Here is a 56,938-nt window from a genome sequence, read left to right on the forward strand (position 1 = left end):
GCGTGGCGGGCAGCTATGCCGAACACGTCCCGGTTCTGCATATCGTTGGCGCCCCCTGCAGCGGCGCCCAGCAGCGGGGCGAGCTGCTGCACCACACGCTGGGGGATGGCGATTTTACGCATTTTGCGCGGATGAGCGAGCAGATAACCTGCACTCAGGCCACCCTGACGGCGGGCAACGCCTGCCATGAAATCGATCGCGTCCTCAGCGACATGCTGGCCCACCATCGCCCCGGCTATTTGATGCTGCCTGCCGACGTCGCAAGGGCCAGCGCCATGCCGCCGGCGCGTCGCCTAGTGATTGAGGGGCCGCCTGCGGATGAGAATCAGCTGGCCGGATTCCGGGAGCATGCGGGGCAGCTGCTGCGGAGCAGCCGGCGGGTATCGCTGCTGGCGGATTTTCTCGCCCAGCGCTACGGCCTGCAGGAAACGCTAAGAACGTGGGTCGAAAAAATGCCGATTGCTCACGCCACCATGCTGATGGGCAAGGGGCTCTTTGACGAGCAGCATCCCGGTTTCGTCGGGACCTACAGCGGTATCGCCAGCGCGTCCGGGACCCGCGAGATGATTGAAAACGCCGATACCATCATCTGCGTCGGAACCCGCTTTACCGATACCATTACCGCCGGATTTACCCAGCATTTACCGCCTGAACACACCATAGAGATTCAGCCGTTCGCCGTCAGGGTGGGCGAGCGCTGGTTCAGCCGGATCCCGATGGATCAGGCGCTGGCGGTCTTGATCAAGCTGTCGGCCAGCCTGGCGGCGGAATGGACGCTCCCGCCGGTCTCAGTGCCGGAGGTTGGCGGAGCTGAAGGCGGCATGCTGACGCAGAGAAAGTTCTGGAGCACCGTGCAGGAGCAGCTGCGGCCGGGGGATATTATTCTCGCCGATCAGGGAACTGCGGCATTCGGCGTTGCGGCGCTGAGGCTGCCCTCGGATGCGACGCTGCTGGTTCAGCCGCTGTGGGGATCGATCGGTTTTACGCTGCCGGCGGCCTACGGCGCGCAGACCGCCGCGCCGGACCGAAGGGTGGTATTGATCATCGGCGATGGCGCGGCGCAGCTCACGATACAGGAAATGGGGTCGATGCTACGCGACAAACAGAGCCCGCTTATTCTGCTGCTTAACAACGAAGGCTACACGGTCGAGCGCGCGATCCATGGAGCGGAGCAGCGCTATAACGATATCGCCCTGTGGGACTGGAACCGTCTGCCGGAGGCGTTTGCCCCCGACGTCCCTTCGCACTGCTGGCGGGTGACGCGCACCGCGGAGCTGAAGGAGGCGATGAACGACAGCATGGGCTCCGACCGGCTGACGCTGGTCGAGGTGATGCTGCCCAAAATGGATATCCCCGACTTTCTACGGGCGGTAACGCAGGCCCTGGAAGAGCGCAACAGCCGCGTCTAGTCGGGACGTCGTCTGGTTATCATCAGCGGCTTCCCGGCCAGCAGTAGCCAGGCCGGGAGCATCACAATACACAGCAGCGGCAGCAGCGTGGTGTCCGGCACCACGACGGCGGCCATAAACAGGCTCAGCCAGCCGTCGCGGGTGACCACCAGCATCATTCCGAGGATCGCGCAGGAGACCGTAATCGCCGCCGGGACGGCGTCAACGTGCGCGTGCAGCATCAGGCCCAGCGCCACGCCGACGAATACCGCCGGGAAAATCCGCCCACCGCGAAAGCCGCTGGCGGCCGCGAGTACCAGCGCCGCCAGTTTTACCAGCGCAATCAGCATAAAGTCGCCGCCGGTCAGGGTCTGGCTGAAAGCCATTTGCTGCATCTCATCCAGCCCTTTAAACAGCGTGATATGCCCGCCGATGGTCCCGAGGATGCCTAACAGCAAACCGCCGACCCCGAGCGTTAAAATGGGGCTTTTCAGGCGGTGCATCAGCGCATGCAGGCGCGGCAAACACCAGACGGCGACCATTCCTACGGCAATCGCGATAAGCGCGACCACGGCGCCGCTAAAGATATCCACCAACCGCATCTGTGGATAGTGCGGGATCGGGAGCGATAAATGGGGATTGAAGAACAGGCTCGTTGTCAGGGCGCCGGCCGCCGCCGCCAGCAGGGGGGCAAAAAGGCGGTCCCACAGCGGGACGTCGTTACCGCCGTTAAGGGTTTGCGAAAAGATCAGCGCTGCGGCAACCGGCGTGCCAAACAGCGCGCCGATGGTGCCGGAGGCGGCAAGGATCGTCCAGTCGAGGGAGCTGACGCGCGGAAACAGGCGCGAACCGATGGCCACCGCGAGGGCGATATTGACCACCATAATGGGGTGCTCCGGCCCCAGGCTGACGCCGCCCGCCAGGCCTAGAATTAACGCGGCAATCAGGCCCGGCAGGGCGCTGGTGCTGACGGGCGCGCCCACTAATGATTCAGACGCCGGATCGGGCCCGGCGTGGCCTGGGCTAAAGCGGATGACCAGACCGACGGCAATACCGGTGAGCGTCAGAGTGGCAATGGTCCAGAGAGGCCCGCCGGCGTTCAGGCCCAGGCTTAGCGGCAAAACGCTCCAGAGGATATTTTGCAGGACGCTCGCAACCTTCATCGTCACAATCAATACCAGGCTGGACGCAATCCCGATGATAACCGCCGGGATCGATAGCAACAGCATTGTTCTGGCGCGCGGATGCAGCATGAAAATTTCCTTTTGAAGGTTTGAAGCACTACTTTGCCTTCGCCGCAGAAGGGCATCGAGGCAGATGGTGCTGAAACGATAAAGTTAAGGCTATGCCTGACGATCCCGGCGGCGCGGGGTAAACCATTTTTCACAGATTACAGCCTAAATGTGATATAGGTCGCTAAACTGTGGGCACTTATACGTTGGTCGTTGTTGTTAAGGCATCATGAATTTACAGTGTGCCAAAAGAATCATTTTGACTTTAGTGGAGCCGTAACGGAATGACAAAATTTGCTTTAGTAGGAGATGTCGGCGGAACCAATGCCCGACTGGCATTATGTGATATCGCGAGCGGGGATATCTCCCGTGCAAAAACCTATTCCGGGCTCGATTATCCCAGTCTTGAAGCCGTTGTTCGCGTCTATCTCGACGAGCACAACGTTGAAGTCGAGGATGGCTGCATTGCGATAGCCTGCCCGATCACCGGCGACTGGGTGGCGATGACCAACCACACCTGGGCGTTTTCCATCGCCGAAATGAAAAGCAACCTCGGGTTTGCGCATCTGGAGATCATCAACGATTTCACGGCGGTATCGATGGCGATTCCGATGCTAAAAGCTGAGCATCTGATTCAGTTTGGCGGCACGGCGCCGGTGGAAGGGAAACCTATCGCCGTCTATGGCGCGGGAACCGGCCTCGGCGTGGCGCATCTGGTCCACGTTGATAAACGCTGGGTGAGCCTGCCGGGAGAGGGCGGCCACGTCGATTTTGCGCCGAACAGCGAAGAAGAGGGGATTATTCTGGAAGAGCTGCGCGCCGAGCTGGGACACGTTTCCGCCGAACGCGTGCTGTCAGGCCCGGGTCTGGTCAACCTTTATCGCGCGATAGTGAAATCCGACGGCCGTTTACCGGAAAATCTGCAGCCGAGAGACGTTACCGAACGCGCGCTTGCCGACTCCTGCACCGATTGCCGCCGCGCGCTGTCGCTGTTCTGCGTGATTATGGGCCGTTTTGGCGGCAACCTGGCGCTGACGCTGGCGACCTTTGGCGGCGTGTATATCGCGGGCGGTATCGTGCCGCGCTTCCTCGAATTCTTTAAGGCGTCCGGTTTCCGCGGCGGTTTTGAAGATAAAGGGCGGTTTAAAGCCTTCGTGCAGGATATCCCGGTGTACCTGATTGTCCACGACAATCCGGGGCTGCTGGGCTCCGGCGCGCATATGCGCCAGACGCTGGGCCAAATCCTCTAAAATAGCGCCACCGGGCCTGAGGGTCCGGATAAGCCGCCGGCTACAGGTGCATCAGCTGGCGGAACTCTTTGACCTTGCTACGGCTCACCGGCACCTGAAACTCAAGATCCCGCAGCCGCAGGACATAGGTGTTATTGAACCACGGCTCAATCTCGCGAATTTTGTTCAGATTGACGCAGTAGGAGCGGTGGCAGCGGAAAAAGTGCGCCGGCGGTAGCCTGGCGCAAAACTCCGTAATGTTCATTGGCATCACGAACGATTCCCGCCGGGTATAGACAAACGTCATTTTTTCATGCGCTTCCGCGTAGTAAATATCGTGAATGCTGGTGACGATAATCCGCTCATCTTTGATCAGATTGATGGTGTCGTTTTCCCGCTGCGGATTTGGCGCCGCGCCGGCTGCTGGAAGCTGCTGCTGTTGCCAGGCGCTGCTCAGCTTTTGCAGCATGTTGATAATACGTGATTCCTGATAGGGCTTGAGGATGTAATCGAACGCCTCCAGCTCAAATGCCTCTACGGCGTGCTCTTTCCAGGCGGTGATAAACACAATAAACGGCTTATGGGCAAACTGGCTGATGTTCTGCGCCAGCAGAACGCCGTCCAGCGAGGGGATATTGATGTCGAGAAAAATGGCATCGACCCTGTTGTGCTGTAGAAACTTCAGCACGTCCAGCCCGTCGTCAAAGGTACCGACAATCTCCATCTGGCTGTGGGTGTTAATCAGCCAGCTGAGCTCCTGTTGCGCCGGGAACTCGTCCTCAACAATGATGACTTTCATTTTTTCTCCGCTCATGGCAGCAGCGACGCCGGCGTGGGCTGGGGGGCGTTGCGGTTTGGTACGTAGAAGGTAATCTCCGTCCCTGGGGTCATACGCCTGATATGCAGCCCTTCGCCGTACAGCAGTTTGACCCGGTGATGGACGTTAAGCAGGCCGATTTTATTACCCGGCATCTCATCGGCCTCCACCCGGGCGACGACAGCCGGATCGATACCGTTGCCGGTATCACGGACGCTAATCCGCACCCGCTTCCCGCACTCATTGATGCCAATAGTGACCACGCCTTTTCCCTTGCAGGGCTGGATGCCGTGAACAATGGCATTTTCTACCAGCGGCTGGATCAGCAGGCTGGGTATGACGCAGCTGACTTCATCGTCGATATCATAGATAACGGTTAGCTTGTCGCCAAAACGCGCCTGTTCAATGGCAATGTAGTCCTTGATCTGGTACAGCTCTCTTTTAATATCAATCTGCTCGTCGTCTTTTAATTCAATGTTATAGCGTAAATAACGCGATAAATTAAAAATAAGCTGACGCGCGGTATCCGGATTCATGCGAATCGATGATGAAATGGCATTGAGCGCGTTAAAGAGGAAGTGTGGATTGATTTTGCTCTGCAGCGCGCGCAGTTCGGCCTTGTTGGCCATTTCCCGCAGCTGTTCCGCGCGGGAAACCTCCAGCTGGGTCGAGATGATTTGCGACAGGCCTATCGCCATCTCCTGCAGCGACGACGTAATACGGTGCGCGTGGCAGTAGTAGATTTTCAGCGTCCCGGTGACGATGCCTTTTTCCCGCAATGGAATCACCAGCATCGAGTGAATTTCAGGGGTTCTGTACGCCTCATCGTTGTTCTTGATGATAATTTTTCCACTCTCAATCGCCTGGCGGGTGGTGGGGCTAATGGCGTTGTCGCGATCGTGATAGTTGCCTTCGCCGAAGCCAACGTAGGCCAGTACCCGATCGGTGGTGGTAATCGCCACCGCGTCGGCGTTGATATCGCGGCGGATAATGTCGCAGACCTGGCGGAGCGACTCGCTGTTGACGTGGCGAAACAGCGGCAGCGTTTTGTTGGCGATATCCAGCGCCAGCTTGGCCTGGCGCGCGGCGCTGGCCTCTTTTTCTCCCTCAACGCTCTGCACCAGCAGAACGATAAAACCGATACTGACGCTGCCGAGGATCATCGGAATACCGATTTTCGAGACGATATCCAGGCCCAGTGACAACGAGGGCGCCCACAGCACCACGAGGATCATGGTCAGCGTTTCGCAGAGCATCCCGGCGAGGATCCCGGCCTTCCAGCGCTGGGCCTTGGGAACCCTACGGCCGATCAACCCGGACAATAGCCCGGCGATGATGCTGGTGATAAAGCAGGGGATCGCGGTAACGCCATCGATATCGATCAGATAGCGATGCACCCCGGCAATGACGCCAACGATAGCGCCGACCCACGGGCCAAACAGGATGCCGCCGGACATCACCGCGATGATACGAACGTTGACCAGCGATCCCTCCACCGGTACGCCTGACCAGGTACTGAACAGGGCAAACAGGGAGAAGATGGCGGTGACGGCCAGCAGCTCCTTCGGCGTATGGGCAGATTTATGCAGCAGCTCACGAAACAGCCGCAGGCGGATGAGGAAAAAAAGACAAATCAGCATCAGTGCCGCGCGGTCAAAAACTGCGAGCAGCATGGTGAATATTTCGTGCATGGAGGCGCCGTGTCATTCGCGGGAAAACGATATGATAAAAAACCTGGCCCCAGAAGGCCAGCCGCAGACAATAATAGGGAAAAGGCACACTTTAAAAAGGGGATTGACGGTAAGTGCCGCGCGGCAGCGAACGCGGGGGCGCTGAGGCTAAAATAAGGTAATGTAAAAGATATTAAGATGTTACTTTCAACGATCCTGTTGGCTAAATCCGGATCGACCGCTGCCGTATTTGCTGGAACGAGTACCCGTTTTTCCTGCCAGATTTTATTTTTTCTCTGCCCTCTCGACAGCGTTATTTTTTTCGGGTTATTTTCTAAACGTGCCGCAACAGCGGCAGCGTCGCTCGGACGGTCCGGGCGCTCACGTTAATCCGAGGAATCTATGGCTGAATTCAGTCCTGAACGCCGCTTTACGCGTATCGATCGTCTCCCCCCGTACGTATTTAACATTACCGCTGAACTGAAAATGGCTGCGCGTCGGCGCGGCGAAGATATTATCGATTTCAGCATGGGCAACCCTGACGGCGCGACGCCGCCGCACATCGTTGAAAAACTGTGCACCGTTGCCCAACGACCGGATACCCACGGCTACTCTACCTCTCGCGGCATTCCACGCCTGCGCCGGGCGATATCGCGCTGGTATCAGGATCGCTATAACGTCGACATTGACCCGGAATCGGAAGCCATCGTGACCATCGGCTCGAAAGAGGGGCTGGCGCACCTGATGCTGGCGACGCTGGATCACGGTGATACGGTACTGGTGCCTAATCCCAGCTACCCTATTCATATTTATGGCGCGGTGATTGCCGGTGCGCAGGTGCGTTCGGTGCCGCTGGTGGAAGGCGTTGATTTCTTCAACGAACTGGAACGCGCGATCCGCGAAAGCTATCCGAAGCCGAAAATGATGATCCTTGGCTTCCCCTCTAACCCGACCGCGCAGTGCGTCGAGCTGGAATTCTTTGAAAAAGTGGTGGCGCTGGCGAAGCGCTACGACGTGCTGGTGGTGCATGACCTGGCCTATGCCGATATTGTCTATGACGGCTGGAAGGCGCCTTCCATTATGGAAGTCCCCGGCGCGCGCGATGTGGCGGTTGAGTTCTTCACGCTGTCGAAAAGCTACAATATGGCCGGCTGGCGCATCGGTTTTATGGTTGGGAATAAAACGCTGGTAAATGCGCTGGCGCGAATTAAGAGCTACCACGATTACGGTACCTTCACCCCGCTGCAGGTGGCGGCAATCGCCGCGCTGGAAGGCGATCAGCAGTGCGTGCGCGATATTGCGGAACAGTACAAGCGCCGTCGCGATGTGCTGGTTAAGGGGCTGCACGAAGCGGGCTGGATGGTGGAGTGCCCGAAAGCATCCATGTACGTGTGGGCAAAGATCCCTGAGCAGTATGCGGCGATGGGATCGCTGGAGTTCGCCAAAAAGCTGCTTCAGGATGCCAAAGTGTGCGTATCGCCGGGCATCGGCTTTGGCGACTACGGCGACACCCATGTGCGCTTCGCCTTAATTGAAAACCGCGATCGTATCCGTCAGGCTATTCGCGGCATTAAATCGATGTTCCGCGCGGACGGACTCCTTCCTGCCGCAGGTAAATCGACGGGCGAAAGCCTGGAATAAAAAAAGGGAGCCGCTGGCTCCCTTTTTTTAGCTATTCACCTTGCTTAGATCATCAGGGCAAAGGTGCCGGCCCAAACGATGACCATAAAAGACACGCCCATAAAAAAGTATTTCACGTCTCATTACTCCGCATTCTCGGCGAAACGCCAAACGAATTTTGTTTTCATCGTTTTCCATGAACTGTCGCAGGAAAAACCAGAGGCTTCTGGCGGCTGCGGCGGTTCGGAATTCTATGCTGTAACTGCTCCAGCTGGCGCTAATGTACGCCTAAAAAATGGGGGAAACAAGAGGCATTTTTTTATTAATTTTTAGTTACTTACGAGTGTCGTGATTCGGCGACACATTAATTTCATTCGGTAATAAATACGATTCTGGCGAAGGCTACTGGCGGCGATGGTTTTGCCGCAGGTAGCGGTTTGATTTTTGGCTTTATTCTCTTCGGGAATGATGCGCAAGCGGGCCTTCCGCACCTGAAATTATCGCGCACGCTCGCCAGCCGGCTGCGTTTTTCGCCACTCCTGCGGGTAGCGTGCCGGTACAAAACGCAGCGTTATGACCATCAGCAGCGCCACGCAGACGGCGTGAAAGGCCCAGTCCAGCACGTAATTCCCGCTCAGGCTACGCAGCAGGCCCGATAGCCACGGCGAGAGGCCGGCGACGATAAAGCCAATTCCCTGCATAAAGGCCACCAGCCGTCCGGCAATCGCCGGATGTCGGGAGTGGTCGAGCGCCAGCACCAGGCACAGAGGAAACGCGCCGCCTAAGCCAATACCGCAGCTTATCGCCCACAGCTGCGGCAGATACAGCGGCAGCCAGATAAACCCGCAGAAGCCAATCAGCTGCAGCAGCAGCGTCAGCATCAGCAGTTTGCGCCGGTCTTCATGCCGGGCCAGCATCGGCAGCAGCAGGGCGCCGGCGGTTTGGCCAAGCGTCATGACGGCCAGCAGGGTGCCGCTAAGCTGAGCGCTGTAGCCGGACTGCATATAGTAGGGCGGCAGCCAGGCGATCAGGCTGGCGTAGCCGCCGTTAATGAGGCCGAAGTACAGTCCGAGGGTCCAGGCGCGGCGGCGGCGGAAAATAGCGGCTTCTGGCCTGGCTGAAGCTGTAGACGTTCCGCACGCAAGCGGGCGATTGACGGACCACCAGCCGAAGAGCGCCAGCACCGCGGGCAGCGTCCACCAGGCCAGGGCGTGATACCAGACGGCGCTGCGCTGCGCCAGCCACGGCGTCAAGGCCGCAGCCAGACCGCCGCCGCCCATCAGCGCCGCTGACCATAGCCCCATCACCTGGGGCGTGTACTGTGGAAACCGGCGTTTTATTACTCGCGGGATCGTCGCCTGAATAATGCCAATGCCGATCCCGCCGAGCAGGGCGCTGCTCAGCAGCAGCCCGCTGCGCGGGGCGAGTTCGCGCAGCAGCGCGCCGGCGGCGATCGCCAGCAGGCTCAGCGCGATCCCGCGGTTTTCGCTGAGATGGCGGTCAATCCACGGGCTGGCCAGCGCCAGCGCGCCCATCGCGATGACCGGGATGGCGGTGAGTAGCGAAATGAGGGTAAAACTCATACCGCTGGCCTGCTGTAGCTGGGGAAGCAGGGGGCCGATTGAGGTCAGCAGGGGACGCATATTGATGCCGACAAGAACCAGTACCAGCAGCATCAGGCGACTGCGCGCTGCGTGGCTCATCGCGACTCGCCCGTCCGGCGCGGATACGCTCCCCTGGGCTGCGGACGAAGGTGGCCGACGGGCGCATGCGGAAGGAAGTTAACGTAGGTGGACATAAAGGCTCCTGCAAATATTGACGCGGCGCGGGGGAAGCGTTGCGATGAAAAGTGCAGACAGGTTACGTATCTTATTTCATAAGTTAAAAGACTTATTTATGATGAGTTCAATTTGAATTACTTATGGATTACGGCATGCTGCTGCGCCATCTCACCTGCTTTCTGGCGGTTGCCGAACATCGCGGCTTTACGCGCGCCGCAACGGCGCTCCATATCTCACAGCCGGCGCTATCCCAGCAGGTCCGCCAGCTCGAAGAGACTTTGGGGACCCAGCTTTTTGACCGCAGCGCCCGCAGCATACGCTTAACGGATGCCGGAGAGGTGTGGCTGATCTATGCGCGTCGGGCGCTGCAGGATTTAGAAGAGGGAAAACGCGCCATCCACGATGTGGAGGATCTCCGGCGAGGGACGCTGCGGGTGGCGATGATGCCGACCTTTACGACCTATTTTATGGGGCCGCTGGTGGGCTCTTTTTATCAGCGTTACCCCAATATTTCGCTGACCATGCGCGAAATGGATCAGGACCGGATGGAAGCCCTGCTGCGCAATGATGAGCTGGATCTCGGTATTGCCTTTGACGATGGCGGCGTGCGCGATATTGTGTCCCGACCTCTGCTGACTGAAACGCTGGCGCTGGTGGTGGGCCGGCACCATCCGCTGGCGGCGCTACGGCGCGTAAAGCGGGAAATGCTGAATCAGGAGTCGCTGATACTGCTCAGCGGGGAGTTTGCTACCCGGGATCGGATCGATCGCTATTGCCGCCAGTACGCGATTGAGCCAAAGGTTCGGATGGAGGCGAACTCTATCAGCGCGGTACTGACCGTGATTCAGCGTACCCCGCTATCGACCCTGCTGCCGGCCGCCGTTGTGCGGGAGCGCGACGATCTGGTGGCCATTGAGCTAACGCCGGCGCTGCTGGAAAGAACGGCCTGTCTGCTACAGCATAAGGACGCCTGGCAGAGCGCGGCCGTACGGGCGTTTAGCGCCATGGCGCTGGAGGTGGCAGCAGGGCTGGACGCTGAAGGAGCCCTGCGATAGCGCGGTTCACCTGGTGTAGCCGACGGCAAGAATGCCGTCGCTGTGCTGGACGATAGAACGTTTTGCCGGCGAATCCGGCGGATCTACAGGGTAAAACCGCCGTCACCGACCTGCGCCTGGCGGTACCATTCCATCAGCTCTGCGCTGCCCGCGTCGCCCTCAGCCGGCGCCCAGGAGACATAATCCTCGGCCGCCACCGGCCGATAGCCGCCGTGCTTCACTTCGAAAATAATGCCGCCGCGATCTAACGAGAGTACCGCATGCCAGGTCCCGGCATCCATCTCCAGCGCCGTACACTCTTCCCCTAAAATAACCCGGCGGGTGACGTAGCCATGATCATCAAAATTCAACACCACAAAGCGTCCGCTAAGCGGCAGCAGCAGCTCAAACGTGTGCGGGTGGCGGTGGGGGCGAACGTAGGTTCCGGGCTCCATCGCAATGGCTAAACGCTGTACCGGATCGCTCAATTGTGGATGAAAGTTACGATGAGCGCGCAGGCGCGGAGAATTCGCCGCCGCTTCGCGCTGTTGTTGCATATCGCTGAGGGTGATTTGTTTCATTTATCCGCCGGGTATCAGGTCTGAAAACGGGAGCATTGTGCGGTAACGAGAGAAGCGGGCCTTTCTGTCAGCAAGACCGGGTGCCGCATTGTACGCATTAAACCCTAAAATGTCGGGCTAAATTTGCGGCCTCCGCGGGCACCCTGCGGGCAGAGAGTTTGGCATTACGGCTGCGCGGCGTCCTCCTGCGCGGTCTCTCTTAGCCAGGCGCTGAACATATCCGCCATCGCATCAGAGAAGCGGCTAATTTCTTCAGCCGTGCGCGGGCTGGATGAGAAACCGCTGCCCACCGAGCTTAGCGTTGTCGTCAACAGCTCGCAGGCCAGCTGCCGCCTGGCCGCCGACGCGTCGGGAAGGACTTCCTCAATAAATTGACCATAGACGCTATCGGCCGTGGTTCGATTTTCTTTGGCCTCAGGCGCGTCGCGATAGAGCGGCGCCGCGTCGTTGAGCGCCTGACGCAGTCCCGCCTCTTCGCACTCCGACTGGATAAATACGTGCACCAGCGTGCGCAATCTGTCGAGCGGAGGACGATCGGCGTTACCGAGGATCTCGCTGAGCATGGCCGTTGTCTGCTGCCATTCATCACTTTGCAAACGAAACAGAATTGCCGCTTTATTGGGAAAATATTGATATACCGACCCGACGCTAACTCCCGCCTTTTCCGCCACCCTTGCGGTGGTAAAGCGTACCGCTCCTTCTTTTTCTAAAACCTGAAGCGCCGCCTGAATAATCGCCGATACCAGCTCGGTTGAGCGGGCCTGTTTTGGCTTTTTTCTCAATGAAATCAAATTACTTTTAGCAGGCGACATGGCGCTTCTCTCCCGAGCCGGAATGCGAATAGTTAATGCGAATAATTGATCGTATTCTTTAAAAGATGACGAATCATTCGCATTTTATGCCGCTGGCGTAAACCACACAACTTTTGAAGGATTTATTATGTCAACCACGCTGACATCCGCGCCGCTGGCCGCATTATTAGAAAGACTATTTAAGCAGGCAAACGGGGCCGCAAGCGCGGCGTTCTCCAGCATTCCTCGCGCCGAACGCGAACGGATGATGACCAGCAAAACCGAATATCGTGAGCTTTATGGTCATCTGAAAGATCTCTGGCTCCCCGTCGCGGCGGAGACCGGGACATTGCTTTATATACTGGCCCGCAGCATTCGGGCGCAGCACGTTGTTGAGTTCGGGACCTCGTTTGGTATTTCAGCCCTGCATCTGGCAGCCGCGCTGAAAGATAACGGCGGTGGCCTGCTGATAACCAGCGAGTTTGAGCCGAATAAAGTGGCCCGGGCCCGCGAGCACCTGAAAGAGGCCGGGCTGGATGCTCTGGTCGATGTTCGTGAAGGCGATGCGCTGCAAACCCTGGCGGTGAGTCTGCCGGAGACCATCGATATGGTGCTGCTGGATGGCGCAAAAGCGCTGTATCCGGAGATTTTGGCTCTCCTCGAAAGCCGCCTGCGTCCCGGCGCGTTTATCATCGCCGACAATGCCGACTACAGCGCCGAATATCTGGAGTATGTGCGTAATCCGCAAAACGGTTATTTGTCCGTGCCTTTCGCTGATGACGTCGAGCTCTCATTGCGGACGAGATGAAAAAATAGCCCGCAGTACAGGCAAAGAGGCGGCTCCCCTTCAGCCCGGTATTTATCCCCGTATTGAATGAATTCACTTATGACTGAACAACAAAATCAAACTTCCGCGGCGTTTAATCACGCCGTACCGCAGGTCAGGTCCGTATTTCTGACCTTACTGCCGATTGTGATATCGGTTTACATTGGCTTCCTGATTATTGGCATGCAGCTGCCGGTATTACCGCTGCATCTGCACGGCACCCTGGGGCAGAGCACGCTGGTGGTGGGGCTGGTCATCGGATCGCAGTTCGTAGCCGCTCTGCTTTCGCGCTCCTGGGCCGGTAACTTTGCCGATATACACGGCGCGAAACGCGCGATGGTTATAGGCCTGCTGGTGACGGCCGGGTCAGGGATTCTGTATCTGCTCTCGCTGCTGTTTATTGCCAGTGCTGGCGTTAGCGTGTGGATTTTGCTGGCCGGGCGCATTGTGCTGGCGTTGGGCGAAAGCCTGCTGGTTACCGGCGCAATGGGCTGGGGGATAGGGCTGGTGGGCCCGCGTAATGCCGGGAAAGTGATGTCCTGGAACGGTATTGCGATGTACGGCGCCTACGCGTCAGGCGCTCCGCTTGGGGTCGCTTTTAACGCCTGGGGCGGCTTCTTCGGCCTGTCGCTTGCCGTGCTGCTGGTACCCTTTATTGCTTTGCTGGCTATTGCCAGAGTTCGGGGCGTTGCTCCGCTCGCTACGGAAAAAACCTCGTTCTATACCGTACTTAATGCCGTCTGGAAACCGGGGCTTGGCCTCGCGCTGTGCAGCGTTGGCTTCGGCGTTATCGAAGCGTTTATCGCGCTGCTGTTTACCGCCTATAGCTGGGGTAACGCCTCGCTGGCCTTTACTGCTTTCGGCCTGGCCTTTATTGCCGCGCGGATTGCCTTCGGTCATCTACCCGATAAGCTGGGCGGCGCGCGGGTTGCGCTGATCTGCGTGGTGATTGAGGCCCTGGGTCAGCTGCTTATCTGGCGGGCCGATACGCCCTCCCTGGCCTATCTTGGCGCGGCGCTCACCGGCTTTGGCTACTCGCTGGCTTTTCCCGGATTTGGCGTGGAAGCCGTGCGTCGCGCTCCTCCCCAAACCCGCAGCCTGGCAATGGGGGCGTACGTTGCTTTTCTCGATATCTCTTTAGGGATCACCGCTCCGCTGGCCGGCGCCCTGGCGGGTCACTGGGGAATTAACGCCGTCTATCTGGCGAGCGCGGCGGCCGTTGCGCTCTCCGCCGCCGTCGCGCTGGCGCTGCTTAACGGAGGGGTAAAGCGTTCGCGGGTATAACGAGCTGATTCTAAACCGATGACCATGATCTATTTTGCAGGACGACCCGATAGCCATCGTCATCGGCAAAGGTGCGCCCGTTAACATCCCAGTATGGATTAAATGAGCTCACGGGGGTAAAACCGGCCAGCTCCATTTTCGCGCACTCTCTCTGCCACTCTTGCCGATCGCTAGCCTGCAGCCAAGGGCGTTCAAAAGAACCATTACCAAACCTATCTGCGCCATTCCAGCAGAAGTTGTGCCAATAACAGGCGGCAAAGCGTCGATGCTCTGCCAGCCGTTTGCCGGCACGATTTCATTCGGGTTACAATGGCGAAAAGCCCGCGGGTTTGTTGCCTTAGGGGCTGCAAAACGTACGCCGTCGAGCTGATCGAAATAAGTTTGCACAATGAACTCCATCATTCAGGGCGCGGAAAGTCAATGACTGCGGCTATCCTCTATTTTCCATCATCGATTGATCAATTACGTTATTTCATTCGCAGATTAAGAGATTGCTTAAATGTGAGCAATCTCGCAAAAAGTTGAGTTATGTATTCCCTTTGCTGACGGTCATGTTGAATTCAGTTTTCGGGGGGCGCTGACCCGCGCTGAAATAAAATGCCGGTTTTGTAGAGTGCATACGTCCTGCCCGGACATTGAGGGGGATATAAAGTCCATACTTTTGTTGCGTGGACTAAGAAAACCTGCGTTTTAATGATCACAAAAGTAAAAAAACGTAACTAATTAATATAAAAACGCAATAGATTCTCCGCGGTTATCTGTGTCAAAAAGTGCTTCACATTTACAAAAACGATCGGAGACCTGATTAGAATGCGTAAAGACATAATTCAAAATCGGCATGACGAATACCACAAATTAACGCGGGGCGAGCGCATTGGTTATGGAATGGGGGATTTTGCGCAAAACCTCGTCTTTGGTACAATTGGCGGTTTTCTTGCTCTACACATGTTGACGGTAAATACCATTAGTACCGCAACGGCCGGGTTTATATTTCTTTTTGTCCGAATAGTTAACGTTTTTTGGGATCCAATGGTCGGAACCTACGTTGACAGAAGAAGTTCAAGTGCTGGCAAATATCGCCCCTGGCTTTTAAGAGCGGGTATTCCGCTCGTTATTCTTGCCGCATTGCTGTTTGCTCCTATCCCTGGCGTCCGGGGTTCCGTTCCTTTTGCCTTTATTATTTATTTGGCACTGGATTTAGTCTATTCAGTGGTGAATATTCCTTATGGTTCTCTTAACGCGTCATTGACACGCGATCCTGAGTCCATTGATAAACTGACCAGTACGCGAATGATGCTGGCAAACAGTGCGAACCTGCTTGTCTATACCCTGTTCCCGATGTTTGTACAAATTGCTTCACCCAAAGATCGAAGCCTCAAGGATACCGGTTTTTTTGGCTTTGAACTCAATATGGGTAACTATACCGATCCGTCTGCGAATTACGCGTGGTTTGGCGTATACTCAATTTATATGGTACTAGGCGCAGCGGCACTTTTCTTCTGTTATAAATTCACCAAAGAACGTGTTGTCGCGACGGCAGAACAAACGGCCAACGTAAAAACGACCGATCTATTTCTTGAACTGAAAAATAACCGACCGCTTGTCATTTTGGGGCTGTTTTTCATGCTGGCCTTTACCTTCATGTTCTTCATGAACACGGTGAATGGCTTCTTCAATCAGTTTGTTGTTGGCCATTCAGAATGGATGGGGGCGGTTGGTCTTGTCGCCTCAATTCCGGGCATTGTCTTACCTGTTTTTTGGCCCAGACTCAAGAAAATTTTTGGCAAAAAAGGGTTCTTCCATCTTTTCCTTGCCATGTTTATTGTGGGTGAATTGTTGACTTACGTTTGGTCACGTGAAGGAATGCATGACGCCCTTTGGCTTGCTTACATCGCAACATTCATTAAACAATGGGGCTTAACCTCGGCTACGGGCTTTATGTGGGCGCTGGTTCCTGAAGTGATTGCCTATGGCGAATTGAAATCCGGCAAGCGAAATGCTGCGATTATTAATGCGATCATGGGCCTCTTCTTCAAGATTGGGTTTACTATTGGCGGCGCTATTCCACTGTGGCTACTGGCTGCGTATGGCTTTAGCGAAACGGGTGCTCAACAAAGTGCCAATGCGATCGATGGCATTATTATGACAGCGGTTTGGATCCCTATCTTTTTATCCGTTGTTTCGATGATCGTTATTCAATTCTATCCTATCTCAGATAAAAACGTCACAGAGATTAATCGTCAGCTTGACGAGGTACGGGTATAGTTAAAATTTGTATTAAATTGCGAAAATATAAATTAGAGAATTATATAAAGGAAGATTGATATGACTCTTATTCAAAACCCTGTATTACCTGGATTTAATGCGGACCCCAGTATTATCCGTGTAGATGACACCTACTATATCGCAAACTCTACATTTGAGTGGTTCCCTGGCGTGCGTTTACACGAGTCAAAGGACCTGCAGCACTGGGATCTTCTCCCCAGCCCGTTGTCCACAACCGCGCTTTTAGATATGAAAGGCAATCCTTCATCAGGTGGAATTTGGGCTCCGGCTCTCTCTTATGCTGATGGCAAATTCTGGTTAGTGTATACAGATGTGAAAATCACAGAAGGTGCCTTTAAAGACATGACCAACTATCTGACCACCGCTACGGATATTCGTGGTCCATGGTCGGATCCTATCAAACTGAATGGCGTGGGCTTCGATGCTTCACTTTTCCATGACGATGACGGGCGTAAATATATCGTTCAGCAAACCTGGGACCATCGAGAATATCATCATCCATTCGATGGCATTACGTTAACTGAACTTGATACCAGGACATTAATGTTAAAACCGGAAACAGCACGAACCCTCTATCGCGGCACTGCCGTTGCGCTTGTCGAAGGGCCGCATCTCTACAAACTGAACGGATATTATTATCTTTTCGCCGCTCAGGGGGGGACCGTATTTACCCATCAGGAGGTTGTCGCGCGTTCTAAGACCTTAGATGCCCACAGTTTTGTAACGGCGCCAGGAGAAGTTTTCTTAACTAACGTCGATACGCCGGACAGTTACATCCAGAAGCAGGGCCACGGTTCTTTGGTTTCAACGCCTGCTGGCGAATGGTATTACGCTTCGCTCTGCGCGCGTCCGTGGAATCGTCCTGGCGAGTCAGTCTATGATCCTCGCGGCTGGTCAACTCTGGGCAGAGAAACCTCTATCCAAAAAGTGTACTGGGATGAAGAAGGTTGGCCGCGCGTTGAAGGCGGCCACGGCGGAAAAACGTTTGTTGAAGGCCCAGAGGATGCCATTTACACCGCAAGCGCCAAAGATCGTAGCCAGCATGATGCGTTTACAACGCCGGCACTCGAGTGCAACTGGAATACGCTCCGTGTTCCGTTCACAAAAAAAATGGGTACCACAGGCGATGGCAAACTGACGTTAATTGGTCAGGGTTCTTTAGCGAATACCCATGACCTGTCGCTTATTGCCCGACGTTGGCAAGCCTTCTATTTTGATGCGCAAGTTAAGGTCAAATTTAATCCATTTAGTTATCAACAAATGGCGGGGTTAACGAATTTCTACAACGATCGTCATTGGAGCTTTGTGTTCATCACCTGGAATGAAATTAATGGCTCAGTCATCGAAATAGGTGAAAATAATCGCGGAAAATACACTTCTTATTTAAAAGATGATGCCATCAAGATCCCGGAAGGAACCGAGTATGTCTGGTTCCGCACCAAAGTTCGCAAACAAACGTACAGTTATGAATACAGCTTTAACGGGGTCAACTTCACTGAAATTCCTGTCACATTAGATGCCGTAATCCTTTCAGACGATTATGTTATGCAAAGCTATGGCGGATTTTTTACCGGAGCATTCGTTGGCCTGGCGGCAGTCGACTACTCTGGCTATGAGGTCAGCGCAGATTTTTATGATTTCACTTATCAGGAGCTCGGTGATTCGTTAACGTCGACTGGCAATTATGGCTGGGACGCAGGCGAATTACGCCTTAATTAAATAGTGATGCGTGAACTCAGATAATAAGCGAAACACCCGCTTAAGACCGCGAGGAATGGGAGGATACTGATGAACGCCTCCCGCCTCCCGCCAGGGCGCTATAGAGAATACCAGAAGGCCTGCTGGCGCACCATGGTAGACCCGGCAGAGTGGCAAGGTTGTAAGCGAAACGCTGCAGTTTATTACCTCGATTATGGTGCAGATGTCGGGCCACCATTATTTTTGCTCGTGCGTGGAGCATTAGAACAGATTATTAATCTATAGCCATGCTGATATTTAATTATGCCGAATATGGAGAATCCTATTACCCGATTTATTTAACTGTACCTCTGCGCAAATAAAAATAAAATCAGCTTGTTTTGGCGGTATCTTTTCCATTTACCCCAGAACGGGATGGTTATTGTCTGAAAATATAATTTATTAATTTGAGATAACCATGATAACTGTAAAAAAACTTCCCTTAGCGATGGCGGTTATTGCCGCCCTGTGCCCGCTTTCCTCTGTAATGGCACAAGAGTTTACTCAGGAACAAATCGACGCCATTGTCGCCAAAGCCGTCGATAAAGCCCTGACGGACCGTCAGGCTAAGATGGATGCCGCCGCTGCGAAGAAGGTGGACGTCATTACCAACCCGCAGACCACCGCGGCCTCGCCGGATATGGCTATCCCGTTCGGCCTGAAGTTTAGCGGCTACGCCCGCTACGGCGCCCAGTTCCAGACCGGCGATCAGAAGTTCGTCGGCGTCGACGGCTCCTATAACGGCGCGTCGGCTATCGGCCGTCTGGGCAACGAAGGCAACGGCGGCGAATTCCAGATAACCAAGGCCTTTAAGAGCAGCCAGGGCGCTATCTGGGATATTAACGTCATGTTCGACCACTGGAGCGATGAAGTTAACCTGAAAAAAGCCTACGTCGGCGTCACTAACGTCCTCGAATCAAACCCTAACGCCTATATTTGGGCCGGTCGCGACTTCCACCAGCGGCCGCAGCAGGGGATCAACGATTACTTCTGGATGAACCACGACGGCCAGGGCGCCGGGGTGAAAAACTTTGATATCGGCGGCGTGCAGTTTGACGTGGCGGGGGTCTCACAGGTTGAGTCCTGCAGCCCGGAGGTGATGGCCGATGAGTCCAACCCGTCGCGCATCACCTGTACCGGCGGCTCCGGCACCGGCGATAATGGCCACTATGCGCTGACGTCAAAAATCCACAATATGAAGGCTGGGCCAATCGACGTTGAGGTATACGCCAACTACGGCTTTGATTCAAAAGCGGTGGATAACGACGCGCAGCTCGATGCCTGGCAGGGCGGCCTGCTGTTGAGTCACACCAACGGCGACGACAGCGGTGTGAACAAGGTTATCCTGCGCTATTCCGATAACTCGGATAACAGCGTCTATAACAAAACCGACGGGCTGACGGCAATCTATGCCAGCTTCGAAGGCAACTATAAGTTCACCCGGCAGGCACAGGTTGAATACCTGCTGGCCTTCCATGATTACGACAACGGTAAGGACAATACCGATAACCGTAAAAACTACGGCGCGATTATCCGTCCGATGTATTTCTGGAACGACGTGCATTCAACCTGGCTGGAAGCCGGCTATCAGCGCGTTGACTACGATCGGGGTGGCGACAACAAGGGCTGGAAGCTGACGCTGTCGCAGAACATCGCGATTGGTATGGGGCCTGAGTTCCGGCCGATGCTGCGCTTCTACGTCACCGGTGGCCAGGTGGATAATCAGCATACCGCTAAGGTCAACGGTACCAGCAGCGACCAGCTGGACTCGCTGAACGTCGGCGGCATGTTCGAGGCCTGGTTCTAAGTTAGTTTGAGTATCCTGTGTCAGGACCTGAATGGAGTAGTTGCATACGGCTGAGTGACCTGCAGGGATGAGAGTTCCTGTCGGTCACTGCCGCCTGCCGGAAGAGGGATGAGACTTCCTGAGTCATTTGCGAGTTTGCATAAAACCTCAGGAAGTTCTGCCTCTGTAAGGGCTGTAAGGAAGGGGACATCGCCTGAGCGAACGATTTTAAATACGATGGTAGTTACACAAACTTACTGACAGGTTCTGCGATCATAGTTTTAAGGTGTCAAATTCATTTATTGCAAGTTTTATTTCCCCCTTTAATATTTCACTCCGCATATATTTACCCTTGTTATCAATTGATGATTTTGTTTTTCAAGTGTTGATTTACATCAACCCAGGAGTCTATTTTTAACAATATTCTGACGGTATTGTCTTCTTAGATATAAATGATTGTTTATTTTTGATGGTGATAGTTTGTTTTCCTGATGATCCAGCGTAACTCATTATTAATAATTAGACGAAAAATCCTGGTGATTTTATTGTTTTGGTTTGAGTGTATTTAGCTTTGATCTTTTAATAATCATCATTCTATTATCTCCTCTAAGGAATCGAAATATGAAAGCGTGCATCGTGATAAGCAGAGGGATGATTAGATGGCTGAAAGTTTTCAGAATTGGGTGTCAAATTCGCGCGTTAATATAAAGTTTTATTTTTCAATGTGCAGGGCGAGCAAGAAAATAGAGTTACCACTGAACTTAATGGTTGCGGGTGATTTAAGTAACGGTCAGCTGACTGCGCCATTATCAGCGTGTGAAAAAGACAATGTTAATAAAAATAACTTCAACGCTATTCTTTCCGAATATTCCCCAAAAGGGAATTTTACCGTTAAGAATAGCCTTGCTGATGACGGTAGCGAAAACAACATCAGTCTGACATTTTGCTCTTCCCGGCGGAAGTCATGGATGACCGCCCATTACGGGGTCGCCGGATGCCGAAATCCAGGTCATAAGGGCAGGGGAAACCAGCGATGAAAATTTACCGTCCCCTTTGGGAGGACGGGGCCGCTCTGGCCCCCCAGCAGTTTCAGCAGCAGGCCCGCTGGAGTGAACACGTTCCGAAATCAAAGGGGTTGAGCCGCCTGAACATTCACATCTGCCGCCCACTGTGCGCATCACCTTTATGGGGCTCTATGGCGTGCAGTCCCCGCTGCCGACGCACTATATCGATGACATCACTCAGCGGCGGGAAGGATATGAAGCCACGGCGGATTTTCTCGATATCTTCAACCACCGGCTGATTGCCCAGTACTACCGCATCTGGCGGAAATACTCGTACCCGGCGAGCTTTAAAGAAGGGGGCAAGGACAATATATCGCAGTACCTGCTGGGACTGGCAGGCCTTGGTATTGACGGCTGCACGGACAGCATCGCCGCCCCCGCGTCACGTTTCCTCGCGCTGCTACCGATGATGTTGCTGCCGGGGCGCACCGCAGAAGGCCTGGCGTCCCTGGTGCGACTGCTGGCACCCGACACGCAGGCTAAAATCTGGCACCACGACAAACGACGTGTGCCGCTGAAGGAGCCACTGACTATGAGTGTCAGTCACCCTGCTACCCTGACAAACCGGCCGGTGATGGGCAGCTATGCCACCGACGTGAACAGCCGGGTGCTTATGCTGCTCACTACCACAGACCCGGATGAAGTGCAGGGCTGGTTACCGGGCGGAGAGCTTCATGCGGACCTGATGGCGCTGCTGCATGTGTATCCTGGAGCTCGCCTGGATGTCCGCCTGCAGCTGTGTGTCGACCGCAGCCTGCTGCCGGACGCGACGATGAACACTAACCCCAAAACTGGCGCCGTGCAGCTGGGCCGCACTGCCGTGATGCGGCCGATGAATGTAGCGAATACTGTAATATCCGCCAAAACAATAACCATCAACCTGGGCCGCTATGCGCGAGTTCAGGAAAATATTCACCACAGGGAGACTGATGAAGATGGCGATTACCGCTGGTAAATTTCCCCTGGTGGCACTGGCCGCGGGCATCTCGCTGATGCTGGCTGGCTGTGGCCTGACCCAGAAAGTCACGGATGGCACCGTTGCTGTAACCAAATCGATATTTTATAAACAGGTAACAACTCTTCGCCTCGACATTCGGGCCCGTGAGGCGGTGAACCACAATGATGGCGGGGTGGCGATGTCCACCGTCGTACGCATTTACCAACTCAAGGAGCGCAAAACCTTCGATACGACGGACTACCCGTCACTGTTTAAGGCTGACGGTCGGGCCATCAAAGCAGACCTGGTGGCGGAGAAAGATATTCGCCTGCAGCCGGGTGGGGCGGTGATGGTGGATATGCCGATGGATGAAAATGCGCAGTATGTGGCTGTGGCCGGCATGTTTATGTCGCCGGACCAAATGAACAATACCTGGCGTGTGGTGCTGAGCCGTGACGACCTCGACCCGGATAAAGCCCGCGTTATCGAAGCGGGAAACAACCGGTTGATCCTGAAGGCGCTGAAAGATGAATGAGCCCCCCGTCCGTCACTGTATGAAACTCTTTACGGCAACTTTACAGGCGGCCTCGACCTGCATCAGGTCAGCGAGCAGAACAGGTCATCCTGTCAGTTCTGGATAACATGCAGCGTATCCTTAACTGCCGTGCGGGACGCTGGCGCACCTGCCGGACTACGGCTTGCCTGATATGGCTAAAATTCTCCAGGGGATGCCGGGTACGGCCCATGAGCTAATGGGAACATTAGCTGCCGTCTTACTCAAATATGAGCCCCGTCTGAAAAAAATAGCCGTTGTCCTTCTGGAACAAAAGGTCCCCGGTGAACTGCGCTATGCCATTGATGCTGAACTTAAAGGTATTGGGCTGGTGCGCTACGGTACCGAGTTTATGCCCGAAGGGCGGGTCCTGTTACGCCACCTGAAGCAGCAGTATCTCGATATAACAACCCGCATGTAAGACCCGATAGCGCTACGGTCTTTGCAATATCCTGCTTATGCCCTCAGGTACAGGCTTGCCCGTATATAGCTGGCTTGTCTGTCAGGTTTGAATGAATGGCTAACAAATTTAAGGTGGCGTAACGGATGTTGTACACCGGAAGGAACGCTGGGCGGAATACTGAAATTAATACGATATATTGAGCGTGAAAAATAATTTACCATCAACGGATTCAACAAAATGAATATGAGAATAAGGGAAGCCAAGTTCATAAACGAACGATCGAAGTGCCAAATCTACTGGTTGTTAATGTGTCTAAGCTTCGCTGCTGGATTGTTTTTTGTCTTTATCAGTTACGCCGTTGCCTTTTCGTCCCTTAAAAACCTGGGAGATTATAAAAAGGATTTTTATAAGCGACAGTATAATGCTCTCACTATATTGCCTGATGTTAATCTTGACATGAATTTACTCACCCACAAATTGATTGTAAGCGATCGTCTGCGGGGAATTGCTGATGACACTATCGCCAGAATCGCGACAGCTAAAGTTAATCAATATCTTAATAATGTGGGCCGGCAATGTAAATCTGATGGCTCCGATAATGGAAATGCGGCATTTGTGTCATGTGCCGGTCATCTTATCGGACAACATTTTTATTACACACCCGCTATCGAGGTATCAAACAACTATGCCTTAAATCGTTCCGATTGCGATACCAATACTTACCTGTTGATGGATGCGGCTCATCTGCATGGTATTGATGCTTACATTATATATGCACCATCTCATGCTTTTTTTGCCTGGAAGGATAGCACCGGGCATTTTCAATATTGGGAAACTACATCATCAAATAACAAGGGTGAAGTACCAGAGCTTAGCCATGATTTTTACGAAAAGAACTTCAGCCCTTCGTACTACACTCCATTTAATGGAGTTCGGGTGGAAGATATTTACTCTACGCTGACTTACGCCATATCCAATATTAAACCTGACCTGGATGCTATGTATAAAAAATATCCTGGTGATGCATTTGTCAGTAGTTGGTATTATTACGAAAAGGCCGTTAACCATAAATTAACGAAAAATGATGCCAGGATTTTACTTGATTTATTACAGGTGGATATTACTTCCAGTGATAAACGTTATGCTCTGGTTCAGTATTTCATGTCTGTTAACGACCATAACCGCGCGCTCGAGATTTTTAAGACAATTGGCCTGAAAAGATGTGCCGAGGACTGCTTTCAAACGGGCGTGGATCTGGGGCTCAAACGTTATCAATACTCCCAGTCGTTATTTGACTGGTATTCAGGCAAGCTGAAAAGTAAGTTCAATAATAATATCAGGAGTAACGTCGGTGACTTCTTTAAAGGATTAGCTCTTGCGGTGATGGGAGGGGGATTTATCATTATATCCATCATTGGTTCAGCGATCCTGTTGATCAGAAAAAAGAAAATAAAGGCGTGCATTACAAACCAGATTGACAGGTGATGGCGTTTTTCAGCGGCAAAGCCACCCAGCGAAACTCAATCAGATAACACCGCCAAACGGATCGCCGGGCATCTGTTTGGTGCCGCCCAATCTTCTCATCTCGTTGTAGCGCGCTAGCAGGATCGGTCGCTGAGCTGTATTCGCTCCGCCCTGTTACAATTGCATAGCGAAAGACCTCACTACAACACTGGCGCACTTTGTTTGTAAGCTCCGGCGTTTCACGCTTTTCTATATGTTGCGGTACTGATAAAAGCCCGATGGTTCAGGCATTGTCTCTGGGTTATCTGATGCGCATTCCCGGGCACTTTGGGGCTCGCCGGAGATTGAACGGGATCGGCCTGCCAAATGTTTGTTGATTCGCGCTGAATCGGGTAGACGTTACACCCAAGGTTAAGCGCTTTTTGCCGGCCATCAGGGGATTTTATCGAATTCGGTAGATATCAGGAGAGCTCGAAATGGTGTCCCCTGCAGGAATCGAACCTGCAACTAGCCCTTAGGAGGGGCTCGTTATATCCATTTAACTAAGGGGACGAAGCGGCGGGATTATAGCGTTTTTTCCCTTACAGGTTAAGCATCTATCGGCTGACTGCTTAATCTATCGCCACTTAGGTCGTTTTTTTAGCTTTGGCCCGCGCTTTTTTCTCGTTACTGATGTCGTTGCGGATCTGGGCATGGCTGAGCAGGGCGAAAATAAACGTCCCGCCGCAAATATTGCCGGCCAGCGTCGGCAGGGCGAAAGGCCAGATGAACTCCTGCCACGGTAGCGAGCCGTTAAAGACCAGATAAAATATCTCGACGCTGCCAACTACAATATGGGTGGTATCGGCGAGCGCAATAAGCCAGGTCATCATAATAATGACCACGATTTTTGCCGCTCCGGCGGCGGGGAACATCCACACCATCGTTGCCACCAGCCAGCCGGAGATAATCGCGTTGGCAAACATTTCGCCCGGCGTGTTTTGCATTACCTTCAGGCTGATTTTCTCAAAGGCGTCACGGGTCGCCGGGTCAAATATTGGCATGACATCAAAGGCCCATGCGGCGATTGCCGTGCCGATGAGGTTGCCTGCCAGCACGATGCCCCACAGCCGTAATAACAGGCCGAGGTTACCGAGGGTGGGCTTATGCATGATCGGCAGCACGGCGGTCACGGTATTTTCGGTAAACAGCTGCTGGCGGGCCATGATAACGATGATAAAACCGAAGGTGTAGCCCAGGTTTTCCAGTAAGAACCCGCCCGCTACGTCGGTAAGATGAACGTGAAAAATTCCTTTTGCGACCAGCGAGGCGCCCATCGACAGGCCCGCGGCGACCGCTGACCAAAGCAGAGCCATGCCGTCGCGCTCAAGCTCCTTTTCCCCCTCCTGGCGGATCTCTTCATGGGTAGCCATGGCGCGTGAGGGCAGACGATCCTCATCAACCTCTATTTCCTCGCCCTGCTGTTTCTCGTCGCTCTCAACCTCCATCTCTGCACTGTCGTGGCGATCGGGCGATTTTGGGGGTGGGGTCATGCCATTTCCCTCGATGATTTTTCATTATCATAAGCGTAGAGATATTTTTCGCGTACGGCGCTGGTGAACATCCTATTTTTTGTGCAATGGCAAGAATAGCAATACGAATATTGCAAAATATGTATAGAATCAGGACGCAACACTTATACCAAAGAGGGCTATGCTGAAAGCAGGCACCAGAGTGCACCTTGCTTCGGGCGATATCTTCATGGAGGCTGCAGTCCCCGGATGACCCACAGTGATAGCCAAAATTAACAGGGAGACACACCTATGAATTATCGCCTGTCGGCGCTTGCGCTCGGCGCCACACTGCTGGTGGGATGTGCCAGTTCCAGCTCTGGCGATCGGCCGCAGGGGCGTTCAGACCCGCTTGAAGGGTTTAACCGTACGATGTTCAACTTCAACTTTAACGTGGTGGACCCGTACGTTCTGCGTCCGGTAGCCGTGGCATGGCGCGACTATGTCCCGCAGCCAGCGCGTAATGGGCTGAGTAACTTTACCAGCAACCTTGAAGAACCGGCGGTGATGGCAAACTACTTCCTGCAGGGCGATCCCTATAAAGGTATGGTGCACTTTACCCGTTTCTTCCTCAACACTCTCCTCGGGATGGGCGGCCTGATTGACGTCGCCGGGATGGCGAACCCGCAGCTGCAGCGGGTTGAACCGCATCGCTTTGGTAGCACCTTGGGTCACTACGGCGTCGGCTATGGTCCATACGTGCAGCTGCCGTTCTACGGTAGCTTTACGCTGCGTGATGAAGGCGGTGATATGGCTGATGGGCTGTATCCGGTGCTCTCCTGGCTGACCTGGCCGATGTCTATCGGTAAATGGGCGGTTGAAGGGGTTGAGACCCGAGCCCAGCTGCTGGACTCCGATGGCCTGCTGCGCCAGTCTTCAGATCCGTATATCCTGGTGCGTGAAGCCTACTTCCAGCGTCATGACTTTATCGCCAACGGCGGTAAGCTCACGCCGGCAGATAATCCGAACGCCCAGGCGATTCAGGGCGATCTGAAAGATATCGACTCGCAGTAATCGGGTGATATAAATAAAAAGGGTGAACATGATGTTCACCCTTTTTTTATGCCGGCAGCTTGTCAGAAGCGGTAGTTGAAGTTCGCGCCGTACAGCCAGGCTTTGCCTTCAGAACGGAAGGTGTAAGGACCTTCTTTAATTTCTACGTGCTGACCATGCATGTAGGATACGCCCACGTCAACAGAGGCATCTTTATTGAAGGCGTAGGTGGTACCCGCGCTCAGCCACAGACGGTCCTGATCCGGAATGGAGATGGATCGGTTGGAGGCCGGTACCGGGCTATCATCGAAGGCGATACCGGTACGGAAGGTCCAGTTATCGTCGTAGTAATAGGTGGTACCGAGCGCGATGCGGTAGGCATCTTTAAAGCTCTCATCTTTATAGAACAGCGTCTCGCCGTTGCTGCCGGTCGCTTTCAGCTCCTGGAACTGGCTCCAGCTGGTGTAGGTCAGGCTATAGTGAACCGCCCACTGCGGTGCGACGCGGTTGTAACCTGACAACTCCCACATTTCTGGCAGGTTCAGCGTCAGAGAACCGTTGGTGGTCTGTCCGTTGGTCCCCGCCGGAAGGCCGAAATTACCGAGAATTTGGTTATACGCTGACGGCAGGCTGCTCTTGTAGTTACCGTCAAAGTCGATTTTCACTTCAGAACGGTAGGTGAAGCCATAGCGGTTATTCTTATCAAGTTCATAAAGAATACCGGCGTTCCAGCCGAAGCCCCAGGCGTTACCGTTCAGATGCGCAATTTGCGTATCGGAAGGAATTTGCGATACCGGACCCGCCAGCTGCGGCGGCAGGGCGCCCGAACCCGCAACAATCTGCCCCAGGTCGCCCGCGAAGCGCTCGATCTTCGCCTTCGCATAGACCGCGTCAAACCCTAAGCCAAAGCTCCAGTGGCTGTCCAGGCGATAGGCGCCGCTCAGGTTGAAGTTGGCGGTGGTTAAATCGGTTTTGCCCCCCATGCTGCCGGCGGCATAATCGTCGTTATATTCGGTGGCCAACCCGTAGTTAGAGGTAATCGACGCCCCCCAACCAAACTGCTCGTTAATTGGCGACACAAAGTGGAAGTTAGGCACCCATGCGGTTGGCGCGATATTATTGGCGTTCAGGCTTCTGCCCGTCGGCGATTTGCCCGAGATGTTGACGTCGGGATCGACAAATACGGCGCCCATAGACATCGTTGGGCGATCGAACATCATAATCAATGCCGGGTTACGGCTGGCATTGCCCGCATCGTCAGCAATTGCGCCTTCACCGGAATAGGCGCGGCCCAGGCCTGATGAAGAGAATTCGTTTAACTGGAAGCCTGCTGACCAGGCCTGTGTGGAAACAAGTGCTACAGCCACTGCGAGGGCAGATTGGGTAAAGCGGGTTTTCTGGCTCATGCCCATAACCTCATTGAGTTATTTTTATTCAAACTATGTTACATGCCGTAACAGAAGCGCGAAGTGTAGGGTCTGCTTTACGACAGAGAAATCAGACCAGTGCGCTGAGTATAGGTCTGACCAGATGAGATGTTGCAAGTTTGTTTATGAGATTTTTCAATTGTGATACGAAAAACGCGATCCAGTCGGCAAAATTGCCCTCAACTCGGGTGTCCGATTCGGGTAATTCTTGTTTTGGATCATTTTTAAGTGTGATTTCGGTCACTTAGCGCCGTTGTCATCATTAACGACTGGAGGCACTCCTCGGCCGGGCGTAAAATAAGCCTATTAATTGTCTGGCACCTTGCGTGCATATACAGAGGAAATCTACGATGAGTAAAGTTAGTGCAGATGAAACCCCGGTTTGCTGCTGTATGGATGTTGGCACCATTATGGACAACACCGATTGCACCGCCTCCTACAGCCGCGTGTTTGCCAACCGCGCTGAAGCAGACGAAACGCTGGCGGCGTTGACTGAAAGAGCCCGCGGCGTGGAATCTGAACCGTGCAAAATTACCCCGACCTTTAGCGATGTTGAAGGCGGCGTGCAGCTGGATATCGATTTTGTCTTCTGCTGCGAAGCGGAAACCCTGATTTTCCAGCTTGGCCTGCGTTAATTCCGTTCTGACGCCCCCTTTCTGCGGGGCGTTATCTTCTCCTTTCAATGTGTTTTGGCTCCCACTTTTTTGCTTCTCCGATTGGCTTAATGTAAAAAATTAGTTAAAACTGTTATCAGGTCAGACCACTTGGTTTTATCGGTTAACAGGGGAGAGTTATGAGTCAGGCACTACCGCTTGTCACCCGTCAGGGCGATCGCATTGCCATCGTCAGCGGTTTACGTACTCCGTTTGCTCGTCAGGCAACGGTATTTCACGGCGTTCCCGCGATTGATTTGGGAAAAATGGTCATCAGTGAAATGCTGGCTCGCAGCGATATTCCCCCGCAGATTATTGAACAACTGGTCTTTGGCCAGGTGGTTCAGATGCCGGAAGCGCCGAATATTGCGCGCGAGATCGTGCTTGGCACCGGCATGAGCGTGCACACCGATGCTTACAGCGTCAGTCGCGCCTGCGCGACCAGCTTTCAGGCCGTCGCCAACGTGGCTGAAAGCCTGATGGCGGGGACGATCCGTGCGGGCATTGCCGGCGGCGCGGACTCCTCGTCGGTGCTGCCTATCGGCGTGAGTAAAAAGCTGGCCCGCACCCTGGTGGATGCCAGTAAGGCGCGAACCCTCGGCCAGCGGCTGAAGCTGTTTTCTCGCCTGCGCCTGCGCGATCTGTTACCGGTGCCGCCCGCCGTGGCCGAATACTCGACCGGGCTGCGGATGGGCGATACCGCCGAGCAGATGGCAAAAAGCTGGGGCATCACCCGTGAGCAGCAGGATGTGCTGGCGCTTCGTTCGCATCAGCTGGCGGCCAAAGCCTGGGAAGAGGGAAAACTCTCCGCTGAAGTGATGACCGCCTACGCGCCGCCGTTCCGCGAGCCCGTAGCAAGCGACAACAATATTCGTAAGAATTCTACCCTCGCTGATTACCAAAAGTTACGTCCGGCCTTCGATCGCAAGCACGGCACGGTCACCGCAGCCAACAGCACGCCATTAACTGACGGCGCGGCGGCGGTGATTATGATGACGGAATCCCGGGCGAAAGAGCTGGGATTAGCCCCGCTTGGCTATCTGCGCAGCTACGCTTTCACCGCCATTGACGTTAAGCAGGATATGCTGCTGGGGCCGGCGTGGTCGACGCCTTTGGCGCTGGAAAGGGCGGGCCTGACCCTCGCCGATTTAACCCTTATCGACATGCACGAGGCTTTTGCCGCGCAAACGCTGGCCAATCTGAAGTGTCTGGCCAGCGATCGTTTTGCTCGCGAGGTGCTTGGCCGCTCGCAGGCCACCGGCGAAGTGGATGACAGCAAATTTAACGTCCTCGGCGGCTCGATTGCCTACGGTCATCCTTTTGCCGCGACCGGCGCGAGGATGATAACGCAAACCCTGCATGAGCTGCGGCGCAGAGGGGGCGGGTTTGGGCTGGTCACCGCCTGTGCGGCGGGTGGTTTAGGCGCCGCCATGATTCTGGAGGTGGAGTGATGACTCCTGCATCAGCGTTTACTCTCGATATTCGTCCGGACAACGTGGCGGTGATCACCATTGATACCCCCGGCGAAAAAATGAATACCCTGAAGGCCGAATTTGGCAGCCAGGTCCGGGCCATCATCCGCCAGATCCGCGATAACAAATCCCTGCGCGGCGTGGTGATTATTTCTGCTAAAGCGGACAACTTTATTGCCGGGGCGGATATCAATATGATTGCCCGCTGCGCCAGCGCGGAAGAGGCGGAGGCGCTGGCTCGTCAGGGGCAGCAGATTATGGCCGAGATCCACGGGCTGGCTATTCCGGCGATCGCCGCCATCCACGGCACCTGTCTCGGCGGGGGCCTTGAGCTGGCGCTGGCCTGTCACGGGCGAGTTTGCAGCGATGATGATAAAACCCGTCTTGGCCTCCCTGAAGTGCAGCTGGGGTTGCTGCCGGGCTCCGGCGGCACGCAGCGGCTGCCGCGGTTGATTGGGGTCAGCAGCGCGCTGGAGATGATTCTCACCGGTAAACAGCTGCGCGCCCGACAGGCCCTTAAGGCCGGACTGGTGGACGATGTGGTGCCGCACGCTATTTTACTGCAAACGGCAGTGGAGCTGGCGCTGAAAGGGCGTCCGGCGAGTCGCAATATGCCAATGCGCGAGCGCGTTCTCGCCGGCCCGTTAGGACGTAGCCTGCTGTTTCGCCTGGTGGCGAAGAAGACGCAGCAGAAGACCCAGGGCAACTATCCTGCCGCCAGGCGAATTCTGCAGGTCATTGAGAACGGGCTGGCACATGGCTGTAGCAGCGGCTACGCCGAAGAGGCGAAGGCCTTCGGCGAGCTGGCGATGACGCCGCAATCGCAGGCGCTACGATCCATTTTCTTCGCCAGCACCGAGCTGAAGAAAGATCGCGGCGCCGATGCTGAAGCAGGACCTTTAAACAGCATCGCCGTGCTCGGCGGCGGCCTGATGGGCGGGGGAATCGCCTGGGTTACCGCCAGCAAAGGCGGATTGCCGGTGCGAATCAAGGATATTCAGGCCAGCGGGATTAACCATGCGTTGAAGTACAGCTGGGAGCTGCTGGATAAGCAGGTACGCCGCCGCTATATGCGTGCCGGCGAGCGCGATCGCCAGCTGGCGCTGATCTCCGGGACCACGGATTATCAAGGATTTGCCCACCGGGACGTGGTGATCGAAGCCGTATTCGAGGACCTGGCGCTCAAACAGCGAATGGTCGCCGAAATAGAACAACATTGCGGCCCGGAGACGATCTTTGCCTCCAATACGTCGTCGCTGCCGATCGCCGGGATCGCGGCGCAGGCCAGCAGGCCTCAGCGGGTGATTGGCCTGCACTATTTCAGCCCGGTTGAAAAAATGCCGCTGGTTGAGGTTATCCCGCATCAGCATACGGACCCGCAGGCCATCGCCACGGTGGTCAGGCTGGCAAAAATGCAGGGCAAAACGCCGATCGTAGTGGCGGATAAAGCCGGCTTCTACGTCAACCGCATTCTCGCTCCCTACATCAACGAGGCGATGCGCTTACTGACGGAGGGCGAACCCGTTGAGCATATCGATAACGCATTGGTTAAATTCGGTTTTCCGGTAGGTCCCATCCAACTGCTCGATGAGGTTGGCATCGATACCGGCACCAAAATTATTCCCGTTCTGGAATCGGCATGGGGAGAACGTTTTAGCCCGCCTGCAAATATCATTAACGCGATCTTGAATGACGATCGCAAAGGCAGAAAAAATAGCCGCGGTTTCTATCTTTATGAGAAAAAAGGGCGTACAAGCAAAAAACGGCCCGATGCGGCAATTTATTCGCTACTGGGGATTTCTGCCCCGCAGGCTCGCTTGTCGGCGCAGCAGGTGGCTGAACGTTGCGTGATGATGATGCTCAATGAAGCGGCGCGCTGCTTCGATGAGCAGGTTATTCGCAGCGCACGCGATGGCGATATCGGCGCCGTGTTTGGTATTGGCTTCCCGCCGTTTCTTGGCGGTCCATTCCGCTATATGGATAAATCTGGTGCGGGTGAAGTGGTTGCAATTTTGCAGCGCCTGGCCGCGCAGTACGGCCCGCGTTTTACGCCATGTGAAAATTTATTGCGCATGGCCGAGCAGGGGGCAACATTTTGGCCCGCTGGCGAACGGACGACCTAAGTTCTGGTCAAAGAAGATAAATCCGACGATGAATGACGCTGTCGGTTGGCTATTTTGTCAACAAACATTGACTATACTTACGCCACTGAGGTAAAAAACAGCGTTTCATTCGTTGGATGGATCAGGCACAATGCCCGGCCACCGGGTCGACTGCGTATTATCTGCGCGGGTAAGACTACGGTGCTTCTGGTTAACAAAAGCGGTGCAATATGCAAGTTTTTATCATGCGTCACGGCGACGCTGCCCTCGATGCAGCCAGTGACTCAGTTCGTCCCTTAACCGCATGCGGTTGTGATGAGTCACGTCTGATGGCAACCTGGCTGAAAGGTCAGAAAGTAGATATTGAGCGGGTTCTTGTGAGTCCTTATCTGCGTGCGGAACAGACTCTGGATATCGTAAGAGAGTGCATGAGCCTGCCGAAGGACGTCGACGTCATGCCGGAGCTGACGCCGTGCGGCGATGTTGGCATGGTCAACGCCTATCTTCAGGCGCTGGCAAATGAAGGTGTGGCAACGGCGCTGGTCGTTTCTCACCTGCCGTTGGTAGGGTACCTCGTCTCAGAGCTGTGCCCGGGAGAGACGCCCCCGATGTTCACCACATCGGCCATTGCCTGCGTGACGCTCGATGCCAACGGCAAGGGCGAATTCAACTGGCAGATGAGCCCCTGCAACCTGAAGATGGCGAAAGCTATCTAATCACCCCCCGGAGCCGACGTTTACGGAAGCTCCGGCGGTTGCCACTCTTCAATCTCTATCAGCACCAGCAGTGCGGCGTCCCCGCCGTACTCTTTTGGCGCCTGATGGAACGCCATAATATGCGGATGCTGCGCCAGCCATAATGGCGTCTGCTGCTTGAGAATATGCTTCCCGTGTCCGTGCATCACGCACGCGCAGAACACGTGTTCCCGGCGGCATGCGGCAATCAGCGCGCCCAGTTCCTGCTTTGCCTGCAGCTGAGTTAAACCGTGCAGGTCGAGAAACAGCTCTGGCGAATAGTCCCCGCGCCGCAGTTTTTTCAACTCAAAGTGGCTCACGTCCGCACGGACGTATTTTACCGACCCTTCGGTATTCAGCAGCGGCTGAAATTCATCCGAAAAGTAGTGGCTGTTGTCGGCCTGCTCCTGAAGTAGACGCTTCGGCGGCACTTCGGTAATTTTCTTGCGCAGCGGGCGGTGAACGATAGTGTCCTGCTTAATCTTACGCGTGCCGGTCATGAGCTGACGGAACAGCGTCTGATCCTCCACGCTAAGCGATGTTTTCTTTTTCATTGCCCACTCTCATCTTTTCTTTGCGCTAGTTTACCCGACCCGGAGTACATCCAGGCAAGCAAAACGTACTTTTCCCCCTCAGCCTGACGTAAGAATGCTGATTTATCGCCGTCTTCATGGCAAACTAGCCGCCGAATTTACAGTAGAGCGTGTCCTGGAGGATGGCGTGGATAAAATTTTTGTTGATGAAGCAGTCAATGAGCTGCAAACCATTCAGGACATGCTGCGTTGGGCGGTAAGCCGCTTCAGCGCGGCGAATATCTGGTACGGTCACGGCACCGACAACCCGTGGGACGAAGCGGTGCAGCTGGTGCTGCCTTCATTGTACCTGCCGCTGGACATCCCGGAAGACATGCGCATTGCGCGTCTGACTTCCAGCGAAAAACACCGCATCGTTGAGCGCGTGATTCGCCGCGTCAATGAGCGTATTCCGGTCGCCTATTTGACCAACAAAGCCTGGTTCTGCGGCCATGAGTTTTACGTCGATGAACGCGTGCTGGTGCCGCGCTCTCCGATTGGCGAGCTTATCGAAAACCAGTTTGCCGGACTGATCGACCATCAGCCGCAGCACATCCTGGATATGTGCACCGGCAGCGGCTGTATCGCCATCGCCTGCGCCTATTCCTTCCCGGAAGCGGAAGTCGATGCGGTGGATATCTCCCCTGACGCGCTGGCCGTGGCCGAACAAAACGTGGAAGAGCACGGGCTGATTCATCAGGTTACGCCGATTCGCTCGGATCTGTTCCGCGACCTGCCGAAGGTGCAATATGACCTGATCGTCACCAACCCGCCGTACGTCGATGAAGAAGATATGTCCGATTTGCCGGGTGAATATCGTCATGAGCCGGTGCTCGGGCTGGCCTCCGGCAGCGACGGTCTGAAGTTGACCCGCCGCATCCTCGCCTGCGCCCCGGATTACCTCAACGATGACGGTATTCTGATTTGTGAAGTCGGTAACAGCATGGTACATCTGATTGAGCAGTACCCGGATGTCCCGTTCACCTGGCTTGAGTTCGATAACGGCGGAGACGGCGTGTTTATGCTGACCAAACCGCAGCTGATCGCCGCACGGGTGCATTTCGGTATTTATAAAGACTAAAAACAACACGCAAACATGACGGAGCCGTGATGGCAGGAAATACAATTGGACAACTCTTTCGCGTAACCACTTTCGGCGAGTCGCACGGCCTGGCGCTGGGCTGCATCGTCGACGGCGTACCGCCGGGCATCCCGCTGACCGAAGCCGATCTGCAGCACGACCTGGATCGTCGCCGTCCCGGCACCTCGCGCTATACCACCCAGCGTCGCGAACCGGACCAGGTTAAGATCCTGTCCGGCGTATTCGAGGGCGTCACCACCGGCACCAGCATTGGCCTGCTGATTGAGAATACCGATCAGCGTTCGCAGGACTACGGCGCTATCAAAGACGTTTTTCGTCCCGGCCACGCGGATTACACCTACGAGCAGAAATACGGCCTGCGCGATTATCGCGGCGGCGGACGCTCGTCGGCGCGTGAGACCGCGATGCGCGTTGCGGCAGGAGCGATCGCCAAAAAGTTCCTCGCGGAGAAGTTTGGCATCGTCATCCGCGGCTGCCTGACCCAGATGGGAGATATCCCGCTGGCAATTAAGGACTGGGAGCAGGTTGAACAGAACCCGTTCTTCTGTCCCGATCCGGATAAAATTGAAGCGCTTGATGAGCTGATGCGCGGCCTGAAAAAAGAGGGTGATTCGATTGGCGCAAAAATCACCGTCGTGGCCGATGGCGTTCCTCCGGGACTCGGTGAGCCGGTATTCGACCGCCTGGATGCCGATATTGCCCACGCGCTGATGAGCATAAATGCGGTGAAAGGCGTCGAGATTGGCGACGGCTTTGAGGTGGTTAAGCTGCGCGGCAGCGAAAACCGCGATGAGATCACCAAAGCCGGTTTCCAGAGCAACCATGCGGGCGGCGTGCTCGGCGGCATCAGCAGCGGTCAGCAGATTGTCGCTAATATTGCGCTGAAGCCGACCTCCAGCATCACCGTTCCGGGGCATACCATTAACCGCTTTGGCGAAGAAGTTGAGATGATCACCAAAGGGCGTCACGATCCGTGCGTGGGGATTCGCGCGGTGCCGATCGCAGAAGCGATGCTGGCGATCGTGTTAATGGATCACTTTATGCGTCAACGCGCGCAAAACGGCGACGTGACGACATCAATTCCACGCTGGTAATCGATGAAAAAAACCGTTATCGCTCTGCTGGCGCTCCTGGCCAGCTCTGCCTGCTCTGCGGCAACGCCGTGGCAAAAAATCACTCAGCCGATAGGCGGCAGCGCGCAGTCGATCGGCGCTTTTGCCAACGGCTGCATTGTGGGAGCCCAGGCGCTGCCCCTGAACTCGGCAAACTACCAGGTGATGCGTACCGACCAGCGCCGCTATTTCGGCCATCCCGATCTTGTCCGGTTTATCCAGCGCCTGAGCAATCAGGTGCACAGTCGGGGAATGGGCACGATGCTGATTGGCGATATGGGAATGCCCGCCGGCGGGCGTTTTAACGGCGGCCACGCCAGCCATCAGAGCGGCCTGGATGTCGATATTTTCCTCCAGCTGCCGCAGATGCGCTGGAGCCCGGCGCAGCTGCTGAAGCCGCAGGCGCTGGACCTGGTTTCCGCCGACGGCAAGCGCGTTGTCCCGGCGCGGTGGAGCCCGCAAATTAGCCAGCTGATCAAGCTGGCGGCAGAAGATAGCGAAGTCACGCGCATCTTTGTTAACCCGGCGATCAAACAGCAGCTATGCCTCGATGCCGGGAGCGATCGCGACTGGCTGCATAAAGTTCGCCCGTGGTTCCAGCATCGTGCGCATATGCATGTTCGCCTGCGCTGTCCTGCCGGAAGCCTGGAGTGCGAAGAGCAGGCGCCGCCGCCTGCCGGCGATGGCTGCGGTGCAGAGTTGCAAAGCTGGTTCGAACCTCCGAAACCCGGATCAACCTCTCCTGTGAAGAAGACGCCGCCTCCGCTGCCGCCTTCCTGCCAGGCGCTACTGGATGAGCACGTTCTTTAATGGATAGTTTTATCGACCTGTTTATGGTTTCGCCCACGGTACTGGTAGTGCTTTTCTTCGTCGCCATTCTCGCCGGATTTATCGATTCCCTGGCCGGCGGCGGCGGGCTGTTGACCGTCCCGGCGCTGATGGCTGCGGGACTCCCTCCGGCGCAGGCGCTGGCGACCAACAAGCTGCAGGCCTGCGGCGGTTCGCTTTCCGCGTCACTCTATTTTATCCGCCGCAAGGTGGTGAACCTCGCCGATCAGAAGCTTAATATTCTGATGACGTTTATCGGCTCCACCGGCGGTGCGCTGCTGGTGCAGCACGTGCAGTCCGATATCCTCAAACAGATTTTGCCGCTGCTGATTATCGGCATTGGCCTCTATTTTCTGCTGATGCCAAAATTAGGCGAGGACGATCGCCAGCGCCGCTTATACGGCCTGCCGTTCGCGCTGGTCGCCGGCGGCTGCGTGGGTTTCTATGACGGCTTTTTCGGCCCGGGCGCCGGCTCGTTCTACGCGCTGGCCTTTGTTACCCTGGCCGGGTTCAATCTTGCAAAATCAACCGCCCATGCGAAGGTGCTTAACGCGACCTCCAATATTGGCGGGCTGCTGCTGTTTATTATTGGCGGCAAAGTGATTTGGGCCACTGGATTCGTGATGCTGGCAGGGCAGTTTATTGGCGCCCGCGCTGGCTCACGGTTGGTATTGAGCAAAGGGCAATCGCTGATTCGGCCGATGATCGTGGTCGTGTCCGCAGTGATGAGCGCGAAACTTCTTTATGACAGCCACGGGGCGGAAATCCTGCAGTGGTTGGGAATGAATTAATGCAACAGCAACACCATTATCAGCAGCTGATCGCTATTTTTGACGGCTGCTTCGCCGACGATTTTAATACCCGTCTGATTAAAGGCGACGACGAACCGATCTATCTTCCGGCTGATAAGGACGTACCGTTTAACCGTATCGTCTTTGCCCACGGCTTTTATGCCAGCGGCCTGCACGAAATTTCGCACTGGTGCATTGCCGGGAAAGCGCGTCGTGAACTGGTTGATTTCGGCTACTGGTACTGCCCGGATGGCCGCGATGCGATGACGCAGCGTCAGTTTGAAGACGTCGAGGTGAAACCCCAGGCATTTGACTGGCTGTTTTGCGTGGCGGCGGGCTTCCCGTTTAACGTCAGCTGCGACAACCTGGAAGGGGACGTCGAGCCCGATCGCATTGCCTTTCAGCGGCGGGTCCATGCCCAGGTCATGAGCTATCTGGAGCAGGGGATCCCGGAACGTCCGGCGCGATTTATTCAGGCATTACAAAAATATTATCAAACGCCGCCACTGACGGCAGAACAATTTCCGTGGCCGGAAGACCTGCACTAAGGCCACGCTTTACACTAGAAGAGGAAAGACAATGCTCGCGGAGTTTGAATCACGCATTCTGGCGCTAATCGACGAAATGGTAGACCACGCCAGTGATGATGAACTGTTTGCCGGCGGCTATCTGCGTGGCCACCTGACGCTGGCGGTAGCCGAGCTGGAAGGTGGAGACGATCACTCGGCGCAAGCGATCAATGACCGGGTCGTCCATAGTCTGGAAAAAGCGATTGGCGCGGGAGAGCTCTCGCCGCCGGACCAGATCCTCGTTCAGGATATGTGGGATAATTTGTACCAGCAGGCAAAACGGTAAACAGCCCGTACCGCCTGCACGATAGCCCCGGCCGAGCGTCGCGAGGTCGGGGAATCGCCCGGATAATGCCATCCGGGCGACCTCTACGGGTTATTTCACCGCTTTTCCCTTCAGCAGTTTCCTCACCCATAGCCGATTGGGATTGAGCGCCGCCAGCGTTTCGCGATCCATTGGCAGCGGTTCCCCGCTCATCTGCGCCGCCAGAATTTCCGCCGTTAACGGCGCGGAGCACAGCCCGCGCGATCCCAGCGCGCCGAGAAGATAAAGATTGCGATGCACCGGAGCAGACGGCGCATCCTCCTTCTGCCCGGCAAGCAGAGCGTACCGGGTCAAGGTGGCATCATAGTCCGGCACGTTGCCTACCATCGGCAAATGGTCGCGGGTGGCGCAGCGTACGCCACAGCGGGCTTCGTTGGCGCTGGTATCGACCTCCTGGGCCCACCCGGCATCGGGGAAACAGTCGATCAAACGCTGACGGTTCTGCCGCTGATCCTCCGCGCTGAAAGCCGTTTCCGTCTGCCCGCGATGATAGCTGGCTCCGATACAGTGCCGCTGATTATGCGGGTTTTGCGGCGTCAGGTAGCCGTCATAGCACAGTACCTGACGCAGTTGAGAAAGCCCCGGCGTCGTCGGGATATGGCTAACCTGTCCGCCCACCGGATAGGCCGGCAGCTGCGCGGTTTGGCTGAAGGTGGTTAGCTGATGGCCGTTCGCCAGTACCACCACCGCATGCTGCTGGCGCTGGTTCAGCTGCCAGCCGTCGCCATCGGCGGTGAGCGTCTCCACCTTAAAACCGTAGCGCGCGCGCAGCCCGCGGGTCGCCGCCAGCGCGAAGAGTTCGGCCGTCAGCTGTTGCGGGCAGAGCCAGCCTCCTGAGGGATAGGCGATCCCGCCGCAGCCGGTCTCCACGCCGGTCGCCTGCGCCGCCGTTTCGGCGCTGACGGCAACGGCAATTTCCGCCGGCAGATTGAGCTCAAGCATCTGGGCGATTTTTTGCGCGCTTTTCTCATCCCAGGCGAGCTGCGTCACTCCGCACCACTGGTGGTCGAAGGTGACCGGCAGCGCATCATATATTCTGCGCGCGAAGGTAAATGCGGCGGGGAAGAAGCGGGCCAGAGCCGGGTCGTGCTGGCTGAGCAACGGATACAGGGCCCCCTGACGGTTGCCGGATGCGCCTTCGCCTGGCGCATCGTCGGCGCAATAGAGCGTCACCTGCCAGCCGCGGCGCAGCAGCGCGAGCGACAGCAGGGCGCTGGCAATCCCGCCGCCGATAATCGCCACTTCGCGTTTGTCGGCGGCGGTGCGGGCGAACCACGGCGCGCGCGCGGGCAGGTTCAGCTCGCGGCTCATCTCGCCGATAAGCATCTCTCGCTTGCGGCCAAAACCTTTATGCTTGTGCATGGTAAAGCCGGCTTCCTGCAGGCCGCGACGGACAAAACCTGCGGAGGTGAAGGTTGCCAGCGTTCCGCCCGGTTTCGCCAGCCGGGCCATAGCCGCGAAGAGTTCAGGCGTCCACATATCCGGGTTTTTTGCCGGAGCAAATCCGTCGAGAAACCAGGCATCGACCTGCTGATTGAGAGAGTCATCAAGCTCAAGGGTCAGCTCATTGATATCTCCGAACCATAGATCCAGGGTCACGCGGCCGTCATCGAGCAGCAGTCGATGGCAGCCGGCAACGGGCAGCGGCCACTGGGCCTGCAGCTGCTCCGCCCACGGGGCCAGCTCCGGCCAGTGCCGGTGGGACAGGGCCAGATCGGCGGCGGTGAGCGGAAATTTTTCAAAACTGATGAAATGTAATCTTTGCAGGGTAGCTTCGGGGGAGTCACGGTGAAAAACGTCGAATGCCTGCCACAGCGTGAGGAAGTTGAGGCCGGTGCCGAATCCGCTCTCAGCAACCACAAATAGCGGGTGTGAATGAGTGGGAAAGCGTTCACCGAGGCGGTTGCCGCCGAGAAAGACGTAGCGGGTCTCTTCCAGACCGTTGTCATTGGAAAAGTACACGTCGCCGAAATCTCGGGAAACAGGTGTACCCTCAGCGTTGAATTCCAGGTTGGCAGGTTGTATGGCGTTTTGTTTCACGTAAGTTACTCGAATCTCAAGGCGTAGAACGATCTTAACGATGTGTGCCGGGAGGCGCAAATTTATACACAAAATGGCTGATCGGACTTGTTCGGCGTACAAGTGTACGCTATTGTGCGACTCGAAACTTAAAATAGTGCGACTTACAGAGGTATTGAATGAAACGTGCAGTGATTACTGGCTTGGGCATCGTTTCCAGCATCGGTAACAACCAGCAGGAAGTCCTGGCATCTCTGCGTGAAGGACGTTCAGGGATCACTTTCTCTCAGGAATTTCAAGATTCAGGTATGCGCAGCCACGTATGGGGCAACGTTAAGCTGGATACCACCGGTCTGATCGACCGTAAAGTGGTTCGCTTTATGAACGATGCTTCTATCTACGCCTACCTCTCAATGCAGCAGGCCGTAGAAGATGCTGGATTGAAAGAAGAGGTTTATCAAAATAACCCGCGCGTGGGTCTGATCGCCGGTTCTGGCGGTTCTTCTAAATATCAGGTGTTTGGCGCAGACGCGATGCGTAGCCCGCGTGGCCTGAAAGCCGTTGGCCCGTACGTCGTGACTAAAGCGATGGCCTCTGCCGTTTCAGCCTGCCTTGCCACACCGTTCAAAATCCACGGCGTTAACTACTCTATCAGCTCCGCTTGCGCGACTTCCGCACACTGTATCGGCAATGCCGTAGAGCAGATTCAGCTGGGTAAACAGGACATCGTTTTTGCCGGCGGCGGCGAAGAGCTGTGCTGGGAAATGGCCTGCGAATTCGACGCAATGGGCGCCCTGTCCACCAAATATAACGAAACTCCGGACAAAGCGTCCCGTACCTATGATACGCACCGCGACGGTTTCGTCATCGCTGGCGGCGGCGGGATGGTTGTGGTTGAAGAGCTGGAGCACGCTCTGGCGCGCGGCGCGCACATCTATGCTGAAATCGTCGGCTACGGCGCAACTTCTGACGGCGCCGACATGGTCGCCCCATCGGGCGAAGGTGCCGTTCGCTGCATGCACATGGCGATGCAGGGCGTTGATACCCCGATTGATTATCTGAACTCCCACGGTACCTCAACTCCGGTTGGCGACGTGAAAGAGCTGGGTGCGATCCGTGAAGTCTTCGGCGATAACAGCCCGGCTATCTCCGCAACGAAAGCGATGACCGGCCACTCGCTGGGCGCCGCAGGCGTACAGGAAGCTATCTACTCTCTGCTGATGCTGGAACACGGCTTTATCGCGCCAAGCATCAACATCGACGAGATGGACGAGCAGGCCGCTGGCCTGAACATCGTGACTAAGCCGACTGAACGTGCGTTGACCACCGTTATGTCCAACAGCTTCGGTTTTGGTGGCACCAATGCCACCCTGGTGATGCGTAAACACGACGCATAGTCAGTCAGTAATTGAAAAGGGAGCCGGCTGGCTCCCTTTTTTGCATTATTGAGAGAGCCTGGCGCAGGGAGGCACACTCACCTCGTCTTACTCTGCGAACTGGAGTAAAGCATGTCCGCAGCGACAGAAAAAACAGATCCCTCTTCCGCGAATATTTCGCTATTTCGCATTACGTTCTCCGTATTTCTCACCTACATGACCGTTGGCCTTCCGCTGCCGGTATCCCCCTTTTCGTGCACCATGAGCTCGGTTTTGGCAACACGATGGTCGGCATCGCCGTCGGAATACAGTTTCTGGCGACGGTGCTGACGCGAGGTTACGCCGGTCGCCTCGCCGATCAGTACGGCGCTAAACGCTCCGTACTGCAGGGCATGCTGGCCTGCGCGCTGGCCGGCGCCGCGTGGCTGCTGGCGGCGCTGCTGCCGGTGTCGATTGTGGCGAAATTCGCGCTGCTGGTGCTGGGCCGCCTGATCCTTGGCTTTGGCGAGAGCCAGCTGCTAACCGGTAACCTGAGCTGGGGGATGGGCCTCGTCGGGCCGACGCGTTCGGGAAAAGTCATGTCATGGAACGGAATGGCCATCTACGGATCGCTGGCGGCTGGCGCCCCGCTGGGGCTGCTGATCTACACGCACTACGACGTTGCGGTGCTGGCCTGCGTCACTATGGCGCTGCCGCTGCTGGCCCTCGCGATTAACGGCACGGTCCGCAAGGTTCCGGCTCACGGCGGCGAGCGCCCGTCGCTGTGGAGCGTTGTCGGTATGATCTGGCGTCCGGGGATTGGCCTTGCCCTGCAGGGCGTCGGGTTTGCGGTGATTGGCACCTTCGTCTCGCTCTACTTTGCCAGCAACGGCTGGGCGATGGCCGGCTTTACGTTGACCGCTTTTGGCGGCGCCTTCGTGCTGATGCGTATCCTGTTCGGCTGGATGCCCGATCGCTTCGGCGGGGTGAAGGTGGCGATGGTCTCGCTGCTGATTGAGGCCGCGGGCCTGACGCTGCTGTGGCTGGCTCCGGATGCCTGGGTAGCCTTAGCTGGCGCCGCGCTGACCGGCTGCGGCTGCTCGCTTATCTTCCCGTCGCTGGGCGTGGAGGTGGTGAAACGCGTTCCGCCGCAGGTTCGCGGCACCGCGCTGGGCGGCTATGCGGCATTTCAGGATATCTCATACGGTATTAGCGGCCCGCTTGCCGGACTGCTGGCGACGTCCCAGGGCTACCCGTCCGTCTTCCTGGCGGCGGCCGTCTGCGCCGCGCTGGGGATTGTCGTCACCCTGGTATCGTTACGAAAATAGGCTTATGGCTCGGCCCGCAGTGAGTGAGGGCCGGCCGCCTTGCGCGGAAGATAGTACTTCACCTGAAACTCAAACATATTGGTCATAGAGTATTGAGTCGTCGATAGGCTGGTGCTGTTCGTCTATCGGCTGGGTCTGCATGCGGATGATGGGATCTTTAATGCTGATATGTAACAGTTTAGCCAGCACGGGGCAGGGAAGAATGGGGACTATGGATTCGTAGCATCCGTCTGTTCTGATCCCGCATTCATTTTCAATATACGCAAACTTCGATTTTTTCATATGGCAATCGTCAGGTCAGGAAAACGCGTCGCCGAGAGCCAGGTCTCTTCTAATTGCATCGCAATATTGTCGATAAAGCGTAGCCTTTTTATATAGACGGGCTCTCCGTGCTGTCGCTGCAGGCCTTTAGCTATTTCCTCTGATGCCGACTGTAATGCAAATTTGATAATTTGACTGGAGGGCGTTTTACCTTCATTCCGGGCTATTTCAGTAAAACTGTTTAAATGCGTGACCGAGGCCTGAAAATGTTTATTTCTGATCCAGGTCCCGGATCCGTGACGGCGCTCAATTAAACCATCCTCCTCCAGCGTCTTTAACGCCTTACGCAGCGTATCGGCGGTGTTTTTCTTGCGCTAAGAGCTATGCAATCATCAGCCACAGCAGAGCCGCCGCTGCCAGCGCCAGCAGGATAAACCACGGTTTTTTGAGCCGTGCGGAGAGCGGAGTGGGTTCCGACCGCAGCGATGGGATAGCCAGCGTCTCCTGGGCTCGCGCCACGCGCAGCACGAAGACTTTGTTCAACAGCGTCAGTATCTGGCTGGAGCTCAGCACCGATTGCGGCGTCACGTGCCAGCTGTGGCGGGCAAAATCGGCGATCTTCTGCCACTCCTGCGCTTCAAGCGGCTGTTTCAGCGCGGCCTGCAGCGAGTTGAGCGTCGGGCTGGCCTGGGTGCTTAGCGTTTGCCGCGCCTGAAGCCAGTAGGAGAGCGGGGTAAAATGCGTTGCCGGGATCAGCTCGCCGGTTTTCACGCCGCACAGCTCCAGCATCGACTGCCAGATAAGCTTACCTGGCTCGCCGGTTGCGGCAGCAAGACGGGTCACCAGCTGGTTCAGCGTGTTGTGCTCCGCCGGCAGCAGCGGGCGCAGCGTAGGCTGACGCTGCTGGGGCGACGGAATCGACAGCCGGCCGTTCTGCAGCAGCTGCAGCACGTTCTCAAGCTGCTGCTGGGTCAGCGCGTGTAGCGCGGTTTGCCCATAGTGCTGGCGAATATAATCGCTCACCGCCTGACGATTGTTGCCCTGATTCAGCAGCTCGCCGAGCTGCGCCAGAGTCTGACGATGGTGATGGTTTTGCTGCGCAACGGTCAGGCGCTGGTTCAGGTGACTTTCGGCGGCGGCAAAGTGGCATGCCAGCAGCGGCGCATCGCCCTTGAGTCCCAGATCGTGCTTGATTCCGGCCCACACTTCCGCGTTCTGCTGCGATGTTAACGCCACCAGGCGCGTTATCAATCGCTCGAGAACGGTGCGTTGCTGGGTGGTAAGCGACAGCTCCCCGGCGACGGAAGCGCCGGAGGGAGCCGTCCCCGGAGGGCGATCGGACATACCTGAAACGGGTTGTGTCATGATTAATCCTTTCCGTATTACTGTACTGAGGCCGGTGATGATGTTCCTGGCGGCGAGATTATGGCACACTTCCCCGGTTTACTCTCGTTCTCAGACAGGTACTGAACCGTGAAAATCCTCGTTGATGAAAATATGCCCTATGCCCGTGAGCTTTTTAGCCGTTTGGGCGAGGTGAGGGCGGTCCCCGGCCGCCCAATTCCGGCTGAAGCGCTGACCGATGCCGACGCGCTGATGGTCCGTTCCGTCACTAAAGTCAATGAAGCGCTGCTTGCCGGCAAGGCTATTCAGTTTGTCGGAACCGCGACCGCGGGTACCGATCATGTCGACCAGGCGTGGCTGCAGCAGGCGGGGATCGGTTTTTCCGCCGCACCGGGCTGTAACGCTATTGCGGTGGTTGAGTATGTTTTCTCGGCGCTGCTGATGCTGGCCGAGCGCGATGGCTTTGCGCTGACCGATCGTACCGTCGGGATCGTGGGGGTGGGCAACGTCGGCGGACGCCTGCAAAAACGTCTTGAAGCGCTGGGGATCAAAACGCTGCTGTGCGATCCGCCGCGCGCGGATCGCGGCGATGAAGGCGATTTCCGCAGCCTTGACGAGCTGGTTCAACAGGCCGATGTGCTGACGTTCCACACGCCTTTATATAAAGAAGGGCAATACAAGACGCTGCACCTCGCGGATGAGGCGCTGATCGGCCGCCTGAAGCCGGGAACGGTGTTAATTAACGCCTGCCGTGGTCCGGTGGTTGATAACGGCGCATTGCTGAAATGCCTGCAGGCCGGGCAGCCGCTGAGCGTCGTGCTTGACGTCTGGGAGCCGGAGCCGGATCTTAACCTTGAGCTGCTGGATCGCGTGGATATCGGTACCGCGCATATTGCGGGCTATACCCTTGAAGGGAAAGCGCGCGGGACGACCCAGGTGTTTGAAGCCTACAGCGCGTTTATCGGTCATCCGCAGCAGGTGGCGCTGGATACCCTGCTGCCGGCGCCGGAGTTTGGCCGTATCACCCTGCACGGCGCGCTCGATCAGGCAACTCTGAAAAGGCTGGTCCATTTGGTGTATGATGTGCGCCGCGACGATGCGCCGCTGCGAAAAGTGGCCGGTGCTGCGGGCGAATTTGACAAGCTGCGCAAAAATTACCAGGAACGCCGTGAATGGTCTTCGCTATACGTACAGTGCAGCGATGAGCAGGCGGCGACGCTGTTGCGGCAGCTCGGCTTTAATGCCATACATCACCCTGTTCGTTAATATCTTCTTAATGACCCTGTTGGATACTCCTGCAGGGTCGCTTTTTCCTGGAGTAAACCACCATGTCTGAAGGCTGGAATATTGCCATACTAGGCGCAACGGGCGCCGTCGGCGAAGCCCTGCTCGAAACCCTTGCTGAACGTCAGTTCCCGGTGGGTGATATTTACGCCCTGGCGCGTAACGAAAGCGCGGGCGAGCATCTGCGTTTTAACGGTAAGTCGGTCATCGTACAGGATGCCGCGGAGTTTGACTGGACTCAGGCCCAGCTGGCCTTTTTCGCCGCCGGCGTCGAGGCCACGGCGGCCTACGTTGATGAGGCGACTAACTCTGGCTGTCTGGTTATCGACCTGAGCGGCCTGTTCGCGCTGGAGCCGGACGTCCCGCTGGTGGTTCCGGAAGTTAACCCATTTGTGCTGGCTGATTACCGCAATCGTAACGTTATTGCCGTTGCCAACAGCCTGACCAGCCAGCTGCTGGCCGCGCTGAAGCCGCTGATTGATGAAGGCGGCCTGTCGCGTATTCAGGTCACCAGCCTGCTCTCCGTCTCCGCCCAAGGTAAAAAAGCCGTCAGCGCGCTGGCGGGGCAGAGCGCTAAGCTGCTCAACGGCATGCCGATTGATGAAGATGATTACTTTGGTCGTCAGCTGGCGTTCAACATGCTGCCCATTCTGCCCGATCGTGAAGGCAGCGTGCTGGAAGAGCGGCGTATCGTCGACGAAGTACGGAAGATCCTCCAGGATGAAGGGCTGATGATCTCCGCAAGCGTGGTCCAGTCGCCGGTATTCTACGGCCATGCGCAGGTGGTTAATTTCGAAGCCATGCGTCCGCTGGCCGCAGAAGAGGCGCGCGATGCCTTCGTACGCGGCGAAGATATCGAGCTGTCCGAAGCGAGCGAGTTTCCGACTCAGGTTGGCGACGCTTCCGGCACCAGCCAACTCTCCGTCGGCTGCGTGCGTAACGATTACGGGATGCCGGAGCAGATTCAGTTCTGGTCCGTTGCCGACAACGTCCGCTTCGGCGGCGCGCTGATGGCGGTGAAAACCGCTGAGAGGCTGGTGCAGGAGTATTTTTACTGATGTCTGAGATGGAGCAGCAGCCGGTCTGTAAAATCGCGCTGGGCATCGAGTACGACGGCAGTAAATATTACGGCTGGCAGCGGCAGAACGAAGTGCGTAGCGTGCAGGAGAAGCTGGAAAAGGCGCTCTCGCAGGTGGCGAATGAACCGATTAACGTCTTCTGCGCGGGCCGCACCGACGCCGGCGTTCATGGCACCGGACAGGTGGTGCATTTTGAAACGCGTGCGCTGCGTAAAGACGCGGCCTGGACGCTGGGCGTGAATGCGAATCTGCCTGGTGACATTGCCGTGCGGTGGGTTAAACATGTGCCGGAAGAGTTCCACGCGCGCTTCAGCGCAACGGCGCGCCGCTACCGCTACGTTATCTATAATCATCGGCTGCGCCCGGCGGTGTTAAGCCAGGGGGTGACTCATTATCACCAGCCTCTGGATGCCGAACGGATGCAGCGTGCGGCGCAGTGCCTGCTGGGCGAGAATGATTTTACCTCGTTCCGCGCGCTGCAGTGCCAGTCGCGTACGCCCTGGCGCAACATTAAGCACATTAGCGTCACCCGTTATGGCGCATATGTGGTGGTCGATATCAAAGCAAACGCCTTTGTACATCATATGGTAAGGAACATTGTCGGCAGCCTGATGGAAGTGGGGGCCGGTAACCAGCCAGAGAGCTGGATTGCAGAACTTCTGGCGGCAAAAGACAGGAAGCTAGCCGCCGCGACGGCAAAAGCCGAAGGATTGTATCTGGTGTCGGTCGACTATCCGGCCCATTTCGATCTGCCGGTGATGCCGATGGGCCCGCTGTTTCTGGCGGACTGACGTATACGCCTCATCCTTCAGGCTGCCGCGCTGCCGGCCGCGCTGGTTTCCCCGGGCTTGCCTCTTGAGGTGGCCCGGGAGCTACCGTTCGGCCGCCTGGATACGCCGTGAAGGATTTTACGTATTGCTATTAAGGACTCAAACGGTATGGACCTGATTCGCTTTTTAATTGATTTCATCCTGCATATAGATGTACACCTGGCCGAACTGGTTGCCGAGTACGGTATCTGGGTTTATGCCATTCTGTTTTTGATTTTGTTTTGCGAAACGGGTCTGGTGGTCACACCGTTCCTGCCGGGAGATTCGCTGCTGTTTGTTGCCGGCGCGCTGTCAGCGCTGCCGACTAACGATCTGAACGTGCATCTGATGGTGGTGCTGATGGTTATCGCGGCGATTGTCGGCGATGCCCTGAACTACACCATCGGGCGGCTGTTCGGTGAAAAGCTCTTCAGTAATCCTGATTCTAAAATCTTCCGCCGCAGCTATCTGGACAAGACCCACTCGTTCTACGAGCGTCACGGCGGCAAAACCATTATCCTCGCTCGCTTCGTGCCGATTGTCAGAACCTTTGCGCCATTTGTGGCGGGAATGGGCCACATGTCCTATCGTCATTTTGCGGCCTATAACGTGGTTGGCGCATTGCTGTGGGTGCTGCTGTTCACCTATGCAGGCTACCTGTTTGGCGATTTGCCGATCGTCCAGGAAAACCTGAAGCTGCTGATTGTCGCGATTATTCTCCTCTCTGTGCTGCCGGGGGTGATTGAAATCATTCGCCACAAGCGCGCGGCGGCGAAGCAGTCGAAATAGCCTCTGTAGTGTAATCTTCTGCGGGGGGAGCGCCTCCGCCCGCAGATTGAAGTGTGAGCGGTACGACCACTTTTTTATCCCATGTGACGGGATGTTATGATTTAATGTGCAACATTCATGGTCTGTAAGGGTCAAAAATGGCATTATGCGCCCCTTACGACAAAACTGGCATCGACCAGGTTCAGGCAGAAAGGTTATCAATGAGCTGGATTGAACGAATTAAAAGCAATATAACTCCCACCCGCAAGGCAAGCATTCCTGAGGGTGTATGGACCAAGTGCGACAGCTGCGGTCAGGTACTGTACCGCGCAGAGCTGGAGCGCAACCTGGAGGTTTGCCCTAAGTGCGATCACCATATGCGTATGTCGGCGCGTAATCGCCTGCATAGCCTGTTGGACGAAGGTTCCCTTGTGGAGCTGGGAAGCGAGCTCGAGCCGAAAGATGTGCTGAAGTTCCGCGATTCGAAAAAATACAAAGACCGCCTGGCGTCGGCTCAAAAAGAGACCGGCGAGAAAGATGCGCTGGTGGTTATGAAGGGCACGCTGTACGACATGCCGGTTGTCGCCGTTGCTTTTGAATTCGCCTTTATGGGCGGTTCGATGGGCTCGGTGGTGGGCGCGCGCTTCGTACGTGCCGTTGAACAGGCGTTGGAAGACAACTGCCCGCTGGTTTGCTTCTCAGCGTCCGGCGGCGCGCGTATGCAGGAAGCGCTGATGTCGCTGATGCAGATGGCGAAAACGTCAGCCGCGCTGGCGAAAATGCAGGAGCGCGGTTTACCGTATATCTCCGTGCTGACCGACCCGACGATGGGCGGCGTATCGGCGAGCTTTGCGATGCTCGGCGATCTGAACATCGCGGAACCGAAAGCGCTGATCGGCTTTGCCGGCCCTCGCGTTATCGAGCAAACCGTACGCGAAAAGCTGCCGCCAGGATTCCAGCGCAGCGAGTTCCTGATTGAAAAAGGGGCGATCGACATGATCGTACGTCGCCCTGAAATGCGCCTGAAGCTGGCCAGTATTCTGGCGAAGCTGATGAATCTCCCGGCGCCATGCCCGGAGGTTTCTCATGAAGGCGACGCGGTGCCGCCGGTACCGGATCAGGAACCAGAGGCCTGATAGTGCAGAGGGCAGGCCTGACGGTGCTGCCCTTTTTTTATATTCAAATAACTACGCGACATCATCCTGACCTGGCCGCATCGCGGCATGCTGACAGATGAGCGTATTTACCGTTAACTCTTGCGGACATCATGGAAAAAGAACCTATTCCTCAGGCCACGTCGCCCCTGGCTACGTGGCTTTCTTATCTGGAGCATCTGCACAGCAAAACTATCGATCTCGGGCTGACGCGCGTGAACGAGGTTGCCGGGCGGATGGCGGTAGTGAAACCTGCGCCGTTCGTATTTACGGTGGCGGGCACCAACGGTAAGGGGACCACCTGCCGTACGCTGGAGTCGGTGCTGATGGCGGCGGGCTATAGGGTCGGCGTCTACAGTTCACCGCATCTCGTGCGCTATACCGAACGCGTACGCGTGCAGGGAGAGGAGCTGGCAGAATCGGCGCATACCGCCTCTTTCGCTGAAATCGAAGCGGCGCGCGGCGAAATATCCCTGAGCTATTTTGAGTTCGGTACGCTCTCCGCACTGTGGCTGTTTAAGCAGGCGCAGCTGGACGTTGTTATCCTTGAGGTTGGGCTGGGCGGTCGCCTTGACGCGACAAATATCGTTGATGCCGACGTGGCGGTGGTGACCAGTATTGCGCTCGATCATACCGACTGGCTGGGGCCGGATCGCGAAAGCATCGGCCGCGAAAAGGCCGGTATTTTCCGTTCAGGCAAGCCGGCTATCGTCGGTGAGCCGGATATGCCTCATACCATTGCCGACGTTGCGGCGGAAAAAGGCGCTCTGCTGCGCCGTCGTGACCTTGACTGGCGCTATGTTACCGGCGAGCAGGCGTGGGATTTCAGCGACGAGCAGGGGACGCTGGCAGGGCTGCCGCTGCCTCAGGTGCCAATGCCGAATGCGGCTACGGCGCTGGCCGCGCTGCGCGCCAGCGGGCTGGCGGTGAACGAACGGGCGATTCGCGACGGCATTAAGCAGGCGATGCTACCCGGGCGTTTCCAGATAATTGGCGAAACGCCGCGCGTGATCCTCGACGTTGCCCATAACCCACATGCGGCGGCATATCTGGCCGGACGTCTCAAAAGCCTGCCGAAAACGGGGCGCGTGCTGGCGGTTATTGGTATGCTGCACGATAAGGATATTGCAGGTACGCTGGCAAACCTGACGGCTGAAGTCGATTGCTGGTACTGCGCGCCGCTGGAAGGGCCGCGTGGGGCAACGGCGGAACAGCTGCTGGAGCATTTGCGTACAGGGCGAGCCTGCGCGGACGTCGCTCAGGCATGGCATGCGGCCATGGCCGATGCCGGACCGGAAGATACGGTGCTGGTGTGTGGTTCATTCCACACGGTGGCGCATGTAATGGAAGAAATAGACGCGGGGAGAATCGGTGGCGAGTAAGTTTCAGAACCGTTTAGTCGGGACGATTGTGCTGGTGGCGCTGGGAGTCATTATCCTTCCAGGGCTGCTTGACGGTCAGAAAAAACACTATCAGGATGAGTTTGCGGCGATCCCGCTGGTGCCGAAGCCGGGCGATCGCGATGAGCCTGACATGCTACCGGCGGCAACTCAGGCCTTGCCTGCTCAGCCTCCGGAAGGGGCGGCAGAAGAGGTGAGGGCCGGCAATGCGGCGGCGCCGTCGCTGGATCCGTCGCGCATCCCGGTGAACAGTAACAGCTTTGATGATGTTCAGGAGCCGGTTGTCGCGCCCAAGCCGCAGCCAAAACCTCAGGTTCAGCCGAAGCCGCAACCGCAGCCGCAGCCGCAGCCTAAGCCGGTCGATAAGCCTCAGCCGCAGCAGCAGCAGACTGCCGCCCAGACGCCGGCGCCGAAGCCTGCTGAAATTCCTGCGCCAACCGGCAGAGCCTACGTGGTGCAGCTGGGGGCGTTGAAGAATGCGGACAAGGTAAATGAAATTGTCGGTAAGCTGCGCTCCTCCGGGTTCAAGGTTTACACGTCGCCTTCGACGCCGGTGCAGGGGAAAATCACCCGAATTTTGGTTGGCCCTGATGCGTCGAAAGATAAGCTGAAAGGCCAGCTTGGCGATCTGAAGCAGCTGTCAGGTCTGAGCGGTGTGGTGATGGGATACAGTCCAAACTAGCCTTGCTATTCAGCCTGATAGCGCTGGAGAACGCCGATATTGATGCAGGGTCGGGAGACGATCGCCCTGGCGCAGTTCAGGTCGGACAGGTCAGCGGGCGTCGGGCTCGCTGGCGGTGAACGGGGGGCTGAATCCCTTACCTGACGCGCCCTGCAGAGGCAAAAGGTAGCATGGCGTTGAATGTTTTTTCAGCGCCATTTTTATTTCTGTAGGGCACGGAAATCCCTACGCAAACGTTTTCTTTTTCTGTTAGAATGCGCCCCGAACCGGACGACAGGGCGTAAAATCGTAGGATGTATATGGTCTGGATTGATTACGCCATTATTGCGGTGATTGGTTTTTCCTGTCTGGTAAGCCTGATCCGCGGCTTTGTTCGTGAAGCGTTATCGCTGGTAACCTGGGGATGTGCTTTCTTTGTTGCCAGTCATTACTACACTTACCTGGCTGTCTGGTTCACGGGCTTTGAAGACGAAATGGTCCGCAATGGGATTGCTATCGCGATACTGTTTATCGCAACGCTTATCGTCGGCGCTATCGTTAACTACGTGATTAGCGCACTGGTAGAGAAAACCGGCCTGTCGGGTACCGACAGGGTGTTAGGGATCTGCTTCGGCGCCCTTCGTGGCGTGCTGATTGTCTCTGCGATCCTGTTCTTTCTCGATAGTTTTACCGGTATGGCGAAAAGCGAAGACTGGCAAAAGTCGGAGCTTATCCCGCAGTTCAGTTTCGTTATCAGATGGTTTTTTGACTATCTGCAGAGCTCGTCAAGTTTCTTGCCCAAAGCATAAGCGTTGGGATGTAGCTGAACGAGGAAAAGACGTATGTGCGGTATTGTCGGTATCGCCGGTGTTATGCCGGTAAACCAGTCGATTTATGACGCGTTAACGGTGCTTCAGCATCGTGGCCAGGATGCCGCAGGCATCATCACCATTGATGCAAATAATTGCTTCCGCTTGCGTAAGGCAAACGGGCTGGTGAGCGATATTTTTGAGGCTCGCCACATGCAGCGTATGCAGGGCAACATGGGGATCGGCCACGTCCGTTACCCTACGGCTGGCAGCTCCAGCGCCTCCGAGGCTCAGCCTTTCTACGTTAACTCGCCGTATGGCATTACGTTGGCGCATAACGGTAACCTGACCAACGCTCACGAGCTGCGTAAAAAGCTGTTTGAAGAAAAACGCCGCCACATCAACACCACCTCCGATTCTGAAATTCTGCTCAATATTTTCGCCAGCGAGCTGGATAACTTCCGCCATTATCCGCTGGAAGCCGACAATATCTTTGCGGCAATTGCTGCGACCAATCGGCAGATTCGTGGCGCCTATGCCTGCGTGGCGATGATTATCGGCCACGGTATGGTTGCGTTTCGCGATCCGAACGGTATTCGCCCGCTGGTACTGGGCAAGCGTGATATTGGCGACGGCCGTACCGAGTACATGGTGGCCTCCGAAAGCGTGGCGCTGGATACTCTGGGCTTCGAGTTCCTGCGCGACGTTGCGCCGGGAGAAGCGGTGTACATCACCGAAAAAGGCCAGCTGTTTACCCGCCAGTGTGCGGAGAACCCGGTCAGCAACCCGTGCCTGTTTGAGTACGTCTATTTTGCCCGTCCGGACTCCTTCATCGATAAGATCTCCGTCTATAGCGCTCGCGTGAATATGGGGACTAAGCTGGGCGAGAAAATTGCCCGCGAATGGGAAGATCTGGACATTGACGTGGTCATCCCGATTCCGGAAACCTCCTGCGATATCGCGCTGGAAATTGCCCGTATTCTCGACAAGCCTTATCGTCAGGGCTTCGTCAAAAACCGCTATGTCGGCCGTACTTTTATCATGCCGGGCCAGCAGCTGCGTCGTAAATCAGTACGTCGTAAGCTCAACGCTAACCGCGCCGAGTTCCGTGATAAAAACGTCCTGCTGGTCGATGACTCCATCGTTCGCGGCACCACCTCGGAACAGATTATCGAGATGGCGCGCGAAGCGGGCGCGAAGAAGGTCTATCTGGCTTCCGCTGCGCCGGAGATTCGCTTCCCGAACGTCTACGGCATCGATATGCCGACGGCCACCGAGCTGATCGCCCACGGTCGTGAAGTTGACGAAATTCGGCAGATCATCGGCGCTGACGGTTTAATCTTCCAGGATCTGAACGATCTGATCGACGCCGTGCGGGCCGAGAATCCGGATATTCAGCAGTTTGAATGTTCGGTATTTAACGGTGTGTACGTCACTAAGGACGTCGATCAGCAGTACCTCGATTATCTCGACTCCCTGCGTAACGACGATGCTAAAGCGGTGCAGCGTCAGAACGAAGTGGAAAACTTAGAGATGCATAACGAAGGCTAAACCACGCCTTTGTTGTCAAAGCCCGCCGTCGTCAGACTGCGGGCTTTTTGTTTTTCGGGCCCCGGTTAGCTGGCCGCCGGGCTTGCGTCCGGTGCTATAATCCGGCAAAGTCTGCGACACTAAGCAGAAGGGGCAATCATCGTGAAACGACTTATCATTGGAATTTCTGGCGCCAGCGGTGCCGTTTACGGCGTGCGGCTGCTCCAGGTATTGCGCGATGTCGCGGATGTTGAAACCCATCTGATCATGAGCCAGGCGGCGCGGCAGACTCTGGCCCTTGAGACCGACTACTCCCTGCGTGAAGTTCAGGGGCTGGCCGACGTCGTCCACGATGCCCGCGATATTGCCGCCAGCATCTCTTCCGGCTCGTTTAAAACCGCCGGGATGGTGATACTCCCCTGCTCGATGAAAACGCTTTCAGGGATTGTTCATAGCTATACCGATGGCCTGATGACCCGGGCGGCGGACGTGGTGCTGAAAGAGCGTCGTCCGCTGGTGCTTTGCGTGCGCGAAACGCCGTTCCACCTCGGACACCTGCGTCTGCTGGTCCAGGCGGCGGAAATGGGCGCGGTTATCATGCCGCCGGTTCCGGCCTTCTACCATCGCCCGCAAACCCTGGACGACGTTATCAACCAGACGGTCAATCGCGTCATCGATCAGTTCGATATCACTCTGCCGCAGGACCTGTTCGCTCGCTGGCAAGGGGCATAGGCGCGCGCTAAAATAGTGCGCTTTATGATTCTTTGCGCCACGATGGTGCAATTTTGTCGCCCCGATCAAATCCTCAACATTTAATTTGTTTTTTTGCGTTTCGACGCTGCGGTTTCTCCGTTAATACTGCTATCTTCCCTTTCAAGACAATTCTGCAACTTTATATTAACAAATTTAACGCTGTTTCCAGCACGCACTGAGAAAATGGCACAAAAACTGCAGGATACGTCGGCACTACACATAACTAAACAACGCACCGCATAACAACATCACGACACTTAAGGGTATTGTATGAAGAAGACGATCCTGGCCCTCTCTTTAATTATGGGAATTAGCAGTGCTTCCAGCGTCTTTGCAGCTCTGCCGCAAAGCATCCGCATCGGCACCGATGCCACCTACGCGCCATTTTCCTCTAAGGATGCCAAAGGTGATTTCGTCGGCTTTGACATCGATTTGGGCAACGAACTCTGTTCGCGTATCAAGGTAAAATGTACCTGGGTAGGGAGTGATTTTGATTCACTGATCCCGTCGCTGAAGGCGAAGAAAATTGACGCCATCATCTCTTCATTATCGATTACCGAAAAACGTCAGCAGGAGATTGCCTTCTCTGACAAGCTTTATGCCGCAGACTCCCGCCTGATTGCGCAGAAAGGCTCCACCATCCAGCCGACGCTGGAATCGCTGAAAGGCAAACACGTTGGCGTACTGCAGGGCTCGACTCAGGAGTCTTACGGCAACGAACGCTGGCGCAGCAAAGGCGTTGATGTGGTGGCCTATCAGAACCAGGACCTGATTTACTCTGACCTCGCCGCCGGTCGCCTCGACGCCGCGCTGCAGGATGAAGTGGCCGCCAGCGAAGGGTTCCTCAAACAGCCTGCCGGCAAAGATTTCGCGTTTGCCGGTCCTTCCGTAAAAGACAAACAGTTCTTCGGTGATGGCACCGGCATTGGCCTGCGCAAGACGGACGGCGAGCTGAAAGCCGCCTTCGACAAAGCGTTGGGTGAAATGCGTAAAGACGGCACCTACGACAAGATGGCGAAGAAGTACTTCGACTTTAACGTTTACGGTGACTAAGCGTGCTGCTGGCCCGGTATACCGGGCCTTTTAGATTCGCGATAGCTATCTGTGCCCCTTATTGGTGCATTGGTCGTCTCGCTGTCTCGTTTTGGTGCAAAAATTGCATAGTTAAGCGTTTCTGATGCGAAAAAATTTGCTCCCCGGCGCAGAATGTTTTGCCTTATCGGGGAGAAAAGTGGCACGATAACTGGCTTAAGTACTTCTAATAAACCCATTAGAATGACAGTTTGTTGAGGATAGTTATGAAAAAACTGGCGTTGTCTCTTTCTTTAGCGCTGGCCCTTTCCAGCGTTTCCACGGTATTCGCAGCCATTCCGCAAAAGGTTCGTATCGGTACGGATCCAACTTATGCCCCGTTTGAATCGAAAAATGCCCAGGGTGAGTTGATTGGTTTTGACATCGATCTGGCCAAAGAGCTGTGTAAGCGCATCAATACGCAATGTACCTTCATTGAAAACCCGCTGGATGCGCTGATCCCATCTTTAAAAGCGAAGAAAATCGATGCGATTATGTCTTCGCTTTCTATTACTGAAAAACGCCAGCAGGAAATTGCCTTCACCGACAAACTTTATGCCGCCGATTCCCGCCTGGTGGTGAAAAAGGGCAGCGATATTA

At 55.9% G+C, this 56,938-nt stretch carries 50 protein-coding genes, 1 tRNA gene and 7 pseudogenes (2 of these 58 cut by a window edge); 40 read left to right on the top strand and 18 right to left on the bottom strand.

What is annotated here, in order from left to right; translation table 11 throughout:
• Positions 1–1,409 carry the 3' portion of an alpha-keto acid decarboxylase family protein gene (locus tag GO007_RS12795; protein ID WP_095100444.1) on the top strand. Its footprint begins 253 nt before the window's first position, so 1,409 of the gene's 1,662 nt are visible here — the last part of the coding sequence; its start codon lies beyond the left edge, outside the window; its stop codon occupies positions 1,407–1,409.
• On the opposite strand, the gene GO007_RS12800 is transcribed toward GO007_RS12795, so the two are convergent.
• Positions 1,406–2,641, bottom strand: a complete 1,236-nt coding sequence (locus GO007_RS12800; RefSeq protein ID WP_095100446.1) for an ion channel protein — start codon at positions 2,639–2,641, stop codon at positions 1,406–1,408. The two genes, GO007_RS12795 and GO007_RS12800, sit on opposite strands and share 4 nt — an antisense overlap.
• 263 nt (positions 2,642–2,904) lie before the next feature.
• Between GO007_RS12800 and glk the strand changes: the two genes are divergently transcribed.
• A complete protein-coding gene (gene glk / locus GO007_RS12805) occupies positions 2,905–3,870 on the top strand; it encodes a glucokinase (RefSeq protein WP_095100448.1) in 966 nt (321 codons plus the stop codon).
• Positions 3,871–3,910: 40 nt separating this feature from the next.
• On the opposite strand, the gene GO007_RS12810 is transcribed toward glk, so the two are convergent.
• Both GO007_RS12810 and GO007_RS12815 read right to left on the bottom strand, forming a co-directional pair.
• Positions 3,911–4,648, bottom strand: a complete 738-nt coding sequence (locus tag GO007_RS12810) for a LytR/AlgR family response regulator transcription factor (protein ID WP_095101333.1) — start codon at positions 4,646–4,648, stop codon at positions 3,911–3,913.
• 11 nt (positions 4,649–4,659) lie between these two features.
• Positions 4,660–6,339 (bottom strand): sensor histidine kinase, encoded by a 1,680-nt coding sequence (locus tag GO007_RS12815; RefSeq protein WP_189339874.1) that lies wholly within the window; start codon positions 6,337–6,339, stop codon positions 4,660–4,662.
• A 399-nt stretch (positions 6,340–6,738) separates the two neighbouring features.
• Here GO007_RS12815 and alaC point away from each other — a divergent pair, with 399 nt between their 5' ends.
• Positions 6,739–7,977 carry an alanine transaminase gene (gene alaC / locus GO007_RS12820; protein ID WP_095100452.1) on the top strand — a complete coding sequence of 413 codons (1,239 nt, stop codon included), beginning with the start codon at positions 6,739–6,741 and terminating at the stop codon, positions 7,975–7,977.
• Between the two features lie 44 nt (positions 7,978–8,021).
• Here the strand turns inward: alaC and ypdK are convergent, their stop codons facing one another.
• Both ypdK and GO007_RS12835 read right to left on the bottom strand, forming a co-directional pair.
• Positions 8,022–8,093 carry a membrane protein YpdK gene (gene ypdK / locus GO007_RS12825; RefSeq protein WP_115193904.1) on the bottom strand — a complete coding sequence of 24 codons (72 nt, stop codon included), beginning with the start codon at positions 8,091–8,093 and terminating at the stop codon, positions 8,022–8,024.
• A 360-nt stretch (positions 8,094–8,453) separates the two neighbouring features.
• Positions 8,454–9,659 carry a cyanate transporter gene (locus GO007_RS12835; RefSeq protein WP_095100454.1) on the bottom strand — a complete coding sequence of 402 codons (1,206 nt, stop codon included), beginning with the start codon at positions 9,657–9,659 and terminating at the stop codon, positions 8,454–8,456.
• Positions 9,660–9,889: 230 nt separating this feature from the next.
• Between GO007_RS12835 and cynR the strand changes: the two genes are divergently transcribed.
• Positions 9,890–10,792 (top strand): transcriptional regulator CynR, encoded by a 903-nt coding sequence (cynR, locus tag GO007_RS12840; protein WP_095100456.1) that lies wholly within the window; start codon positions 9,890–9,892, stop codon positions 10,790–10,792.
• 83 nt (positions 10,793–10,875) lie between these two features.
• On the opposite strand, the gene GO007_RS12845 is transcribed toward cynR, so the two are convergent.
• Together GO007_RS12845 and GO007_RS12850 are read right to left on the bottom strand one after the other, a co-directional pair.
• Positions 10,876–11,352, bottom strand: coding sequence for a WbuC family cupin fold metalloprotein (locus tag GO007_RS12845; RefSeq protein WP_095100458.1), 477 nt, complete (start codon positions 11,350–11,352; stop codon positions 10,876–10,878).
• A gap of 164 nt (positions 11,353–11,516) precedes the next feature.
• On the bottom strand, positions 11,517–12,164 hold the full coding sequence (locus GO007_RS12850; protein WP_095100460.1) for a TetR/AcrR family transcriptional regulator: 648 nt from the start codon (positions 12,162–12,164) through the stop codon (positions 11,517–11,519).
• Positions 12,165–12,291: 127 nt separating this feature from the next.
• Here GO007_RS12850 and GO007_RS12855 point away from each other — a divergent pair, with 127 nt between their 5' ends.
• Both GO007_RS12855 and GO007_RS12860 read left to right on the top strand, forming a co-directional pair.
• Positions 12,292–12,951, top strand: coding sequence for an O-methyltransferase (locus tag GO007_RS12855; RefSeq protein WP_095100462.1), 660 nt, complete (start codon positions 12,292–12,294; stop codon positions 12,949–12,951).
• Between the two features lie 78 nt (positions 12,952–13,029).
• Positions 13,030–14,253, top strand: coding sequence for an arabinose transporter (locus GO007_RS12860; protein ID WP_095100464.1), 1,224 nt, complete (start codon positions 13,030–13,032; stop codon positions 14,251–14,253).
• 10 nt (positions 14,254–14,263) lie between these two features.
• On the opposite strand, the gene GO007_RS29705 is transcribed toward GO007_RS12860, so the two are convergent.
• A complete protein-coding gene (locus tag GO007_RS29705) occupies positions 14,264–14,389 on the bottom strand; it encodes a hypothetical protein (protein WP_375215609.1) in 126 nt (41 codons plus the stop codon).
• A pseudogene (locus GO007_RS28935) lies at positions 14,372–14,652 on the bottom strand (xylose isomerase); the annotation flags it as partial. The pseudogene GO007_RS28935 and the gene GO007_RS29705, both read right to left, overlap by 18 nt.
• 426 nt (positions 14,653–15,078) lie before the next feature.
• Between GO007_RS28935 and GO007_RS12870 the strand changes: the two are divergent.
• The 9 genes and pseudogenes from GO007_RS12870 to GO007_RS12905 all read left to right on the top strand — a co-directional run bounded on the left by GO007_RS12870 (position 15,079) and on the right by GO007_RS12905 (position 24,504).
• On the top strand, positions 15,079–16,518 hold the full coding sequence (locus tag GO007_RS12870) for an MFS transporter (protein ID WP_189339875.1): 1,440 nt from the start codon (positions 15,079–15,081) through the stop codon (positions 16,516–16,518).
• Between the two features lie 60 nt (positions 16,519–16,578).
• Positions 16,579–18,258, top strand: coding sequence for a glycoside hydrolase family 43 protein (locus tag GO007_RS12875; RefSeq protein WP_095100468.1), 1,680 nt, complete (start codon positions 16,579–16,581; stop codon positions 18,256–18,258).
• A 436-nt stretch (positions 18,259–18,694) separates the two neighbouring features.
• Complete coding sequence (locus GO007_RS12880) at positions 18,695–20,083, top strand: carbohydrate porin (protein WP_095100470.1); 1,389 nt, start codon at positions 18,695–18,697, stop codon at positions 20,081–20,083.
• A 638-nt stretch (positions 20,084–20,721) separates the two neighbouring features.
• Positions 20,722–21,099 carry a type VI secretion system contractile sheath small subunit gene (locus tag GO007_RS12885; protein WP_095100472.1) on the top strand — a complete coding sequence of 126 codons (378 nt, stop codon included), beginning with the start codon at positions 20,722–20,724 and terminating at the stop codon, positions 21,097–21,099.
• Positions 21,096–21,182: pseudogene (locus GO007_RS29710) on the top strand (type VI secretion system baseplate subunit TssK); the annotation flags it as partial. The gene GO007_RS12885 and the pseudogene GO007_RS29710, both read left to right, overlap by 4 nt.
• A pseudogene (gene tssG / locus GO007_RS12890) lies at positions 21,182–22,081 on the top strand (type VI secretion system baseplate subunit TssG); the annotation flags it as partial. The pseudogenes GO007_RS29710 and tssG, both read left to right, overlap by 1 nt.
• Positions 22,062–22,598, top strand: coding sequence for a type VI secretion system lipoprotein TssJ (tssJ, locus tag GO007_RS12895; protein WP_189339861.1), 537 nt, complete (start codon positions 22,062–22,064; stop codon positions 22,596–22,598). The pseudogene tssG and the gene tssJ, both read left to right, overlap by 20 nt.
• 15 nt (positions 22,599–22,613) lie before the next feature.
• Positions 22,614–23,037 (top strand): annotated as a pseudogene (tssE, locus tag GO007_RS12900) (type VI secretion system baseplate subunit TssE).
• A gap of 219 nt (positions 23,038–23,256) precedes the next feature.
• Positions 23,257–24,504: a hypothetical protein gene (locus GO007_RS12905; RefSeq protein ID WP_095100478.1), complete on the top strand. Its 1,248-nt coding sequence runs from the start codon at positions 23,257–23,259 to the stop codon at positions 24,502–24,504.
• Between the two features lie 91 nt (positions 24,505–24,595).
• On the opposite strand, the pseudogene GO007_RS29455 reads toward GO007_RS12905, so the two are convergent.
• The 3 genes and pseudogenes from GO007_RS29455 to GO007_RS12915 all read right to left on the bottom strand — a co-directional run.
• Positions 24,596–24,757, bottom strand: a pseudogene (locus GO007_RS29455) (phage integrase central domain-containing protein); the annotation flags it as partial.
• Between the two features lie 203 nt (positions 24,758–24,960).
• A tRNA-Arg gene (locus GO007_RS12910) sits at positions 24,961–25,035 on the bottom strand.
• 74 nt (positions 25,036–25,109) lie between these two features.
• Entirely contained in the window at positions 25,110–26,015 is a 906-nt protein-coding gene (locus GO007_RS12915) for a formate/nitrite transporter family protein (protein ID WP_095100480.1), read from the bottom strand.
• A 270-nt stretch (positions 26,016–26,285) separates the two neighbouring features.
• Between GO007_RS12915 and mlaA the strand changes: the two genes are divergently transcribed.
• Positions 26,286–27,047, top strand: a complete 762-nt coding sequence (mlaA, locus tag GO007_RS12920; RefSeq protein ID WP_095100482.1) for a phospholipid-binding lipoprotein MlaA — start codon at positions 26,286–26,288, stop codon at positions 27,045–27,047.
• Positions 27,048–27,109: 62 nt separating this feature from the next.
• Here the strand turns inward: mlaA and fadL are convergent, their stop codons facing one another.
• A complete protein-coding gene (gene fadL / locus GO007_RS12925; RefSeq protein WP_189339862.1) occupies positions 27,110–28,432 on the bottom strand; it encodes a long-chain fatty acid transporter FadL in 1,323 nt (440 codons plus the stop codon).
• Between the two features lie 371 nt (positions 28,433–28,803).
• Between fadL and GO007_RS12930 the strand changes: the two genes are divergently transcribed.
• From GO007_RS12930 to sixA, 4 genes are all read left to right on the top strand, one after another.
• Positions 28,804–29,088, top strand: a complete 285-nt coding sequence (locus tag GO007_RS12930) for a YfcZ/YiiS family protein (protein WP_095100486.1) — start codon at positions 28,804–28,806, stop codon at positions 29,086–29,088.
• A gap of 158 nt (positions 29,089–29,246) precedes the next feature.
• A complete protein-coding gene (fadI, locus tag GO007_RS12935; RefSeq protein ID WP_095100487.1) occupies positions 29,247–30,557 on the top strand; it encodes an acetyl-CoA C-acyltransferase FadI in 1,311 nt (436 codons plus the stop codon).
• Positions 30,557–32,701: a fatty acid oxidation complex subunit alpha FadJ gene (gene fadJ, locus GO007_RS12940; RefSeq protein ID WP_095100489.1), complete on the top strand. Its 2,145-nt coding sequence runs from the start codon at positions 30,557–30,559 to the stop codon at positions 32,699–32,701. Before fadI ends, fadJ begins: the two co-directional genes overlap by 1 nt.
• A gap of 209 nt (positions 32,702–32,910) precedes the next feature.
• On the top strand, positions 32,911–33,396 hold the full coding sequence (gene sixA / locus GO007_RS12945) for a phosphohistidine phosphatase SixA (RefSeq protein ID WP_095100491.1): 486 nt from the start codon (positions 32,911–32,913) through the stop codon (positions 33,394–33,396).
• Between the two features lie 20 nt (positions 33,397–33,416).
• Here the strand turns inward: sixA and smrB are convergent, their stop codons facing one another.
• Positions 33,417–33,968, bottom strand: a complete 552-nt coding sequence (gene smrB / locus GO007_RS12950) for an endonuclease SmrB (RefSeq protein WP_095100493.1) — start codon at positions 33,966–33,968, stop codon at positions 33,417–33,419.
• A 166-nt stretch (positions 33,969–34,134) separates the two neighbouring features.
• Between smrB and prmB the strand changes: the two genes are divergently transcribed.
• Genes prmB through GO007_RS12980 form a run of 6 tightly spaced genes read left to right on the top strand, consistent with a single transcriptional unit; the run spans position 34,135 to position 38,674 of the window.
• Positions 34,135–35,067 (top strand): 50S ribosomal protein L3 N(5)-glutamine methyltransferase, encoded by a 933-nt coding sequence (gene prmB / locus GO007_RS12955; protein WP_095101335.1) that lies wholly within the window; start codon positions 34,135–34,137, stop codon positions 35,065–35,067.
• Positions 35,068–35,096: 29 nt separating this feature from the next.
• The gene (gene aroC / locus GO007_RS12960; RefSeq protein ID WP_095100495.1) at positions 35,097–36,182 is read left to right on the top strand and encodes a chorismate synthase; all 1,086 of its coding nucleotides are present in this window, start codon (positions 35,097–35,099) and stop codon (positions 36,180–36,182) included.
• A gap of 3 nt (positions 36,183–36,185) precedes the next feature.
• On the top strand, positions 36,186–37,010 hold the full coding sequence (gene mepA / locus GO007_RS12965) for a penicillin-insensitive murein endopeptidase (protein WP_095100496.1): 825 nt from the start codon (positions 36,186–36,188) through the stop codon (positions 37,008–37,010).
• A complete protein-coding gene (locus tag GO007_RS12970; protein ID WP_095100498.1) occupies positions 37,010–37,819 on the top strand; it encodes a sulfite exporter TauE/SafE family protein in 810 nt (269 codons plus the stop codon). The genes mepA and GO007_RS12970 overlap by 1 nt, the downstream gene beginning before the upstream one ends.
• Positions 37,819–38,367: an elongation factor P hydroxylase gene (locus tag GO007_RS12975; RefSeq protein ID WP_095100501.1), complete on the top strand. Its 549-nt coding sequence runs from the start codon at positions 37,819–37,821 to the stop codon at positions 38,365–38,367. The genes GO007_RS12970 and GO007_RS12975 overlap by 1 nt, the downstream gene beginning before the upstream one ends.
• A 31-nt stretch (positions 38,368–38,398) precedes the next feature.
• Positions 38,399–38,674 carry a YfcL family protein gene (locus GO007_RS12980; RefSeq protein ID WP_095100503.1) on the top strand — a complete coding sequence of 92 codons (276 nt, stop codon included), beginning with the start codon at positions 38,399–38,401 and terminating at the stop codon, positions 38,672–38,674.
• A 90-nt stretch (positions 38,675–38,764) separates the two neighbouring features.
• On the opposite strand, the gene mnmC is transcribed toward GO007_RS12980, so the two are convergent.
• Positions 38,765–40,753, bottom strand: coding sequence for a bifunctional tRNA (5-methylaminomethyl-2-thiouridine)(34)-methyltransferase MnmC2/FAD-dependent 5-carboxymethylaminomethyl-2-thiouridine(34) oxidoreductase MnmC1 (gene mnmC / locus GO007_RS12985; protein ID WP_189339863.1), 1,989 nt, complete (start codon positions 40,751–40,753; stop codon positions 38,765–38,767).
• A gap of 158 nt (positions 40,754–40,911) precedes the next feature.
• On the opposite strand from mnmC, the gene fabB reads away from it, so the two are divergent.
• Positions 40,912–42,129 (top strand): beta-ketoacyl-ACP synthase I, encoded by a 1,218-nt coding sequence (gene fabB, locus GO007_RS12990; protein WP_045856114.1) that lies wholly within the window; start codon positions 40,912–40,914, stop codon positions 42,127–42,129.
• Between the two features lie 111 nt (positions 42,130–42,240).
• Positions 42,241–43,415: pseudogene (locus GO007_RS12995) on the top strand (arabinose transporter).
• Between the two features lie 2 nt (positions 43,416–43,417).
• On the opposite strand, the pseudogene GO007_RS29545 reads toward GO007_RS12995, so the two are convergent.
• Together GO007_RS29545 and flk are read right to left on the bottom strand one after the other, a co-directional pair.
• A pseudogene (locus tag GO007_RS29545) lies at positions 43,418–44,032 on the bottom strand (GntR family transcriptional regulator); the annotation flags it as partial.
• 25 nt (positions 44,033–44,057) lie between these two features.
• Positions 44,058–45,041, bottom strand: coding sequence for a flagella biosynthesis regulator Flk (gene flk, locus GO007_RS13005; RefSeq protein WP_095100507.1), 984 nt, complete (start codon positions 45,039–45,041; stop codon positions 44,058–44,060).
• Positions 45,042–45,149: 108 nt separating this feature from the next.
• Here flk and pdxB point away from each other — a divergent pair, with 108 nt between their 5' ends.
• The 10 genes from pdxB (at position 45,150) to GO007_RS13055 (ending at position 55,246) form a co-directional block, all read left to right on the top strand.
• Positions 45,150–46,286 (top strand): 4-phosphoerythronate dehydrogenase PdxB, encoded by a 1,137-nt coding sequence (gene pdxB / locus GO007_RS13010; RefSeq protein WP_095100509.1) that lies wholly within the window; start codon positions 45,150–45,152, stop codon positions 46,284–46,286.
• A 62-nt stretch (positions 46,287–46,348) separates the two neighbouring features.
• Positions 46,349–47,362 (top strand): aspartate-semialdehyde dehydrogenase, encoded by a 1,014-nt coding sequence (locus GO007_RS13015; RefSeq protein ID WP_095100511.1) that lies wholly within the window; start codon positions 46,349–46,351, stop codon positions 47,360–47,362.
• Positions 47,362–48,174 (top strand): tRNA pseudouridine(38-40) synthase TruA, encoded by an 813-nt coding sequence (gene truA / locus GO007_RS13020; protein ID WP_095100513.1) that lies wholly within the window; start codon positions 47,362–47,364, stop codon positions 48,172–48,174. The genes GO007_RS13015 and truA overlap by 1 nt, the downstream gene beginning before the upstream one ends.
• 147 nt (positions 48,175–48,321) lie before the next feature.
• A complete protein-coding gene (locus tag GO007_RS13025) occupies positions 48,322–48,981 on the top strand; it encodes a DedA family protein (protein WP_095100515.1) in 660 nt (219 codons plus the stop codon).
• A 200-nt stretch (positions 48,982–49,181) separates the two neighbouring features.
• Positions 49,182–50,096, top strand: a complete 915-nt coding sequence (gene accD, locus GO007_RS13030) for an acetyl-CoA carboxylase, carboxyltransferase subunit beta (RefSeq protein ID WP_189339864.1) — start codon at positions 49,182–49,184, stop codon at positions 50,094–50,096.
• A 131-nt stretch (positions 50,097–50,227) separates the two neighbouring features.
• On the top strand, positions 50,228–51,496 hold the full coding sequence (gene folC / locus GO007_RS13035) for a bifunctional tetrahydrofolate synthase/dihydrofolate synthase (protein WP_095100519.1): 1,269 nt from the start codon (positions 50,228–50,230) through the stop codon (positions 51,494–51,496).
• Positions 51,486–52,196, top strand: coding sequence for a cell division protein DedD (gene dedD, locus GO007_RS13040; protein WP_095100521.1), 711 nt, complete (start codon positions 51,486–51,488; stop codon positions 52,194–52,196). The genes folC and dedD overlap by 11 nt, the downstream gene beginning before the upstream one ends.
• Before the next feature lie 299 nt (positions 52,197–52,495).
• Positions 52,496–52,984 carry a colicin V production protein gene (cvpA, locus tag GO007_RS13045; RefSeq protein ID WP_041147709.1) on the top strand — a complete coding sequence of 163 codons (489 nt, stop codon included), beginning with the start codon at positions 52,496–52,498 and terminating at the stop codon, positions 52,982–52,984.
• A gap of 33 nt (positions 52,985–53,017) precedes the next feature.
• Entirely contained in the window at positions 53,018–54,535 is a 1,518-nt protein-coding gene (purF, locus tag GO007_RS13050; protein ID WP_045856095.1) for an amidophosphoribosyltransferase, read from the top strand.
• Between the two features lie 141 nt (positions 54,536–54,676).
• Entirely contained in the window at positions 54,677–55,246 is a 570-nt protein-coding gene (locus tag GO007_RS13055) for a UbiX family flavin prenyltransferase (protein ID WP_095100523.1), read from the top strand.
• 80 nt (positions 55,247–55,326) lie between these two features.
• On the opposite strand, the gene GO007_RS28940 is transcribed toward GO007_RS13055, so the two are convergent.
• Positions 55,327–55,488 carry a hypothetical protein gene (locus GO007_RS28940; RefSeq protein ID WP_189339865.1) on the bottom strand — a complete coding sequence of 54 codons (162 nt, stop codon included), beginning with the start codon at positions 55,486–55,488 and terminating at the stop codon, positions 55,327–55,329.
• A gap of 49 nt (positions 55,489–55,537) precedes the next feature.
• On the opposite strand from GO007_RS28940, the gene argT reads away from it, so the two are divergent.
• Both argT and hisJ read left to right on the top strand, forming a co-directional pair.
• Positions 55,538–56,320 (top strand): lysine/arginine/ornithine ABC transporter substrate-binding protein ArgT, encoded by a 783-nt coding sequence (gene argT / locus GO007_RS13060; protein ID WP_095100525.1) that lies wholly within the window; start codon positions 55,538–55,540, stop codon positions 56,318–56,320.
• 245 nt (positions 56,321–56,565) lie between these two features.
• Positions 56,566–56,938, top strand: the beginning of a protein-coding gene (hisJ, locus tag GO007_RS13065) for a histidine ABC transporter substrate-binding protein HisJ (protein WP_095100527.1). Its footprint extends 410 nt past the window's final position; the window shows 373 of its 783 coding nt (coding positions 1–373); its start codon is at positions 56,566–56,568; the stop codon falls past the right edge of the window.

The sequence above is a fragment of the Klebsiella sp. 10-1 genome (assembly GCF_009758445.1).
Classification (GTDB): Bacteria; Pseudomonadota; Gammaproteobacteria; order Enterobacterales; family Enterobacteriaceae; genus Klebsiella; species Klebsiella scottii.

Bases quoted from the DNA above. Each gene is read 5' to 3' on its own strand.
- GO007_RS12875 (WP_095100468.1), top strand. From the start codon at position 16,579: ATGACTCTTATTCAAAACCCTGTATTACCTGGATTTAATGCGGACCCC.
- GO007_RS12815 (WP_189339874.1), bottom strand. From the start codon at position 6,339: ATGCTGCTCGCAGTTTTTGACCGCGCGGCACTGATGCTGATTTGTCTT.
- GO007_RS12850 (WP_095100460.1), bottom strand. From the start codon at position 12,164: ATGTCGCCTGCTAAAAGTAATTTGATTTCATTGAGAAAAAAGCCAAAA.
- GO007_RS12800 (WP_095100446.1), bottom strand. From the start codon at position 2,641: ATGCTGCATCCGCGCGCCAGAACAATGCTGTTGCTATCGATCCCGGCG.
- GO007_RS12810 (WP_095101333.1), bottom strand. From the start codon at position 4,648: ATGAAAGTCATCATTGTTGAGGACGAGTTCCCGGCGCAACAGGAGCTC.
- GO007_RS12845 (WP_095100458.1), bottom strand. From the start codon at position 11,352: ATGAAACAAATCACCCTCAGCGATATGCAACAACAGCGCGAAGCGGCG.
- GO007_RS12860 (WP_095100464.1), top strand. From the start codon at position 13,030: ATGACTGAACAACAAAATCAAACTTCCGCGGCGTTTAATCACGCCGTA.
- fadI (WP_095100487.1), top strand. From the start codon at position 29,247: ATGAGTCAGGCACTACCGCTTGTCACCCGTCAGGGCGATCGCATTGCC.
- GO007_RS13025 (WP_095100515.1), top strand. From the start codon at position 48,322: ATGGACCTGATTCGCTTTTTAATTGATTTCATCCTGCATATAGATGTA.
- purF (WP_045856095.1), top strand. From the start codon at position 53,018: ATGTGCGGTATTGTCGGTATCGCCGGTGTTATGCCGGTAAACCAGTCG.
- fadJ (WP_095100489.1), top strand. From the start codon at position 30,557: ATGACTCCTGCATCAGCGTTTACTCTCGATATTCGTCCGGACAACGTG.
- GO007_RS12915 (WP_095100480.1), bottom strand. From the start codon at position 26,015: ATGACCCCACCCCCAAAATCGCCCGATCGCCACGACAGTGCAGAGATG.
- GO007_RS12855 (WP_095100462.1), top strand. From the start codon at position 12,292: ATGTCAACCACGCTGACATCCGCGCCGCTGGCCGCATTATTAGAAAGA.
- GO007_RS12905 (WP_095100478.1), top strand. From the start codon at position 23,257: ATGAATATGAGAATAAGGGAAGCCAAGTTCATAAACGAACGATCGAAG.
- GO007_RS28940 (WP_189339865.1), bottom strand. From the start codon at position 55,488: ATGTGTAGTGCCGACGTATCCTGCAGTTTTTGTGCCATTTTCTCAGTG.
- folC (WP_095100519.1), top strand. From the start codon at position 50,228: ATGGAAAAAGAACCTATTCCTCAGGCCACGTCGCCCCTGGCTACGTGG.
- GO007_RS12835 (WP_095100454.1), bottom strand. From the start codon at position 9,659: ATGAGCCACGCAGCGCGCAGTCGCCTGATGCTGCTGGTACTGGTTCTT.
- GO007_RS29705 (WP_375215609.1), bottom strand. From the start codon at position 14,389: ATGGAGCTGGCCGGTTTTACCCCCGTGAGCTCATTTAATCCATACTGG.
- GO007_RS13015 (WP_095100511.1), top strand. From the start codon at position 46,349: ATGTCTGAAGGCTGGAATATTGCCATACTAGGCGCAACGGGCGCCGTC.
- argT (WP_095100525.1), top strand. From the start codon at position 55,538: ATGAAGAAGACGATCCTGGCCCTCTCTTTAATTATGGGAATTAGCAGT.
- fabB (WP_045856114.1), top strand. From the start codon at position 40,912: ATGAAACGTGCAGTGATTACTGGCTTGGGCATCGTTTCCAGCATCGGT.
- GO007_RS12980 (WP_095100503.1), top strand. From the start codon at position 38,399: ATGCTCGCGGAGTTTGAATCACGCATTCTGGCGCTAATCGACGAAATG.
- aroC (WP_095100495.1), top strand. From the start codon at position 35,097: ATGGCAGGAAATACAATTGGACAACTCTTTCGCGTAACCACTTTCGGC.
- mlaA (WP_095100482.1), top strand. From the start codon at position 26,286: ATGAATTATCGCCTGTCGGCGCTTGCGCTCGGCGCCACACTGCTGGTG.
- truA (WP_095100513.1), top strand. From the start codon at position 47,362: ATGTCTGAGATGGAGCAGCAGCCGGTCTGTAAAATCGCGCTGGGCATC.
- sixA (WP_095100491.1), top strand. From the start codon at position 32,911: ATGCAAGTTTTTATCATGCGTCACGGCGACGCTGCCCTCGATGCAGCC.
- GO007_RS12975 (WP_095100501.1), top strand. From the start codon at position 37,819: ATGCAACAGCAACACCATTATCAGCAGCTGATCGCTATTTTTGACGGC.
- tssJ (WP_189339861.1), top strand. From the start codon at position 22,062: ATGGCGATTACCGCTGGTAAATTTCCCCTGGTGGCACTGGCCGCGGGC.
- cynR (WP_095100456.1), top strand. From the start codon at position 9,890: ATGCTGCTGCGCCATCTCACCTGCTTTCTGGCGGTTGCCGAACATCGC.
- alaC (WP_095100452.1), top strand. From the start codon at position 6,739: ATGGCTGAATTCAGTCCTGAACGCCGCTTTACGCGTATCGATCGTCTC.
- cvpA (WP_041147709.1), top strand. From the start codon at position 52,496: ATGGTCTGGATTGATTACGCCATTATTGCGGTGATTGGTTTTTCCTGT.
- smrB (WP_095100493.1), bottom strand. From the start codon at position 33,968: ATGAAAAAGAAAACATCGCTTAGCGTGGAGGATCAGACGCTGTTCCGT.
- fadL (WP_189339862.1), bottom strand. From the start codon at position 28,432: ATGAGCCAGAAAACCCGCTTTACCCAATCTGCCCTCGCAGTGGCTGTA.
- glk (WP_095100448.1), top strand. From the start codon at position 2,905: ATGACAAAATTTGCTTTAGTAGGAGATGTCGGCGGAACCAATGCCCGA.
- flk (WP_095100507.1), bottom strand. From the start codon at position 45,041: ATGACACAACCCGTTTCAGGTATGTCCGATCGCCCTCCGGGGACGGCT.
- accD (WP_189339864.1), top strand. From the start codon at position 49,182: ATGAGCTGGATTGAACGAATTAAAAGCAATATAACTCCCACCCGCAAG.
- mepA (WP_095100496.1), top strand. From the start codon at position 36,186: ATGAAAAAAACCGTTATCGCTCTGCTGGCGCTCCTGGCCAGCTCTGCC.
- GO007_RS12970 (WP_095100498.1), top strand. From the start codon at position 37,010: ATGGATAGTTTTATCGACCTGTTTATGGTTTCGCCCACGGTACTGGTA.
- GO007_RS12885 (WP_095100472.1), top strand. From the start codon at position 20,722: ATGGCTGAAAGTTTTCAGAATTGGGTGTCAAATTCGCGCGTTAATATA.
- GO007_RS12880 (WP_095100470.1), top strand. From the start codon at position 18,695: ATGATAACTGTAAAAAAACTTCCCTTAGCGATGGCGGTTATTGCCGCC.
- GO007_RS12930 (WP_095100486.1), top strand. From the start codon at position 28,804: ATGAGTAAAGTTAGTGCAGATGAAACCCCGGTTTGCTGCTGTATGGAT.